We start from the raw sequence: 55,696 nt of genomic DNA, 5'->3' as shown, positions 1-55,696 counted from the left end.
GAGATCGCCATGCAGGTCTTGCGCACGCGGTTGTTCGATCTGGAGCGGAGCCGCGCCGACAGTGAGCGTGCCGGGACGCGGAAGGCGCAGGTGGGTTCCGGCGACCGCTCCGAGCGCATTCGGACCTATAATTTCCCCCAGGGTCGCCTCACCGATCATCGGATCAACCTCACGCTCTACAAGCTCGATCAGGTGATGCAGGGCGATCTGGGCGAGGTGCTGGATGCGCTGATCGCGGAGGATCAGGCCGCGAAACTGGCGGCCTTGCAGGAATGAGCCCCGAGGTTGAGGCGCTACTTGCGGAAGCTTCCGACCGGCTGGCTTCGACTGGAAACGGCTCGCGCGAGGCGCGGATCCTGCTCGCCCACGCCGCCGGGTTCGACCGCAGCGCGTTGCACCGTCTCGACGATCTGGCTCTGACCGACGGGCTGCGTTTGCTTTTTGAGGGCTATATGGTCCGGCGTCTGGCCGCAGAGCCTGTCTCCCGTATCCTCGGTTACCGCGATTTCTGGGCGCATCGGTTCCGTATAACGCCCGACGTGCTCGACCCGCGCCCTGATACCGAAACGCTGGTGGCGAGTGCGTTTGAGGTGCCATTCGGGACCGTGCTGGATCTTGGGACAGGCTCAGGCTGCATTCTCCTTAGCCTGCTGGCCGAACGCCCCGCTGCCAAAGGCATCGGGACCGACCTCTCCGACGCAGCGCTTCATGTGGCGCGAGAGAACGCGATGGAGATCGGCGTCGCTGAGCGGACCACGTTCCTGCGGTCGGACTGGTATAAGGAGGTCACAGGCCCATTCGACCTGATTGTCTCCAATCCCCCCTATATTGCCGCTGGGGAGATGGCGGCGCTCGACCGGGATGTGCGGGGTTACGACCCGGAAATGGCTTTGACCCCAGGAGGCGACGGGCTTGACGCTTACCGCGCTATCACCGCAGGCGCGGCAGCTCATCTTGTCCCGGCAGGCGCGCTGATGGTCGAGATTGGCTGGCAGCAGGGTGCGGCCGTTCGGGCGCTGTTCGAAGATGCAGGATTCGCCAACGTCAGGATAGTGCAGGATCTCAGTGGAAAAGATCGTGTGGTGCGGGGTGTTTTGCCCTGAGACGGGGTGATTTTGCACAAATCTGGCATTTTCTGGCACGAATGACGGCCATTTGCGCAGGTCGTTCCACTTGGGGATGGGATTTGACTTGCTTTCAAAAGGCTGACGTGGTTTGGGGAGCTTGTCAGTTGAGACGGGCAGTGCGCTCGCCTCTCGACAGACATTGCCGCACAGTCCCGAATGGGTGCCCAGGTTTCAGAGGCACGCGCCACGGAGCGGTCAGTCTATAAACAACTCCGGAACCAATTCCGAATGCGATCATCGAACAAGCGCTCGCGGTCTAAGAGCAACCGTAACCGTCCTTCTGGTGGAAACATCGTGAATCGTGTGTTCGATTCCTCGGGGCCGGAAGGAAAGGTTCGCGGGACACCGCAACAGATCATCGACAAATACAACCAGCTGACGCGCGACGCGCAACTGTCCGGGGACCGGGTGGCGGCGGAGAACTTCGCGCAGCACGCGGAGCATTACACGCGGATGCTGGCTGAGGCGCAGCGCGAGATCGACCAAAAGCGCGAACAAGCCGAGCAACAGCACCGCGAGCGCCAGCAGCAGGCGGTGCAGCAGCGCGGGTCTGATGCAGACGAACAGCCACGCGTTGAGCAGCCTCGGGTCGAGCCGCAGCCCGAGGAGCGTGCACCGCAGGAGCAGCCCGCCGCCGAGGTGGCCGAAGAGCAGCCCCAACCCCGCCCGCGTCGGACGCGCCGTCCCAAGCCCGTCGAGAGCGATGTCGTGGATTTCAGCGACGGTGACGGGTCAGACAGCAACCTGATCGAGACGCCCGAGAGCAAGCCCAAGCGCGCGCCTTCCCGGACTCGCAAGCCTCGCAAAGAGCCTGCGCCTGAGGCCGATGCGGCACCTGAACCCGCTGCGGAAAAAGCGGACGACACTCCCCGGGCCGCTGAATAAGCCTCGGGTTCGTCTCTGAAAAATGACAGGAGCCGGGATGCGCTGAGCTGCTCCCGGCTCTTTCATTTTCTCGTGTCAGCTGGCGTCCAGCGCCCGGGCAAGCGCACAGAATTGCTCCAGAGAGACTGTCTCGGCGCGATCCGTGGGCTTGATTCCTGCGGCCAGAAGGTGCTCCTCGATCTCCGGAGTAACACCTTTCAGCGCCGCGCGGAGCATCTTGCGCCGCTGGTTGAAGGCCGCTGCCACCACCCGTTGCAGCGTTGCCGCCCGCGCTGGGTAGCGAGGGGCGTTAAGGGCGGTCAGATGAACCACCGCTGAGCGGACTTTGGGCGGCGGGGTGAAGGCTTCTGGCGGCAGATCCATCACGATCCGCGCGTCGGAGCGCCATTGGGACAGAATGGCCAGACGGCCATAGGCTTTGGATCCCGGCTGCGCCACGATCCGTTCGGCCACCTCGCGCTGGAACATGAGCGTGAGCGATGTCCAGAAGGGTGGCCAGTCACCGGGATCTAGCCAGCGCGTCAGAAGCTCCGTTCCCACGTTATAGGGCAAATTCGCGACGATCCGGATCGGAGCGGAGAGATGCTGGGTGACATCGACTTTCAACGCGTCGTCGCCGATCACCTCCAGTCTGCCGGGATGTGCGGCCGCGATCTCGGCAAGGGCGGGCAGGCAGCGGGGGTCCTTCTCGATGGCGAGAACACGGCGGGCGCCCTCGGCCAACAGGCCACGGGTCAGGCCGCCGGGTCCAGGACCGACCTCCAGCACATCGCAGCCGGTCAGATCGCCTGCCTGCCGGGCGATCTTGGCGGTGAGGTTGAGGTCCAGCAGAAAGTTCTGCCCCAGCGCCTTGCGCGCCGACAGCCCATGCGTGGCGATCACCTCGCGCAATGGTGGCAGTCTGTCGATGGCGCTCATGGTGTGCCTCTTGCCTCAGCCATACGCAACGCCATGCGCAATGCGGCGCGGGTTGAGGTTGGATCGGCCCGCCCCGTACCCGCGATGTCAAAGGCTGTCCCGTGATCCGGCGATGTGCGGATGAAGGGCAGGCCAAGCGTCACATTCACCCCGCCAGCGAAATCGATGGTCTTGATCGGGATGAGCGCCTGATCGTGATACATGGCAATTGCTGCGTCATAGCCCTGACGGGCGGCGGCATGGAACATGGTGTCTGCGGAGAGCGGTCCGATGAGTTGCATCCCCTCGGCCCGGAGCTGGTTGAGGAGGGGGGTGATCAGCGTCTGCTCTTCGCTCCCCATCGCGCCGTCCTCGCCCGCGTGGGGGTTCAGCCCGGCTATGGCAATGCGAGGCGTAGAGATGCCGAAATCGCGGATGAGGGCGGCATGGGTGATGCGGATTGTGGCCTCAAGACCTTCCGCCGTCAGGGCCTCCGGCACCCGGAAGAGCGGGATATGAATGGTCGCCGGGACGACGCGCAGGCTGTCGCAGGCCAGCATCATGACGACCCGCTCCACCCCTGCCAGAGCGGCGAGAAACTCTGTGTGTCCGGGATAAGCGAAGTCGGCACCGTCGATGAGCGCTTTCTTATGGATGGGCAGGGTGCAGAGACCAGCGACTGTGCCGTTTTGCGCCATCTCCACCGCGCGCGCGATGGCGGACACGACGCCAGGTGCCTGCGCCGGATCGGGCTGGCCGGGACGGGCAGGGCCGGGGATTTCGTGCGGCAGTACGGGCAGGCCGTGGGCGGCGGCCATGGCGGCTTCGGATGGGTGGTTGATCAAGGCAACCGCAGTCCCGGCGGGCAGGTGCTCCGGCGCGCCGAGAAAGAAGAACGGCAGGTCTGGCCCTGCTTCGGAGGCAAGCTTTGCCGCGATCTCGGGACCGATCCCCGCAGGCTCTCCACAGGTCAGGGCAATGGGACGGGTCATTCGTAGCGGATCGTGGCATTCGCCCGCAGATCGGACAGGTAAACATCAGCGGCCGCGTTCGCCTGACGGTTCACGAGCGCGCTGCGCAGCCGTTCGGGATCCGGGGTCTCAGCGTCCTGACTGCGATAGCTGCGCTCGCAGAGCATCAGAAAGACGAGGGTCTGACCACCTGCCCGGGTGAGATTGGTCGAAACCTCGCCGGGGTCGAGCTTGGCCAGTTCAAAAGCCACATCCGAGGGTACCTGACCGATGGGGCGGGTCTCTCGCTCCAGCTGCTCGGGGTTGCTGCCTCTGGCAACTGTGTAAAGGTCGTCGCAGGTATCAACGCTCGCTCTGATCTGCGCGGCCTGTTGATAGCCCAGTTCGCTCTTCCCGCCCGGGATCAGAAAAGTGGCGTACTCCACCGACACAGGCGTCGCAGGCTGGACGACCTCGTCGACCTCACGCAGCTGGAAAAAAGCGAGGGCATTGGGCAGGCGTACCGGCTGGGTGACTTCGCCCGGCTTCAGCGCGAGGAGAACGCCGCGCAGCTGTGGCGGCAGGTTCTCGAGATCAAGCCAGTCGATCGCGCCACCCCGGTCTCGAGACGCGGTTGCAGAGTACTGACGGGCTGCGGCTCTGAACTCGGCGAAACTGGTGATGGACGAGATGTAGGGGGCCAGGGATTCCGCTCGGGCCGCGCGGTCAGGTGTGTTGGCTGGGATGATCAGCTCGTTCAACAGCACCCGCAGCTTTGGCGCCGGAGGGCTGTTCAGAGCGCGATCCGTGTCATCGGAATCCACGATGATCCGTCCCTGAAAGCGATCAGCCAAAACCTTTCGCCAGGCGAGACCGGCGCGGACAAAATCTTCGTAGGATTCGACATCGACCCCCGCGCGACCGATCTGCGCAACGAATTCCTCCCTGCCGAGATTGGCGCGCGAGGCAAATTCCGACATGCCCTCAAGCAGTTCGGCTTCGGTGATGCCCAATCCTAAACGGCGGGCCTCTGCGACTTGCAGCCTCTCGTTTATCAAAGCATCCAGCGCGGCCTCATCCGAATTATCCGGCGCGTTGAAGAGCTCGAACATGATCTGGCGCTGCTGCACTTCGAACTGGGTAATGACGGACCCGTTCACATGGGCGCGGGGGGCGAAGAGGTTCTGCGCACAGGCCAACGGGACGGTCCCGGCCAGGAGGCTGGCGGCGAGAGCGGCGATGCGGAAAAGGCGGGTCAGCATGGTGTCGGAAACTCTCGTCAGTCGGTCAGGTGGCGTCTTCCTACTCATCCCGAGCAGATCTTGCGATAGGAAACATCAGTCCGGCCAGTTCCAAAGCCAACCAAACGGACCTGCAGGCCAACGGCGGTGGACGGGGCACTGTTTTCGGTCTCGGTGAAATTGCGCTCGATGCCGAGATCGACTTCGAGGCATTCGGTGCGATAGGTCAGGCCGAACTCCGCATCCGCTGCCGTTTCTTCCTCGAGATCGTACCTCCCGTTGAACCGGCCGACCCAGTGGCGGGAGAGGCGCACCTCTCCGTCAAGAATGATCTCGTGGATGTCATCGAAGCGGTTTTCTTCGGGTTCGGCTTCGAGCCAGACATACGACCCCGTCAAATCCACCCGGTCATTGCGCCATGCGACACGGGTTTCTGCCTTATGGGGCTCGAAATCTTCGTCGAGAATGGCGCGGCTGGTCAGATCGAACCCGTCGCTGAGCTGGAACCGAACGGCTGCCAGCCAGTCAGATTTGTCGCCAGACAGGCCGCTGGTCTCAACAAAGCGATTATCGTCGTCGCTGTCCCGGAAAACCTTGCCAAAGCCGAGCGTTACTCCATAACCGTCCCGGTTCAAAGTTGTATAGCTGAGCCCGAGATTGGCACGCAGGCCGGTCTCCACCGCGTCGTCGCCGGGATATCGCGACATGGAGAAAAGGTTGCCCTCGTCGAATTCCACGATGACGCTGTCCTCGTTGGGGATATCGTCTTCGCTGGTGTCCGAATAGGCGATCTGCACCACGGGCTGCAGAAGTTGATGGGTCCCGCCGGGGTTGGTCCGCTGAAGCGGCCAGCGTAACTCCGTCGCTATGCCTGCGCTCAGACGCGTGATGTCGTCGTCGAAAGTATCATCGTCGCTGATCGTGAAATAGGAGGCACGCAGTTCTGCCTGATTGCTCCAGACGAGTCCCGGTCCGATGATGTCGCGGCTGCGCCATCTGGCCCGTCCTGACATTTGAGCCATGTCCCGACCGACGATGTTTTGGCTCGAATCGCGGCGCAGCGCGTTGGCGTCGAACCCCAGCGTCAGGTCGCCAAAGCGCAGGGGCAGGCGCTGTTCAAAGATCACGTCCACCGCTTTTGAAGGCAGTTCGTCCTCGATCGGCTGCTCCTCGTCGCGCAAGGTTTCGTAATCGGTAACATTGGCGCGGAACAGGCGGTCGCGGTTCACCTGAATGATGCGCGCCTCGGTGCGCAACCGGTCCTGACCCGAATAATCGTACTCAGAGAGATAGTCGCTGTCTGAGGTCTTTTGCAGGTCGAATTCAAGGCGAAGGTTGCGGGGCAGGACGATGGCCGATTCGCCGAAAACGTACCACCGCCGGTCGCGCACATCGAGATCGTCGTCGGAGTAAGCGCCCTCCAGGTTGAGGGCTCCGTAGCTGGTGACCCGGCGATAGCGGGTCTCAAGCGTGCGTGTTTTGTTGGAGACGTAGGGCGTGAGCGTGAGATCGGCATGGTCGCCGAGTTCGATGAAATAGGGCAGCTTTATCCCGAAACCGAGCTCACTGTTTTGCTTTAACTCGGGGATCAGGAATCCGGATTGCCTCGTGTTTTCGGGCGTGGGCAAGCGCAGTCGCGGGATGTAGGCGACCGGGATGCCATAGACGCGAAACTGGGCCTTGTCGAAGTACAGCATCTGATCGACGGAATCGTGGATCACCTTGTTGGCGCGGATCTCCCACGTGGGGATCGGATCGGACGGGCAGATCTCGCAAGAAGATGCGATCACGTTGTCGAGCTGTGTATAGCGTCCTTCGACACGGGCGAGCTGACTGGCGGCCATCTGGAGCTGACGGTCAAGGACAACCCGCGCCGAGGTCATGATGCCGTCGCGCAGGTCGGAACTGAGCTCGGCAGAGGAGGCGAGAATGGCCGACCGGGTGCCTTCGTCCACTGTGATCGGGCCGTCGATGCGCAGCGTTTCTGTCTCATGGTCATAGGTGATGCGGCGGGCGGTCAGCAGTGTCTCGCCATAAAGCACTTCCACCTGACCCTCGGCGATGATCCGGCTGCGGTTTTCCACGCGCACCGTGTCAGCGACCAGTGTTGCGGCGCCTCCGGGGGGGCTGTCCTGGGCCTGCGATAGCCCCGGAGCCAGAAATAGGGCGCAAATAAGTGTCAGCCAGCGGATCATCCGTCCTCCAGGTGTAACAGCAGTCCAAGCGGCAAAAGTATCGCCGCGGCCGGTGGCCCCCAAGTCCCGAGCAGGATCGGGATCTGCCCGGATTCCGCCAAAATCTGCGCGAAATTTTGCGAGAAGAACAGCGCAAACCCCAGCGTCAGAGAGGACAGAACCATTAGCCCGGTCCGCATACCGCGGAAATGCCCCATGGTGAAGGTGGCCCCAACCAGAACCATCGCCACGAGCAGCAGCGGCACCGAGAGTTCCTTTTGCAGGTGAACCTGATGGCGCAGGGCCGAAAAGCCAGCCTGCTGCAGGTCGTCGATAAAGCCCGGCAACGCCCAGATGCTGATCGAGTCCGGCGCGCCAAAGCTATCGAGGATCTGTTCGGCGGTCAGATCAGAAGGCACGCTGAGCCGGTCGTGACGGACCGCGCGCAGTTCGGGGTTGAACATGTCAAACCGCCATTCCTTGGCGTTGGCCAGCACCCAGTTCCCGTCCATCAACCGCGCCTCATCCGCAGCAATGCGAAAACTTGGGCCGTCCGACTGGTCAAAGCCCAGAAAGGTCACGTTACGCAGTACCCGCCCGTCGGCGCTCGCGCGCTCCGCATGGATGACGATTTGCCCGTCGGTATTGCCCTGCCGCAGCCACAAACCGTCATTGCCCACGGATAACTCGGTGCGATTGTCTCCGAGCAGTGTTTCCTTTTGCGCCTCGTAGGCGGCGTCCGTAGCGGCGATCATCGGGTTTAGAACCGCGACTGCGAAAATTCCGAAGACCAGAGTAACCAGTACCGGTGGCAGGAGCGCGCGCGAACCGGAACGCCCCGCCGCGCGCACCACCACCAGTTCGGAGGTTTTCGACAGGCTCAGGAACAGGGTCAGCGTGGCGATGATCGTCAGCAGAGGCAGGATCGCGTAGAGGGTGCTCGGCACGGAGAGGATCGTCAGTCCAAGCAACGACAGGAATGCCACACCGTCGCCCTCGAACCGGCGCACCTGATCGACGAGGTCGATGAGCACCAGAATGCCGAAGAAGATCCCGGTGACGAAAAGCAGGGTCCCGGCAAACCGCCGTGCGAGGTAGAAATCGAAAATCATGGCGCCGCTCCGTGGGCCACCCTGCGCGAAGACCCGGCCTGTAGCAGTAATCCCAGCGCCGCGGCTCCCGCGAGTACCGTGGGCAGGTAGAGCAAAGGCCAGAGCGCGGCGCGCCCATTCACCAGTCCCGAGGCCAGATTGTCGGCCAGATCATAGATGATCAGGGCCACAATGGCCGCCAAAACCTGACGCCATGCAGAGAATCGGGAGAACCCGCCCAGCATCATGATCGCGAAACCCAGGAGCGGCGCGATGAGCGTTTGGAGGCCCTGAGTGGTCCGCTCGTGAAGCTCCATGGCAATGTCTTCGCGGTCTCTGTTGCTTTCGCCGATGACCCGTGCAGGTTCGGTGAGAAGTGTGGCCGAGGGGATCTGCCCCAGTTTGCGCCGCCCCGGTCCGGTGATGTCAAAGAGCTCGGTCACGTCGAACGCAAATTCCTCGAACCGGGTGATGCCCAGCCGGTTCGTCCGGGTGTCGAGATTTTCGGCGAGTCCCTCGAACATCAACAGCTTTGGTCCGTCCTCGCGGCGCACCAGATAGGCGCTCTCGGCGGTGTACAACGTTTGCATCTCCGGGTTGCGCCGGTCCGAGAGCATCAGCGATACGATCCGCCCGTCATCCTCAATCGCCCGGATAAAGACGGTAATCAGCGGCGAGGGATGTAGAAAGCGGCCTTCTTTCAGCAGGCCTGCGGTGACGTCGCCCGCGATCTGGTCGGTCCGTGTGGCCAGCCTGTCCGTCGCCACAGGGGCGAGGAAATGCGTCAGGATCATCGTCAGAAGCGCGGCGATCGTGGAAAAGGCGAGGACCCCTCTCGCACCGCGCAACGGTGAAAACCCGGTGGCGCCGGCAACCACCAGTTCGGAGTCTTCGCGCATCCGGTTTGTGACGTAAACCGTTGCCGCGAAGGCGGAAATCGGCAACACTAACCGGATCACACCAGGCAGGGTCAGCAGAGAAAATTCGAGGAATACTGCCGCCGAGTGACCATTCTGAATCAGCGTATCAAACAGGCTCAGGGCCCGGTTGATCCAGTAGATGCCTACAAGCACCAGACTGAAAAAGCCAAACAGGCTGAGCAATTGCGACATGAAATATCTGTCGAACGTTCCCAATACCCTGCCTCTTCTGTCTCTTTTTGGGCGAGCATAGACCATGCATTCTGCCGCTGAAACTGTCTTCTGGTCAATCCACCCCCGCACGTCCTAGAACGTGACTTAAACATCAGGAGCACACCATGACCCGGATTGCCGATTTCGACATTGTTGCCTTTGACCGAGAGGCGTTTCTTGGGGCAGAGGGGGCGCTGGCCGTCGCTGCCACGGCCGATGGCACAAAGCTCTCTGTCCCGCTGCGTAACCTTGATCGCAAAACGCGCGGGATCATCACCCGTGCTCTGGCCTCAAAGGAGTGGGAGAAGCTTTCTGGCGGCGACGTGCTCACCCTCGCATTTCCCAGCGCGGTTCCCGCTGAAAAGATCGTTCTGGCGAAGCTCCCCGAGGAGCGCGTCGGGGCGGCGTTCCGCCGTATGGGCGCCAATATGCGCAAGGCCGTCGGGTCTGCGGCGTTGACAATTGCGCTGGGTGTGCTGCGGCTCGCCGACGAGGTGCTGCTCGGCGCGCTGCTGCGCGGCTACAGCTACGACGACATGAAGAGCAGCGACCCCGAAACGCCCGCGCAGGACATCGGGAAGGTGACGCTCATGCTGCCGGATCCCGAAAAGCTCGCCCAAAGCCCGGAGGCGCTACGCGCCGTGGCCGAGGGTGTGTTCTTCTGCCGCGACCTCGTCGCTGCCCCCGCCAACGTGCTGACCACTGAGACCTACGCTGCGCAATTGCTGGAGCTGAAAGATCTCGGCGTCGAGGTCCAGGTTCTTGAGGAGGACGAGCTTGAGAAACTGGGTATGGGCGCACTTTTGGCCGTGGGTCAGGGCTCGCCCAGCCCTTCCAAGGTCGTCTTAATGACATGGAATGGGGGCGGCGAAGAGGCTCCGCTGGCGCTGGTGGGCAAGGGCGTTGTCTTTGACACGGGCGGCATCTCCCTCAAGCCCGCTGCTGGCATGGAAGACATGACCATGGATATGGGCGGTTCGGCGGTCGTGGCGGGCGTGATGAAGACGCTCGCCCTGCGCAAGGCGCCCGCCCATGTGGTGGGGCTCGTGGGATTGGTGGAGAACATGCCCTCCGGCACCGCAACCCGTCCGGGCGATGTGGTGGCATCCATGAAAGGCGACACTATTGAGGTGATCAATACCGACGCCGAAGGGCGCCTCGTTCTGGCCGATGTCATGTGGTACGCGCAGGAGACCTTTGCGCCTTCGGCGATGATTGATCTGGCGACCCTGACCGGCGCGGTGATCATCGGTCTCGGACATCACAATGCGGGCATCATGTCGAACAATGACAGTCTGTCGGATGCCCTCCTGCAAAGCGCTGCTGCGGAGGGCGAGGGCGCGTGGCGTCTGCCTTTGGGCAAGGCTTATGCGAAACAGCTGAAATCCAACATTGCGGATGTGAAGAACGTCGGCGGTCGTGCGGCGGGGACGATCACAGCGGCGGAGTTCCTCCACCGCTTCGTCAAGGACGACCTGCCTTGGGCGCATATCGACATCGCCGGGGTGGCATCGGTCGCCGAGCCCACGGATTTCGCTCCCAAGGGGGCGACGGGCTGGGGCGTGGCGACGCTGGACCGGCTGATCCGAAACCGGTTTGAAGGCTGAACCCCATGGGCGCCGTCTATTTCTACCACCTGACCCGGCGCCCTTTGGAGGCGGCTTTGCCGCAGCTTCTGGCGCGGTCGTTGGAACAAGAGTGGACGGTCCTTGTCCGGGGCCGCAATCCCCGGCGGCTGGAGCAGCTTGATGAACAGCTCTGGACCTTTGCCGAGGAGAGCTTTCTGCCCCATGGTCTGTCCGATGGGGCGGAGGATCCCCGACACCCGATCCTGCTGACCGCGGGCACACTGGCGCTGGGCGGGCGGGATTGCCTCATGGCCATAGAAGGGGCCGAGGTTGATCCCGCTGAGGTCGGCACGGCCAAGCGGGTGTGCATCCTGTTTGATGGCACCGACCCGGCTGCGCTGGAGCGCGCCCGGGACCAGTGGCGGGGCCTGACGAAAGAAGGGCTCGAAGCCCAGTATTGGTCGGAGGAAAGTGGCCGCTGGGAGAAGAAAGCCGAGAGCGCTCCGGCGCCGTAACGCACTTCCAAGGTCTTGCACTCAGAGGTTGCTGATCTTTTCTTTCAGCCACTTGGCCCGGTCGAGTTGCTCGCGGACGAGGGCGAGTTTGCGTTCAAGACGCTCTCGTTTGGTATCTTTCCCGGCCTCTGCCAGTTCTTCGAGCAGGAGTTGTTCCTTGGCCTCCAGCTTTCGGATCATCTTGTCCACATGGGACGGTTTGATCTTACTGACTTTGCCCTTTTTGAGGCGCTCCGAGTATTTGTCGAGTTTCTCTATGGTGCTTTCGATGCCCATGCTATGTCCTTTTGCCCATCGGCTGTTTTTAGCAGGTTTTTATGAGTGTTTTGTGACACCGCAAAAGCGTCACGTTGCGGCATCCTCTACGGGCGCCGGGACGCCTTCGCGGGCGCGAGCGGGAAGCTCTTCCTCCTCGAGCGACAAGATTCTCTCGACTTCAGCCATTGCACCATCGGCCTCGATGTAGAACGACCGTGCTGCGGCCAGCAGATCCCGCATCGCCGCATAGGCATAGCTCGAGTCATTGAGGAAGGAAGTCGCTGCGTTGGCCCCGAGCGCCTGCGTCCGGATCAGCGCTTCGATCCGGTCGTTGGTCTCCTGCGCGTCGCTCTCCACCTGAATCCGCTCCTGATCGAGCCACAGCCCGGATCGATTTTCGGGGTCTGCCAGATCAAGCTTCCGGATTTCGATGAGAATGCGGGCAATTTCTGTTCGCAACTGATTATAGAGTTCGGTCGCAGCGCCCTGATCCCGCTCGGTGTAATAGGTGGCGTTCCGCCGCAGGTGCTTGACGGCCTTGACCGCGTGCACGATCCGCTCGGCGACGTCCCGCAAGGCGTAGATATCCTCCATCAGGTCAGCAGGGATATCCTTGGCGCCCACCCGCGTGGCAAATTCGATGATCGCCGAATAGAGCGTCTTGACCCGGGCCTCATAGCGCTCGTCAATGTCGAACTCGACAGGTGCACGGCTGGCGGCCACCGTGGCGGCCACATCTTTCGTGTCGAAGATCTCATGCCGGTGCAGATTCAGCCCGTGAACGATGAGCTCTACGGCATTGTCATAGAGGTGTTTTACCTCGCGCCGCATGGCGTGTTCGATGGTCTGCGGAAACTCGTCGACGGCCTCGGAGAGATAGCGGGGCTTGGACAGATCTTCCTCGGGCTGCCGGATGGTTCGCTCCAGAAACGCGATAAGCCGCTTGAGGAGCGGCAGCATAATCATCACGCCGAGAACGTTGAAGATCGTATGGAACACCGCCAGTTTCAGCGCATAGTCGTTATCCGCAATCCCGACCGTCGCGGAGACAGTGTCAACGGCGGCGCGGATCGGACTGATGAAGACCAGCGCAACGGCGGCAGTCACCACGTTGAAAACCAGATGGGCCAGGGCCAGTCGCTTGCCCTGGTAGTTCGCCGTCAGGGCGCCGATGATCGCCGTGATCGTGGTGCCGATATTGGCCCCGATCGCGAGCGCGAGGGCGTTTTCATAGGAGATCTGACCTGCCGCTAACGCGGTGATGATCAGCGTCATAGTGGCGTGGCTCGACTGCATGACCACGGTCGCCGCCGCGCCGATCAGGGTATAGACCACCAGCCCGATGAGGCCCGTCAGGGCAAAACGGGTGAGGTCGAACTGGTCTTTGAAGGCCTCGAAGCCTTCCTTCATGTGGTGAATGCCGAGAAAGAGAAAGCCGAGACCGGCCAGCACATAGCCACCGCCCCGCAGGTATTTATTCTTTTGGAACACCAGCACGATAGCGATGGCCAGCATGGGCAGGGCGTAAGCCGAGATCTTGACCTTCAGGCCGAAACCCGCGACCAGCCAGGCCCCTGTCGTGGTGCCGATATTTGCCCCGAAGATGATCCCGACTCCGGCGATGAGCGAGATCAGCCCGGCCGAAAGAAAGGAGATGGTGATCACGGAGACGAGCGAGCTCGACTGCATGATGGTCGTGGACACAATCCCGAACCCAAGAGACTTGGGCACTGACCCGGTCGCTTTTTCGAGGACGCGCTCGAGAACGCCGCCGGAGAAGAGCTTAAAGCCGTCCTCCAGCATCAGCATCCCGAAGAGAAAGATCGCGACTCCCGCCGCGATCTCCTGAAAGTCACTGCTGGCCCAGAACCCGAGGGTGAGGATCAACAGGATGACGGGCAACATCAGTTTTTTCATGCGCAGTATGCTCCCGGTCTCATGGCATCATGATCCCACGCAGCACGAAGTAGAACAGCGCGCCGATGAAAGCTGAGACGGGTACGGTGATGATCCAGGCCGAGATGATCTTGAACAGTGAGGCGCGGTGCACGAGCTGACGTTTCAACGCTTTTTGCAGCTCCTTGCGCTCGGCCGCGTCAATAACCGCTTCGGGGCCCATCTTTTTCAGCTCTTCCAGAATGCGCAGTTTGTCCTCGGGGGGGGCATTGCGGAACGTCATCAACATTTGCTCGACGAGAACAAAATCCTTCTCGCCCTTGTGCTGGATGAGAACGTCCTGAACTACCGATCCGAGACGGGTTTCGAGATATTCGCGCAGGAAGCCCACGCCGAACACTGCGCCGAGCGCCACGTGAGTCGAGCTGATTGGCATTCCAAGCTGACTGGCGATGATGACCGTGATAGCCGCGGCCAGAGCGATGCAGAAGGCGCGGGAGCGGTCGAGCTCGGTGATCTCGGAGCCCACCGTCCGGATGAGCTTCGGCCCAAAGAGCGCGAGGCCAACCGAAATACCCAGCGCACCGATCACCATCACCCAGAGCGGGATCGGCACCTTGCTGGCTCCGGCATCGGCGGTTCCGGTTAGTGCATCCACCACACCAGCCAGCGGTCCGACCGCGTTGGCCACATCGTTGGCGCCATGGGCAAAGCTCAGAAGCGCGGCAGAGATGATCAGCGGAACCGTAAACAGCGAATTGACCCCGGCCCGGTTATTTTCCAGCGCCGGCGCCCGCTTGTTGATCATCGGGCGGACAAGGATGACGGCTGCGAGACCCAGGACGAGGCCGACCAGCACAGCCGTAGGAAAGCTGACTTCGATGAGCTGCTTGATGCCTTTGAGCGCGATGTAGGTCGTGAAGGCCCAGGTCATGATGCCGATCATGAAAGGAACAACTTTGCGGGCGGCTTCCACCGGGTCGTCTCTGAAAAAGATGGTCTTTTTGAGAGCGTAGAGGAAGAAAGCCGCAATGATGCCGCCGGTGACGGGAGAGATCACCCAAGACAGGGCGATTTTTGCCATGGAATCCCAGTTCACGATGTCCCAGCCAGCCGCTGCGATCCCTGCGCCCATCACACCACCGACGATCGAGTGGGTGGTGGAGACTGGCGCGCCCAGCCATGTGGCGAGGTTCAGCCACAGCGCAGCGCCTATCAGCGCGCCCATCATCACCCAGATGAACACATCCGTGTCCGCAACATCTGCTGGGTCGATGATCCCCTTTTTGACGGTCGAGACCACGTCTCCCCCCGCAATGATGGCCCCGGCCGCCTCGAACACCGCCGCGATAATGATCGCTCCGGTCATCGTGAGCGCAAAGGAACCGACTGCGGGCCCGACATTGTTGGCGACGTCGTTCGCGCCAATGTTCATCGCCATATAGGCACCAATCACCGCAGCCGCGATCAACAGGTAAAGCTGATCCACGTGAGAGAATGTTGCGCCCGTGTAAACCATGACGACGACGATAAAGAGGATCGCCGATCCCAGTCTTCCCACCTCGAACCGACTGTGCTGCGTGGCACTCTCGATCTTGAGGTAGCTCTTCATCATTTTCATGCGGTTTTCCCCGTGGACATCTTAGAAAGAGACAAGCTCGCCCACTTCGATCCGCATGGGACTGCGGCGGGACGTGCTGCCATGGCGGCATCTTGACGCGAAAACGCGGGCTGCGCTTTGCGATGTGTCAACAACTGTCGATAAAAGGTCTGATTGCGACGTTTTTGCCATCGGAGCGTCTGACCCCTTGGACGGCCACGATGCGGCTATCCCTGCTGTGAATATTGGTGTCAGGCAAAAAAAAGCCGGGCACGCGGCCCGGCCAGTCCAACAGGGAGGTAAGACGCTGCAACGCAGCGCCTGAGAGGGAAATAGGACGCGGGATCCGTCCTTTCAAGAAAAACCACTTGTGTTCAGGTAAATGCGGTCATGCAAGAGGTGCATAGCTGGGTCACTCAGCAGCCGCTGTCAGGCGAGCTGTTTCAGACAGTTCGCTGAGAACGAAGTCACGGAAGGCCGCAATACGCTTGGAGTGGCGCAATTCCTCGGGGTACGCAAGATACACCGGAATCTGTTGGGATTCCACGTCCGGCAGAACCCTGACAAGGCTCGGAAAATCCACCACAAGATAGTCGGGGAGAACACCGATCCCCAGTCCGGCCAGAACGCCTTGAAGCACGCCGTAGTAATTGTTCACCGTCAGCGAGGACGTGACGCCGGCGGAGTAGAGGGTCTCAAGCAGGGATTGCCCGGAGGAAACCTGAGGTGCATTCACGGCCTGACTGATCAACCTGTGCTGGCTGAGATCATCCATATTTTCAGGGCTGCTCCGGCGCTCGATGTAATCTGGCGACGCGTAGAGCCGCATCTTTACGGTGTTCAGGCGCTTGCGGATCAGATCGGCCTGACTGGGCTCCCGCATACGGATTGCAACATCGGCCTCGCGCATCGGCAGGTCCAGAACCCGCTCGGCAAGGATCAGGTCGATCTTCAGGGATGGGTACTGTTCGTAAAGCTTTGCGAGTCGGGGCACCAGCCAGAGCGTTCCGAACCCCGTCGTGGTCGTCACCCGCAATTCGCCGAAAGCTTCGTCCTTGCTGTCCCGAATCCGGGCGGCGGCTGTGTCGAGGCGGCGCCACATGATGTCCGTTGCTTCATGGAGCAACTCGCCCTGCTCGGTAAGGATCAGACCACGCGCATGCCTGTGAAACAGAACCGTCTGAAGCGTCTCTTCGAGGGCACTGATCTGGCGGCTCACGGCAGACTGGCTCAGATGCAGCGATTCCCCCGCGGCTGTCAGAGAGCCTGCCTCAGCGACTGCGTGAAATACTCTCAGCTTATCCCAGTCCACGTCATCAGCCTCCTGCTGTATGCGGTGTGCCGTTGCGAGGCAGCAGAGATTTTTCCCCACTCCGAAACAGTTTCGGCTTAGTCTCTATCTGTGGGCGCCCATAGTTATGTCAACCTGGCCTGACGGAGTTTTCGACCTTGACCCAAAATATTCGACTGACCGATCGCTATAGCTTGTCAGAAGACACAGTTCTTTTGAACGGCTCGCAAGCCTTGGTTCGTCTGATGTTGATGCAAAAGGAGGTTGACAGGCGGGCAGGATACACCACCGCCGGATATGTGACCGGCTATCGGGGATCCCCTCTCGGTGCCGTCGACATGCATATGACAAGCGCGCTGAAATTACTGGAAGAGAATGATATTCTGTTCCAGCCGGGCCTGAATGAAGACCTTGCTGCGACGGCCGTCTGGGGCAGTCAGCAGGCGGGGCTCAGAGGCGACGGCAAATTCGATGGCGTGTTTTCGCTCTGGTATGGCAAGGGACCGGGCGTGGATCGCTCCGGCGATGTCATGCGACATGCCAATATGGCGGGCACCGCGCCTCTTGGCGGAGCACTGATGGCGATGGGAGACGACCACACCGGCGAGAGCTCCACCACCTGTCATCAGTCGGACTGGGCTGTGATCGATGCGAGTATGCCGGTTTTGTCACCCGCCGGCGTACAGGAAATTCTGGATCTCGGGCTCTATGGATTTGCCCTGTCGCGCTATGCAGGCCTTTGGGCGGGGCTGAAATTGATGAAAGACACGGTCGAGGTGACCAGTGTCGTGGACGGGCGACCGGACCGGTTCCGGTTCGTGACGCCTGACATGGTGCTGCCCGAGGGGGGGCTAAATATCCGGCTGGGAGACATGCCGATCCCGCAGGAGGCGCGGCTGATCGACTACAAGCGCCACGCGGCTGAGGCCTTCGCCCATGCCAACCGGATTGATCGGCGGGTTTGGGGCAAGTCCGGGGCAAAAATCGGCTTCGTTGCGGCGGGCAAGAACTGGCTCGATCTTGTCCACGCGCTGGCGCTTCTGGGCATCGACGAGGCCCGGGCAGAGGCCCTCGGGATCACGACCTATAAAGTCGCACAGACCTTTCCGTTGGATATGCGCAGCTTTCGCGACTGGGCCGTGGGGCTGGATCTGATTGTTGTCGTCGAGGAAAAGCGCAAACTCATCGAGGTGCAGATCAAAGAGGCGATCTTCGACGACCGGCAGGGGCGGCGTGTCTATGGCTGGTATAAAGGCGGCATCGGGGATCGCGAGCGCGAGTTGCTCTTTCCGGTGAAAATGAGCATCGACCCGGTGATGATCGCTACGCGGCTTGGTGCCATTCTGGAGGAGGAGGGGCGCGGGTCGGAAGAGCTGACATCGCGACTCAACCGCTTGCAGGAGGCGCAGCGGGCGGACAACGCCACCGAATTAGCCGCCCGGTTGCCCTATTTCTGTGCCGGTTGCCCTCACAACACGTCGACGAAGGTCCCCGATGGGTCTCGAGCCTATGCGGGCATCGGGTGTCATTACATGGCACTGTGGATGGACCGGAACACCGCTGCCGCCACTCAGATGGGGGGTGAGGGGGCCAACTGGATTGGCGAGGCGCCGTTCTCTACTACGGAGCACGTGTTTCAGAATATCGGGGACGGGACCTACAATCACTCCGGCCTGATGGCCATCCGCGCGGCCATCGCGGCGGGTACGCGGATTACCTACAAGATCCTGTATAACGACGCGGTGGCGATGACCGGGGGGCAGAGCAACGAGGGCGGGTTGTCGGCGGAGCGGATCGCCCGTGAGGTTCTGGCCGCCGGGGCCAAGAGCGTCGACGTCGTCTATGACCCAAAGGAAGAGCCCGACCGTCGAGGCTTTCCGTCTGAGGTCGGCTGGCACGACCGGAATGAACTGGAGAGCGTAATGAAGACCTGTCGCGAGAGCGATGGTGTCACCGTGATTCTCTACATTCAGACCTGTGCCGCAGAGAAGCGTCGCCGGCGCAAGCGCGGCCTCTTCCCCGATCCCGACACGCGGATCTTTATCAATCCGGAGATTTGCGAGGGCTGCGGCGACTGTGGGGTGCAGTCCAATTGTGTGGCGATCACGCCGCTCGAGACCGAGCTGGGACGGAAGCGGCAAATCGACCAGAGCGCATGTAACAAAGACTTTTCGTGTCTCAACGGGTTCTGCCCTTCTTTTGTCGAGGTGACAGGAGGCACGCCGCGCAAGGGCGCTGCGCGTGAGGTGGATCTGGGCGATCTCCCCGAGCCTGCTTTGCCCACCATCGATGGCACGTGGAATGTGGTCATCACTGGGATTGGTGGGACCGGCGTGGTGACCATCGGGGCGGTGCTTGCCATGGCGGCCCATCTCGACGGGCGCGGGGCGGGAATGATGGAGATGGCCGGTCTCGCCCAAAAGGGCGGAGCGGTTCATGTCCATTGCCGGATTGGCGAAACGCCTGAGGCGATCTCGGCGATCCGCGTGGCCACGGGCGAGGCCGATGTGGTGATCGGCGGCGATCTGGTGGTCTCCGCCGGGGCGAAGACGCTGGGTCTGTTGCGAACCGGGCGGACCGGCGCTGTTGTCAATTCGCATGTAACGGTGACGGGGGATTTCACCCGCGATCCGGGCTTTCGCATCCCCGAAGAGGATCTGGCGCTGGCGCTGGAGCGGCGTTTGCAGGATCGGCTGAGCTTGTTTGACGCGACGCGGCTCGCCAGTGTTTTGCTCGGCGATTCGATTTTCTCCAATATTGTGGTCTTTGGAGCGGCCTGGCAGGCGGGTTACGTGCCTGTGAGTCTCGCGGCGATCCGGCAGGCGATCGAGCTGAACGGTGCGGCGGTGGAGCGGAACCTCCGGGCCTTCGAGATCGGCCGATGGGCGATCCATTACCCCGGGGAGGCGCGCTCGGTAACCGCGCCTGAGGTCAACAACCAGCCCAGGACCTACGAGGAGCGTATCGCCTATCGCGAAGCGCATCTGGTGGCGTATCAGGGCAAGCGGCTGGCCCGGCGCTATCGCCGTATGTTGGATGGCATTGAGGATGCCGAGCTGCGTATGGCCGTGGCGGAAGGATATCACAAGCTTTTGGCTTATAAGGACGAATACGAGGTGGCCAGGCTGCTCCGCGCCACCCGCGTCATGGCGGAGGAGGCCTTCGATGGCGATCTGGGGATCAGCTACCATCTGTCTCCCCCGGTTTTGTCGGCAAAGGCCGAGCGCCCACCGAAAAAGCGGTTCGGTCGTGGAATGGAGCGGCTGTTCCCGCTGCTGGCGAGGGGTAAGGTGCTGCGGGGCACGCCGCTCGACCCATTTGGCTACACCTCCGAGCGGCGCATGGAGCGCCAGCTCATCCGCGAGTACGAAGTGGACATGGCCGAGGCCATACCCCGCCTGCCAGACTCGCGGGATGCCGTGCTGGCTCTGGCACGATTGCCTCTGGAGATCCGAGGTTTCGGACCGGTGAAAGCCGCCAATGCGGAGCGGGCCGCTGAGACCCGCGCGGCACTGAAGGACGCGATTGCAGCCGGCCCGGATCAGGCGCGCGCAGCAGCGGAATGAGGTCTTTCGGCGGCGCCCGGTCTGGGATATTCCCTTTGGCGAGGAAAATCAGAGACCGACGTTGCACAGACAAATCGTCCGAGACATCACCTACGCGAACGCCGCCGTGACACGCGGCGGGCGGACCGTCATTCGTGTGCTGGAAAATGCGACCGGACGACTGGGGCTGATCCGACGCGCTCAGGGGTATGAGGACGAGCTGGCGACGGGGGCGGATTTCTGGGAGGTCATGGCCGCCCGGTATGGGATCACGTTGGATATTCAGCAGGGCAGCCTTGAAGCAATCCCTCGCGACGGGCCGCTGATCTTCGTCGCCAATCATCCCTACGGTATCCTGGACGGGCTGACCATGGGGCTGATCTTGAGCCGCGCGCGCGGAGACTTCCGCATTTTGGCCAACACGGTGTTTCGTAAAGCGGAAATTCTCGACCGGATTATTCTGCCGATCAGCTTTGATCCGTCGAAAGAGGCCCAGCGACAGAATATCGAGACCCGGCAAAAGGCTCTGGATTATCTCGCGGCGGGTGGCGCTGTCGGCGTCTTTCCCGGAGGTACAGTGTCGACGGCGCCGCGTCCGTTTGGTCAGCCCATGGACCCGCAGTGGCGCGGCTTTACCGCCAAGATGATCGCGCGGTCCGGCGCAACCGTGATCCCAATCCATTTTGAAGGCGCCAATTCCCGGCTGTTCCAACTGGCGAGCCATTTGCACCAGACCTTGCGGCTGGCGCTGCTGATCAAGGAGTTCCGGGCCCGTGTCGATGCGCCGGTCCGGTTGTCCATCGGTGCGCCGATTGCGCCGGAGGAAATCCGCGCGAGGCAGAGCGACAGCCGGATCCTCATGGACTTCCTGCGTGACACGACCTACGGGCTGTCGAACAATCACCGGAATGGTGCGTTCTACGGTTACGAATTCGAACAGAGGTACAAAGACAGACATGGCGGTCGGCATTTTCGATAGTGGCCTCGGCGGCCTCACGGTTCTTTCGGCGCTGGAAAAGCGCCTGCCGGATGTGCCCTTTGTGTATTTCGCCGACAGTGCCCACGCGCCCTATGGCGTGCGCGACGCGGATGACATCTACAACCTCACCTGCACCGCGGTCGAGCGGCTCTGGGAAGAAGGGTGCGATCTGATCATCCTCGCCTGCAACACGGCCTCTGCGGCCGCGCTCCGGCGGATGCAGGACGGCTGGATCCCGCGCGACAAGCGTGTTCTGGGTGTTTTCGTCCCCCTGATCGAAGCCCTGACCGAGCGACGCTGGGGCGACAACTCGCCGCCGCGTGAGGTGGAGGTTAAGCATGTGGCGCTATTCGCGACCCCGGCCACGGTGGCTTCGCGGGCGTTCCAGCGGGAGCTGGCGTTCCGGGCCATTGGCGTAGACGTTGAGACGCAGGCTTGTGGCGGCGTTGTGGACGCCATCGAGGACGGGGACATGATCCTCGCCGAGGCGCTGGTGCGTAGCCATGTGGACGCGCTCAAGCGCAAGATGCCCGACCCGCAGGCGGCGGTGCTGGGTTGCACTCATTACCCGATCATGCAGGACATCTTTCAGGACGCTCTGGGCGCAGATGTCGAGGTGTTCTCGCAGCCCAATCTGGTGGCGGACAGTCTTGCCGATTACCTGGAGCGGCACCCGAAGATGAAGGGCCACAGCGGAGAGGCAAAATTCCTGACCACGGGCGATCCGCGACGGGTGTCCTCTGGGGCCACCCGCTTTATGCGGCGGGCTATCACCTTTGAGCAGGCCTGAACCCGCAGCCGCCACGACCGGAGACTGACCATGACCCACAAAATCGCCATTCTTGGCGCGTCGGGCTATACCGGCGCGGAACTCGTCCGCATCATCGCGACCCACCCCGATCTGGAGGTTGCGGCGCTGTCCGGCGAGCGTAAGGCGGGCCAGCCTATGGGGTCCGTGTTCCCCCATCTGCGCCATCTGGATCTGCCGGACTTGGTGAAGATCGAAGAGATAGACTTCTCCAGCATTGATCTGGCCTTTTGCGCGCTGCCCCATGCCACATCGCAGGCGGTGATTGCGGAACTACCCCGTGACCTCAAAATTGTTGATCTCTCGGCTGATTTCCGGCTGCGGGACCCGGCGGCCTATGAGAAGTGGTATGGTAAACCCCACGCCGCGCCGGACTTGCAGAAAGAGGCCGTCTACGGCCTGACCGAGTTCTATCGTGACAAGATCGCAGCTGCGCGACTGGTCGCCGGGACGGGTTGCAACGCGGCGACGGGCCAATATGCCCTGCGGCCCCTGATCGAGGCCGGGGTGATCGACCTCGACGAGATCATCATGGACCTGAAATGCGGGGTGTCCGGGGCTGGTCGGTCGCTGAAGGAAAACCTGCTGCACGCAGAGCTGTCGGAGGGCTATCACGCCTATTCCGTGGGCGGAGTGCACCGGCATCTGGGCGAGTTCGATCAGGAGTTCTCTGCCATCGCGGGGCGGCCCGTTGAGGTGCAGTTCACCCCCCACCTGATCCCTGCCAATCGCGGTATCCTTGCCACGGTCTATGTTCGGGGCGACGCTGCGTCTATTCATCGCGCGCTGGCGGATCGTTATGCGAATGAGACCTTCCTGACCGTTCTGCCCATTGGTGAGACACCTTCGACCCGCCACATAAGGGGTTCCAACCATTGCCATATCGGCGTGGTAGCTGATCGGAGGGAGGGGCGGACGATTGTTCTGGCCGCTCTCGACAATCTGACCAAGGGGTCCTCCGGTCAGGCTGTGCAGAACGCGAACCTGATGCTAGGCTTGGACGAAGATTCAGGGCTCACTTTCGCGCCCGTTTTCCCGTGAGGATGTCATGAAAGGTCTGAAGAAACAGCGTCGGATTCAGGTCATCGCCATCGCGGTGGTCGCTTTGGTGATTGCCACCGGGCTGATCGGCTATGCGATGCGCGACGGCATCAACTTTTTCCGCTCGCCAAGCCAGGTGGCCGAGGTCGCGCCTCCCCCCAATGAAGTGTTCCGCCTCGGTGGTCTGGTCGCCGAGGACAGTCTGGAGCGCGGGCAGGGTGAGACGGTGCGGTTCGAGGTCACCGATGGCGGGGCGACCATCCCGGTTGTTTATACCGGCGTGCTGCCCGATCTCTTTGGCGAGGGCGAAGGAATGATCGGTACCGGACGCTATGTTAATGGTGTCTTCGAGGCGACGGAAATCCTTGCAAAACATGACGAAAGTTACATGCCCAAGGAGGTCGTGGACGCTCTGAAGGAGCAGGGAGTCTATAAGGCTCCGACCGACGGCGTCGCCACGAATTAACCCCCCCGGGCCCATCTTTGGTGGCGTTTTCAGCCACAAAGGGGGTGGGCCGATGCAAGACGTCAGACAAATTGCCGAAGCGATCGTCGCGCGGGAAGGTGGGTTCGTGAATGATCCCGATGACCCGGGCGGCGCCACGAAATTCGGTGTGACAATCCACACGATGCGCCGGTTGGGCCTCGATCTGGACGGAGATGGCGATGTGGATGTCGCCGATGTGCGCCGGATCGACCGAAAGCTGGCGACCGATATCTTTCTGAAGCACTATTTCGAAAGGCCGAAGATTCGGCTCCTACCCGTCGCGTTGCAAGCTTCGGTCTTTGACATGTATGTTAATGCCGGCGCGCGGGCGGTGCGCATTCTCCAGGATCTGTCGAACCAGATGGGGCAGCAGGTTGCCATGGATGGGGTTATCGGTCCGCAAACCTGTGCTGCGGCTGAGGCTGCGGCGCGGGCCGCACCAAACCATCTCGCCGACGCCTACGGAATCGCCCGGCGAAACTACTACTACCGCCTCGCCGACCGCCGCCCAACGATGCGCAAATATGCGCGGACCCGGGAGGGGGGCAAAGGCGGGTGGATCCGTCGGGCCGAAGAGTTCATCTCGCCACGCTATCACCTCTCCGAGGGTGAGCATCGGCGGAGGGTCGCGTCATGGGCCTGATGGGAAAAGCAATGGAGACGCGCTTTGGCGGCGGGAATGTGGTCGCGGAGACCGTGGGGGTTTTCCGCGAAAATGCGGAACACGCGGCGGATCGCGCGGCGGATCATCAGAGCGCCGCTCTTGACCAGTTCGGGGCAGAGTTCGCAGCGCGGGAGCGCTCGGCCTTTGATGCCTTCATGGACGGGTTAAACCGCGTGCCACGCCCGGCCATGGCTCTGGGCACATTAGGATTGTTTGTTTCTGCAATGGTGGCGCCGGACTGGTTCTCGGCTCGGATGGTCGGGCTCGCACTGGTGCCGGAGCCGCTATGTTGGTTGCTGGCGGCTATCGTATCATCTTATTTTTTGGCGCCCGCCACCAGATCAAATCGCAGGAATTCCGACGCTCGTTCTTGCGGCCGGTGGTTTCAGGACCGACCCGAAGATCCCCGCCAGAACCGGGAACGGAAGGATCGGAGGACAATCCTGCGCTCAGCGACTGGAGAGCCGGACGTGGATCTTGAAACCCTCATCCGCCTGATTTCGCAGGACGGGCCTTGGGTGCTGCTGGTCTTCTATCTACTTTATCGAGAAGGCCAGTCAGACGCGGCGACCCGACAGGCGCTGGATCATAACACCAAGGTCCTGACCGAAATGACGACACTGATCCGGGCGCGGATTGCGGTGGACCATGTTCTGTGAGTGATACGGACGGGTGCCGGGATGTCTCCGGCTCCTGTCCCCGCACGAGCCCTCGGCAATATGAAGCGCGGCTGAACCCCGCACCCCATTGGCGCAGCCGACTGCGCGCGCTAGAACCGGGGCATGATCGTAGAACTCGGACATTTCGCCCTGATTCTGGCCCTGCTGATGGCAGTGGTACAGACCGTATTTCCTCTGATTGGCGCCGCAAAAGGCTGGCGGCCCTTCATGGCCGCGGCGGAACCCGCGGCTGTGTCGCAATTTGGTTGCTTGCTGATCGCGTTCGGTGCGCTGACCTGGGCTTTTGTGGCCTCGGATTTCTCCCTACAAATCGTCACAGCGAACTCGCACACCGCGAAACCGATGATCTACAAGATCAGCGGCGTCTGGGGCAACCACGAGGGGTCGATGCTGCTCTGGTGCCTGATTCTGGCGCTTTATGGGGCGCTGGCGGTTTGGTTCGGCGGTAACCTGTCGGAAACGCTAAAGGCCCGGGTGCTTGGCGTACAGGGCTCTATCGGCATCGCCTTTCTGAGCTTTTTGATTTTTACATCCAACCCGTTCACCCGTCTGGCGGTGCCTCCGATGAACGGGCAGGACTTGAACCCGCTGTTGCAAGATCCCGGGCTCGCGTTCCATCCGCCGTTTCTCTATCTCGGCTATGTGGGCCTCTCCATGGCGTTTTCCTTCGCCGTTGCCGCGCTGATCGAGGGCCGGGTCGATGCGGCATGGGGGCGCTGGGTGCGGCCCTGGACGCTGGCGGCGTGGCTGTTCCTGACGGTGGGCATCGCGCTGGGCTCGTGGTGGGCTTATTACGAACTGGGCTGGGGCGGCTTTTGGTTTTGGGATCCGGTGGAAAACGCCAGCTTCATGCCGTGGCTCATCTCGGCGGCGCTGCTGCACTCCGCCATCGTGGTGGAGAAGCGCGAATCGCTCAAAAGCTGGACGATCCTGCTGGCCATCCTTGCCTTTGGCTTCTCGCTCATCGGGGCGTTTATCGTCCGCTCGGGCGTGCTGACCTCGGTCCACGCTTTCGCCAACGATCCAGAGCGAGGCGTGTACCTTCTGGCGATCACCGCAGTCTTCATGGGCGGGGCCTTGACGATCTATGCGGCGCGGTCCTCGGCGCTGGAGGCCAAGGGCGTGTTCGCCACAGTGTCCCGCGAGAGCGCCTTAGTGGCCAACAACATCCTGCTGGTCGTCTCGGCCATGGTCGTCTTTGTGGGCACGGTCTGGCCGCTCGTGGCGGAGATGGCTTTTGGCCGGAAACTCTCGGTCGGCGCACCGTTCTTCGATGCGGCCTTTACGCCCTTCATGGTCGCGCTGGCGGCATTATTGCCCATCGGAGCGATTCTCCCGTGGAAGCGGGGACGGCTCGACCGAGCCATGGGACAGCTCTGGGGCGTGCTGGCGCTGTCGGTGGCACTGGGCGGTTTGACGTGGGTGGTGCAAACCGGCGGCTCGATGCTCGCGCCAATGGCGGCGGTGCTTTGTGCGTGGCTCGTCTTTGGCGCCGCGGCAGAGCTCTGGACCCGCGCGGGCCGGGTGCGGTCGGAGAAGCTCCGCCGCCTGTCGCGCCTGCCGCGGGCTGACTGGGGTAAGGCCGTGGCTCATGGGGGCTTCGGTATCACCATTTTCGGCGTCGGCGCTCTGACGGCCTGGCAGGTCGAGGATATCCGTGTGGCGCAGGTGGGCGAGACCTTCTCTGTCGCGGGTTATGACATCACGCTGGTCGAGGTGCATGAGGAAGAAGGGCCGAACTATCTCAGCACCGTGGCCGAGATGAAAGTCACACGGAACGGACGCACTGTCGCCGTGCTGGAGCCGGAGAAACGTCTCTATCCGGTCGCCCGGATGCCCACCACCGAGGCCGCCATCGACAATGGCGTGCTGAGGGACATTTATCTGGTGATCGGTGACCCGCAGGAGGGCGGCGGCTGGGCCGTGCGCACCTATATCAAGCCTTTTGCTAACTGGATCTGGGCCGGGGCGATCATCATGGCCATTGGCGGGGTTCTGTCCCTGACCGACCGGAGGTATCGCGTGGCCGCCGGGGCGGCGCGCCAGACCCGCAAGACGGTGCCTGCAGAATGAAGCGCTTCATCCTGATCCTGACGCTCCTTGCGGCCCCTGTCTGGGCGGTACAGCCCGATGAGATGCTGGACGATCCCGAGCTGGAGGCGCGCGCGCGGGACCTCTCCGCCGGTCTTCGCTGTCTGGTTTGTCGCAACGAGAGTATCGACGAGAGCAATGCAGATCTCGCGCGCGACCTGCGGCTGGCAGTGCGGGAGCGGCTGGTGGCCGGGGACAGCGATGACGAGGTCATCAGCTATCTGGTCGATCGCTATGGGGAATATGTTCTGCTGAAGCCGCGCACCGACGGCTCCAACCTCATTCTCTGGCTGGCGGGACCTCTGATGCTGCTCGCGGGGCTGGGGATTGGGGCGGCAACCCTGCGGCGCCGGTCCACTGCGCCTGCTCCTGAGGCGCTGAGCGCCGAAGAGGAGGCGCGGTTGCAGGATCTCCTGAAATCAGATCGGGGCGTTTAGTCTAACTGCGGCACACGTCAAGGGTGTATTTTTCGCCGACTGACGGCGCGTCGTGGCTTTTGCCGCAGAAAAATCCCTGCCATGCTCCCGGCAACAAAAGGGAGAGTCCCATGGATTACAAAGCGATTGAACTGAGCCTGACCGACGGCGTCGCGGTCATCACTCTGAACCGTCCCGAGAGCAAGAACGCGCTGAACACCCAGATGCGGTCGGAAATCACTCATGCGCTAAAGGCGATGGCCAAACAGGCGCGCTGCATCGTGCTGACCGGCGCGGGCGGGTGCTTTTGCTCGGGGCAGGATCTGACGGATGCCGAGAGCTTTGGCGCGCTGGATCTCGAAAGCACGCTCCGCGATGAATACGAGCCGATGCTACACGCGCTGGTCAATTCGCCTGTGCCGACCATCGCCGCCGTCCACGGCCCGGCGGCGGGGGCGGGGGCCAACCTCGCGCTCGGAGCCGATGTGGTCATCGCGTCCGAGAGCTCGGTGTTCCTGCAAGCCTTCACCCGCATCGGTTTGATCCCCGACGCGGGCGGCACCTACTGGCTGCCGCGCCAGATGGGCCTTGCCAAAGCCATGGGGGCCGCTCTGTTCGCCGAGCCGCTCACCGCGAAGCAGGCCAGCGACTGGGGCATGATCTGGGAAGCGGTGCCGGACGACGCGTTTGACGCCCACTGGCGTAAGCGGGCGCAAACCCTCGCCTCTGGCCCGACCACCGCCTATGCCGGGGTTAAGAGGGCTCTTCGTGAGGGTTACGAGAACAATCTGGCGCAGCAACTGGAGCTGGAGGCGGAGATTCAGGGCGAGATGGGCCGCACGCGGGATTTCCGCGAGGGCGTGCTCGCCTTCCTGCAAAAACGTCCGGCGAATTACGAGGGACGCTGAGAGTTCAGATCCGGGTCACGCTGACTGTCTGATGGCACAGCGTGATCCAGCCATAGCTGGTCAGAAACGCGATATCGGCGGCGTCCCGCCCGACCCCGATAATCGCCGTCTCGGATGGGGTGGCCATGGCGGTCGGGTCGATCAGATGCCAACCACCATCCAGCCAGACCTCCACCATGGCGTGGAAGTCCTGAGGAGTGACCCGGGGCGCGTAGCAGGAGACCATGCGTGCGGGGATCGCCTTGGCCCGCGCCAGCGCGATCAGCACATGGGCGTAGTCCCGGCACACGCCACGCCGCTGCACCAGTGTATCGAGCGCTGTGGTGCTGGGGCCGGAGGCACCGGGCGCGTAGATGAACTTCTCTCCGATCCAGTCGGACATGGCCCGGATGCAGGCGCCGCCTTCGAGATCGCCGAACTCGGCGGCTGCGAAAGACAGGAACTGGTCCGAGGGGCAATAGCGTGAGCCCATCAGGTAGCGCACGGCCTCATGGGGCAGGCGATGCACCGGATCTGCGGGCAGGGTGGAGAGATCGGAGTCGCTGCGCGTGATCTCAACCTCAGCGCAGTAGCTGAGGCTGAGCCCGTCAGCGGTCGAGACCCAGACCCGCGTGCCCAGATCATCCTCCGAGGCGATGCGTGACAGGTAGCCCACATGACCCAGATCGAGGCTTTCGCTGAGAACGGTCTGACCCTGAGTCTCGGCAGCCTCGACCTGAATCAGGATGTCCGTCACCTCTTCAACGGAGTAATTCAGATCTGCGGCGAGGCTGAGGCGCATTGGGCGGGGTCCGTTGGTTCAAATTTGCAGAACCGTTTCCATGGAGAGTCTCTGCCCGGAGATCAACCCTGCCGCGCCAAACGCGAAAGGCCACGCGCGCGGCATGGCCTTTGCAATCCTCGGTCGTTGTGGGTCAGCGGTTTTCCACGTCCACATAGTCGCGCTCGGTCTCGCCCATGTAGAGCTGACGCGGGCGGCCGATCTTCAGCTGCGGATCGGAAATCTGCTCTTTCCACTGGCTGATCCAGCCGACGGTCCGGGCCACAGCAAAGATCGGCGTGAACATGGAGGTCGGGAAGCCCATCGCTTCGAGAATGATGCCCGAGTAGAAATCCACGTTCGGGAACAGTTTCTTTTCAGCGAAATACGGGTCGGCCAGCGCGGCGGCTTCGAGCTCTTTGGCGACTTGCAGCGTCGGATTGTTCTCGATGCCGAGGAGATCCAGAACCTCATCAGCGGACTGCTTCATCACCTTGGCGCGCGGATCGAAGTTCTTGTAGACCCGGTGGCCAAAGCCCATCAGGCGGAACGGATCGTCCTTATCCTTGGCGCGGGCGATGAATTCGGGGATCCGGTCAGGGGTGCCGATTTCACGCAGCATCTCCAGACAGGCTTGGTTGGCGCCGCCATGAGCGGGACCCCAGAGACAGGCAATACCGGCGGCAATGCAGGCGAATGGGTTGGCACCCGAGGAGGAGGCCAGACGCACGGTTGAGGTCGAGGCGTTCTGCTCGTGATCGGCGTGGAGGGTAAAGATCCGGTCCATCGCGCGGCTCAGGATCGGGTTCACCACGTAATCTTCGGCGGGCACCGAGAAGCACATGCGCAGGAAGTTCGACGCGTAGTCGAGGTCATTGCGCGGATACACGAAGGGCTGGCCGATATGGTACTTGAACGCCCAGGCGGCGATGGTCGGCATCTTGGCGATCAGGCGGATCGAGGCGACCTCGCGCTGCCAGGGATCGTTGATATCGGTGGAGTCGTGGTAGAAGGCCGACATGGCGCCGACCACGCCCACCATGATCGCCATGGGATGCGCGTCCCGGCGAAAGCCCCGGAAGAAATACATCATCTGCTCGTGCAGCATGGTATGTCCGGTGACCCGCGCCTCGAAATCCTCAAGCTCGGCGGCTGAAGGCAACTCGCCGTAAAGCAGAAGGTAGCAGACTTCGAGGAAGTGCGATTTCGCAGCCAGCTGGTCGATGGGATAGCCGCGGTGCAGCAATTCGCCTTTGCCGCCATCGATATAGGTGATGGTTGAATCGCAAGAGGCCGTCGAGGTGAACCCCGGGTCATACGTGAACACGCCCGCTTGCGCATAGAGCTTACGGATGTCGATCACGTCGGGCCCAGCCGTCGGAGTGTGGATCGGAAGTTCGTATTCCTCTCCGGCAATCGACAGCTTGGCGGTCTTCTTGTCATCGGCCATATTGGATCCCTTCTCAGTGGCCGATAAAACTATCGACCGATTACAATGGCTTATCCACGTCGCTCTGGTCAGAGGTCGTGGCAACCTCTTTGATCCGGGCAAGGGTTTCCTCTCGCCCGAGAACAATCATCATATCGAAGACGCTCGGAGTGGCGGTTCTGCCCGCCAGAGCGGCCCTGAGAGGCGCGGCAATTTTGCCCAAGCCTACGCCGGCAGCCTCCGCGATCTCCGTCGCCCGCGCCTCCAGCGTTTCCCGATCCCAGCTAGCATTTTGCAGCTGCGGCGTCAATTCTGCGAGAAGCTTGCGACCGTTAACATCCAGCGCCTTCTGCGCTTTTGGCTCGATTTCAAGCGGACGTTGCGTCAGTGCGAAATGGGCAGCCGGGAGCAGGTCGGGCAGTTTCTTTGCCCGCGACTGCACGATCGGCAGGGCCGGGGCCAGCGCCGCACGGGTGTCCTCGGACAGAGCCTCTTCGCCCGCTGCCGCGCGCCAGGCGTCGATGGCCGCCAGCAGATCATCGGGCGACATCATGGCGATATGCTGACCCGAAACGTGGTCAAGTTTCTTGAAGTCGAGCCGCGCCGGGCTCTTGCCGATCCCGTCGAGATCGAACCACTCGATCGCCTGTTCGGTCGTAAAGACCTCGTCATCGCCATGGCTCCATCCGAGCCGGGCGAGATAATTGCGCATGGCCTGCGCGGGATAGCCCATGGCGGCGTATTCCTCGACGCCGAGCGCGCCGTGACGCTTGGACAGCTTTTTTCCGTCCTCACCGTGGATGAGCGGGATATGCGCCATGACGGGCTCGTCCCAGCCCATGGCACGGTAAATCAGACCTTGGCGCGCGGCATTCATCAGGTGGTCGTCGCCCCGGACAATATGGGTCACGCCCATATCGTGATCATCGACCACCACCGCGAGCATGTAGGTCGGCGTCCCGTCCGAGCGCAGCACGATCATGTCGTCGAGCTGGTCGTTTTTCACCGTTACGCGCCCTTGCACCTGGTCGTCGATCACGGTCTCTCCCTCGCGGGGGGCCTTGACCCGGATCGCATAGGGGGCGTCGGGATGGGTTGCGGGATCGGCGTCGCGCCAGGGCGAACGGAACAGGGTCGAGCGTCCGTCGGCCCGGGCGGCCTCTCGGAAAGCTTCGATTTCCTCCTGGGTAGAGAAGCACTTGTATGCGGTGCCTGCCTCAAGCATGGCGCGGGCCACCTCGGCGTGGCGGTCGGCGCCTGCGGCCTGACTGACCGCCTCGCCGTCCCAGTCGAGACCCAGCCAGCCGAGACCGTTCAGGATCGCGTCCGTCGCCTCCTGCGTCGAGCGCGCCCGGTCCGTGTCTTCGACCCGGAGCAGGAATTTGCCGCCCCGACCGCGGGCGTAGAGCCAGTTGAACAGCGCGGTGCGGGCGCCACCGATATGCAAAAACCCGGTGGGCGAGGGCGCGAAGCGGGTCACAACGGTGCCTTTGGGCGCAGGAGCGTCAACCATCTGAAAACCATCCCTGTGAGACTGTGTCAGGCGGCGTAGTCAATCGGGGACAGGAGGGCAAGGGTGAAGGCAGCGCGTTTTATCGAAGCGCCGGTTTGGCTCGCCTGCGGAATCGGTCTGTACTTCTGGCTGCCGGTGGAGCCGGTCCGCGCGATCTGGGTCTTCACCGGGATCAGCATTTTGGTTCTGCTACCCATCGCGATGAGGTGGCCTGCGGTCGCGGCCGTGGCGCCACTGGTGATCCTCGCCGGGTTCGGTATCGGCGGCATCCGCACCAATCTGGTCGCCGCTCCCATCCTCGAGGGCCGCTATTATGGCGCGGTGGAAGGACGGGTCATCGCGCTGGATCGCTCGGCCTCGTCGCGGCTTCGTATCACCTTGGACCGGGTCGTACTTGAAGACCGTCAGCCGGAAAAGACGCCGCAGCGGGTGCGTATTTCGCTCCACAGCAAAATTACGGCGCTCGACCCCGCACCGGGCCAGACGGTCATCGTGACGGCCTTTCTCTCGGCTCCGGATGGACCGGTTGAGCCCGGCGGCTTTGATTTCCGCCGAATGGCCTATTTCAAGCGGCTGGGAGCTGTCGGTTATGCGCGCGCTCCGGTCTTGCTCCTTCAAGACGCGCCGGAGCACTTCTCTCTGAGCCGATTGCGCCACCGGATGTCCCGCGCGGTTCAGAAAATTGTTCCGGGCGATGTAGGCGCGTTTGCTGCTGCAATCACCACCGGAGACAGGGCCGGATTGTCAGAGACGGCCCTTCAGGCACTACGGGCGACGAACCTTGCCCATTTGCTCGCCATATCGGGAATGCACATGGGGATGCTCACCGGCTTGGTATACGCAGCCCTTCGCGTGACGCTGGTCGCCCTTCCGGCGGTCGGATCTGCATTGCCGGTTCGGGCGGTGGCAGCCGCCGGGGGGCTCGCAGCGGGCGGTCTCTATCTGGCTCTTTCGGGAGGTAATGTCGCGACGCAGCGGGCTTTCATCATGGCTGCGGTTGTGTTTGTCGGGCTGATCGCGGGGCGGCGCGCCCTGACATTGCGCGCAGTTGCGCTGGCCGCGATGATCGTGCTCACGCTGAGGCCCGAGGCGCTTGCAGGTCCGGGCTTTCAGATGTCGTTTGCCGCGACCACTGCTCTCGTTCTGACGTTTCGAAGCACCTGCATCATGGGGCGGTTGCCTCGTGGCAAGGTGCGACGCTGGGCCTTGTCCCTGCTGTTGTCATCCGGTGTCGCGGGGGCCGCCACACTTCCCATTTCGGCGTATCATTTCAATCAGATCGCCCAGTTCGGCTTGCTCGCCAATCTGTTAGCGGTTCCGCTTCTGGGGCTCGTAGTTATGCCGGCGGCAATCACTTCGGCGCTCCTTGCTCCATTCGGGGTGGGGGAGTGGGGGGTGCATGTCATGGCCCTGGGTATTGGCCGAATCCTCGCAGTGGCCCATTGGATCGCTGCGTTCGAGGGCGCGGTGCGGCCTGTCCGTTCACCGATGCCGGTCGTGTTACCCCTGCTGAGCTTCGGCTTCTTGGGATGTGTGCTGGGACAACGTGTCGTCAAGCTTGGCGGGGTGGTCCTCTGTGCGATAGCTTTGACACTCTGGACTGTCGATGCACGACCGGATCTGGTGATCGATGGCCGGGGTGCCCTTGTCGGGATACAAACCGAGGCCGGGCGGGCTCTGTCGCGGCCACGGGGTGGTGGATTCGCGGCACGGGTTTGGCTGGAGAATGACGGCACGCCCATGGATCAAAGCGAAGCGGCCGGGTTGCCCGGATGGAGCGGCCCCCCCAAAGACCGGGAGGCGAGCATCGGGCGCTGGCGGATCAGGCACCGGACGGGTGGGGACGGCCCCACGGCAGACCTGTGCTATGTCGAAGCGGAGCAGACCGGTGTGCCGGTCTGCGTCACTCTGAATGAACGATTGCTGCAACAAACCGGCGCGGTTTCCATAGCTGACGCCGGACGGGCAGTTCTCCGAACAGCGCAGGAGGTCACTGGGCGACGACCGTGGTCAGTTGCCAAGGCCTTGAATATCTCCTTGCCGGCCCCGGATCAATAGGTACGCAAAAGCCCCACAAGCCGACCCTGCACCGTGACCTGATCGTCCCGATAGACACGATCCTCGTATGCAGGGTTGGCAGCGACCAAACGGACCATGCCGCCTTCGCGCCGGAGGGTTTTCAACGTCGCCTCTTCGCCCTCCACCAGAGCTACAACGATCTCGCCATCGTCAGCACGTTGGGTTTCGCGAATGATCACCATATCCTCGTCATGGATTCCGGCGTCGATCATTGAATCCCCGCGTACCTCCAGAGCGTAATGGTTTCCCTGCGCGGAGAGCATATGGGGCGGCACGGATATATGACGGGAAATCTGCGAAATTGCTTCGATCGGCACACCTGCGGCGATCCTGCCCATGACAGGGATCTCGTTATCCGCCACGGGCGCGCTGGATTTACCCCCATCGATCACCCGGGGAGCAAATCCGGTGCCATCCGGTCCTATGGCATCCGGCAGCTTTATTACCTCGATTGCCCGCGCCCGATGGGGCAGGCGGCGTATAAACCCGCGCTCCTCGAGCGCAGTGATCAGCCGGTGGATGCCCGACTTCGATCGAAGGCCCAGATGCTCCTTCATCTCGTCGAAGGAGGGCGGAACACCGTCATTCTTCAACCGTTGTTGGATAAACCCAAGCAAATCGAGTTGTTTACGCGTCAGCATGGCAGCTCCACCCGTTATTCAGATGCGATTTGTTCTACCGACGTTCGCCTTTTGTGTCAATCACCGCTGAGCGAAATATACTCCACAACTTCGCCTGATTGACGGTCGGGATCGTGGGGAGGACGGATCATCAGAGCGTCTGCCTGAGCGAGAAGGCCGATCCGGGCGCTGTCCTGGCTCTCGGCGGGCAGGAGGCCTTTGGGACCGAGCGTCGCGCGCATGTAGTGTTCGCGTGGACCGTTGGCGCCCAGCGATGCGGCAAGAGGTGAGGTTTTGCGTGGTGCGGGCGCTTCCCCAAGGCCCATCATCTTGCGCAGGACCGGGATTAAAAAAACCGTTCCGCAGACCATCGAAGACACGGGGTTTCCGGGCAGACCAATCATTGTGGTCCCGGCGATCCGGCCCGCCATCAGTGGCTTTCCCGGACGCATGGCGACCTTGTAGAAACTGCGGTTGAGGCCGAGCCGGGCGGCACTGGTGGCCACCACATCATGGTCGCCGACAGAGGCGCCGCCGATGGTCACGATCAGGTCGGCCCCTGCGGCCATGTCGAAGGCGGCGGAGAGAGAGGCCTCGGTGTCGCCGGCGATGGGCAGAATGCGCGCGCGCCCGCCAGCGGCTTCGATCATTGCGGCGAGGCCAAGATGATTGCAGGCGTAGATCTGGTCTGCAGCTGGACTGTCCGCCGGGTCCACCAATTCATCGCCGGTGGAGATGATGGCGACGCTTGGCTGGCGGATCACAGTGACCGTAGACTGGCCCATCGCGGCAAGCAGGGCAATGTCAGCAGGGGTTAAACGCCGTTCGGGGCCAAAGGAAAACCCCGCGTCGAAATCAGCACCTTTGCGCCGGATATAAGGGCCGGGGTCGGGGTCGTCGCCGATGGTGATCCGGTCACCCTGACGCAGCACGTCTTCCTGAATGATGATCCGTTTGGCGCCGTTGGGCGCCGGAGCACCCGTGAGAATACGCACGGCCTCACCGGGGCGCAGGTTATCCCGGTAGGCATGGCCAGCGGCGCTCTCACCCACGACGCGGTACTGCGCACCGCTCAGCGGATCCGCGTCGGCGATGGCGTACCCATCCATCGCTGAGGCATCGAACGGCGGTTGCGCGCGGGTCGCCGTACACGCGCAGGCAAGCACACGTCCGGCGGCTTGCCGGAGAGGCACCGCTTCAGCCCCGAGCGGGCGGACGAGGGCAAAGAGGTGGCTAAGTGCCTCTTCAACCGAAATCACGGGCGCGCCTCGTAGGTGCCGGATTTGCCGCCGGTTTTGGACAGGAGTCGGATGCCGCCGATCTCCATATCTTTCTGCGCAGCCTTCACCATGTCGTAGACGGTGAGGCAGGCGGTGGAGACGGCGGTGAGGGCCTCCATCTCCACGCCGGTCTGGCCGCCGGTTTTGACCGTAGCGGTCACCCGGAGCCCCGGCAGGTCGGTGTCAGGCACAATGTCGATGGCGACTTTGGTGATCGGCAGGGGATGGCAGAGGGGGATCAGGTCAGAGGTCCGCTTGGCTCCCATAATGCCCGCCAGACGCGCGACCCCGGCCACGTCGCCCTTTTTCGCCTGGCCCTCGGTGATAAGCGTCAGAACCTCGGACGACATGCGGACGAAACCTTCGGCCACGGCCTCTCGGGCAGTCACAGGCTTGTCCGAGACATCCACCATATGGGCGTCGCCGCTTGCGTCGAAATGGGTGAGGCTCACAGGGAGGTCGCCTTTGCCGTCAGAGGGTTGGCCAGCAACGCGCGGGTCGCCTCGGCCACGTCGTCCTGCCGCATCAGGCTCTCGCCGATGAGGAAGCAGCGGGTGCCATAGCTCGCCATATCCGCCAGGTCGTTTGGCGTGAAAAGCCCGCTCTCCGAGACCAGCATGCACTGCGGCTCCGCGATCCGGGCGAGGCGGCGGGTCGTGTCCAGATCGGTCTCAAACGTGTGCAGGTTGCGGTTGTTGATGCCAATGAGCTGGCTTTTCAGGCTGGCGGAGCGCTCCAGCTCCTCCTGATTATGCACCTCGATCAGGGCATCCATACCCCAATGGCGGGCCGCATCCTCAAGCTCGGCGGCCAGAGTGTCATCGACTGCCGCCATGATGATCAGGATGCAGTCGGCTCCCAGGGCCCGGCTCTCGGCCACCTGCCAGGGATCAAACAGGAAATCCTTGCGCAGGACGGGCAGGTCCACGGCATCGCGGGCGGCGACGAGGTAGTCCTCGTGACCCTGAAAAGACGGCGCATCGGTGAGCACCGACAGGCAGGTCGCGCCGCCGTCCTCATAGGCTTTGGCCAGAGCGGCGGGCTCGAAATCCTCACGGATCAGGCCTTTGGACGGGCTGGCTTTTTTCACCTCGGCAATCAGGCCATACCCTTGGCGGCTGGCCTTGCGCAACGCCTCGCCAAAGGGTCGGACCCGGGGACCCGAGCGCGCAGCACTCTCGATCTGCTCGGAACCGCGCTCCGCTTTGCGGGTGGCGATTTCCTCAAGTTTGTAGTCCTTGATGCGGTCCAGAACGGTAGCCATTAATCCTCCAGGGTCACCAGCGCGTGGCGTTTCTTACCGGCTGACAACTTAATCGGCAGCCTGTCCGGGTCCACCATCATTCCCGCATCCTCGATCGCCGCGTCATCGAGTCGCGCGCCACCCTCGGTGATCAGACGCTTCGCCTCTTTGCCGGATTTGGCGAGGCCGGAGCGCACGATCAGTTGCACGATGGAGATGCCATCGCCGATCTCCGAGGCCGGCAGGGCGAGGGTGGGCAGGTCATCCCCTACGCCGCCCTTTTCAAAGACTTCGCGCGCGGTGGCATGGGCAGCCTCGGCGGCCTCGCGGCCATGGCAGAGCGCCGTGACCTCATTGGCGAGGATGACCTTCGCCTCGTTGATCTCCGCCCCTTCGAGCGCACCGAGCCGGTCGCATTCATCGACGGGCAGCTCGGTATAGAGCTTGGCAAAGCGGCCCACATCCGCGTCGGTGGTATTGCGCCAGAACTGCCAGAACTCATAGGGAGACAGCATATCGGCATTGAGCCAGATCGCGCCGTTCTGGCTCTTGCCCATCTTGCGTCCGTCCGAGGTGGTCAGGAGCGGCGTCGTCAGCCCGTAGATCTCGCTCTCGGCCACGCGCCGCGCAAGGTCGATGCCGTTGACGATATTGCCCCACTGGTCCGAGCCGCCCATCTGCAACAGACAGCCATGGCGGCGGCTCAGCTCAAGGAAGTCATAGGCCTGCAAAATCATGTAGTTGAATTCGAGGAAGGACAGGGATTGCTCCCGGTCGATCCGCGATTTCACGCTCTCAAAGGACAGCATCCGGTTGACCGAGAAATGCCGCCCGATATCGCGCAGGAAGTCGAGATAGTTCAACCCGTCAAGCCAGTCCGAATTATCCAGCATGATGGCGTCCGACGGCGCGTCGCCATAGCTGAGATACTTGCGGAACACACCCTTCATGCTCTCGGCATTGGCGGCGATCTGCTCGGGGCCAAGCAGCGGCCGTTCATCGGAGCGGAAGGACGGGTCGCCCACCTTCGTCGTTCCACCGCCCATCAGCGTGATCGGCTTATGCCCGCATTTCTGATACCAGCGCAGGAGCATGATGTTCAGCAAATGCCCCACATGGAGCGATTTCGCCGTCGCATCATAGCCGATATAGGCGGGCACGACCCCCGACAGCAGGGCCTGATCAAGCCCTTCGATGTCTGTGCAGCCATTGATAAAGCCGCGCTCGGCGATGATCCTCAGAAATTCGGATTTCGGCTGGTACGTCATGGGGCTCCTGGTCCATGCTGGTTCTGCTGCTGCTATACCGAGCCGACCGCATAGAGGAAAGTCATGATCAGGTATGCGTTAAAGGAAGGCCCCGTCTGGGCTCTGGGGACCATGTCGGGAACGTCGCTTGATGGGGTCGATGCGGCTCTGGTGCTGACCGATGGGCAGGATATCCACGGCTTTGGCGTCGGCGCCTACCGCCCCTATGAGGAGGACGAGCGCGAGACTCTGCGCGCTGCACTGGGCCGCTGGGACGGGCTGGAGCAAGTGGCGCGGCTGGTCGAAGGCGCGCATCTGGAATGTCTTGCGCCGATTCCGGGAGCGGATGTGGTCGGGTTCCATGGCCAGACCACGGCGCACGATCCGGGCGGGCGCGGCACCTGCCAGATCGGCGACGGGGCGCGGCTGGCCCATGCGCTTGATCTGCCGGTGGTCTGGGATTTCCGCAGCGCCGATGTGGCGGCGGGCGGGCAGGGGGCGCCGCTCGCGCCGTTCTTTCACCACGCCGCGCTACGCTATGCGGGCATCGAAGAGCCCACGGCGATTCTTAACCTCGGCGGCGTCGGGAACCTCACCTGGGCCGACCCCCGGATCAAAGGGCCCGCCGAACCGGGCGCCTGCATGGCCTTCGACACCGGCCCCGCCAACGCCCCCCTGAACGATCTCATGCGCGCCCGTAGGGGTCTCGACCTCGACGCTGAGGGGGCGCTGGCCGCCGGCGGGACGCCTGACGCCGCCGTGCTGGAGCGGCTGCGACGCGATCCGTTCTTTGCCCTGCCAGCGCCGAAATCCCTCGACCGGGATGCCTTTGCGTGGCTGGCTGACGCAGTTGCGACCCTCTCCGACGCGGACGCCGCCGCGACCCTGACGGCGGTCGTGGCCGAGAGCGTGAAGCTCGGGCTCCGGCTTTGCCCGGAGATGCCGGCCCGGATCCTCGTGACCGGAGGAGGGCGGTTGAACCCGGTGATGATGGTAGGGTTGCGCAGGGTCACCAATCTGGCCGTCGAACCTGTTGAAGAGATTGGGCTCGATGGCGATATGCTGGAGGCGCAGGCATTTGGCTATCTGGCGGTGCGGGTGCTACGCGGCTTGCCGACCTCCGCACCCGCAACCACCGGAGCTCCACGTCCGATCTGCGGCGGACGGGTCTCGGAGCCCGGCGACTTTAGTGCCCGTCTCGGACAATCTGCCTGGCCCTGACATTTCCCCTCGCATCCCGTTTTCGGCTTTGCTAGTGCTGCAGGCAGCGTGCGGGTGTGGCGGAACTGGTAGACGCACCAGATTTAGGTTCTGGCGCCGCAAGGCGTGGGGGTTCAAGTCCCTTCACCCGCACCAATTTGAAATCATTGGCGTAATTGGCGTGTCGTTGGCTCTTTCTGTTGCGTCAGAAGTGAGAGTTTCGCACTGGGTTTCGCACTTTCAAGTTCCGCTTCCGCTCCATTCAAGGCGGGCCTGAGCCCGCTCCGAAGCGGCTTTTTGGTCAGCTTGCGACCGGTATTTCTGTACCATTGCCAAAGACTTGTGACCTGTGACGGCCTGAATTTCGCAGTCGGAGCAACCCGCCTCTGCCAGTTCCTTCGCAGCGATATGACGAACTTGTCCAATAATGCTTCCTTCCATTCCTGAGAAAGGATCGCACCATCAAACCGTCCGATCAAACACATACAGGTCGATCCAATGGTGCATCAATGGCCAACTGTACAAAGGGCAGTTCCGGGTCCTGTACTTCGCGGGCGACCATCTACTCATACAAGTTAGCTACCATGCTGAACTCAAGAGATTAGTCCCACACCCTTATCGTGCAACAAAGCTCCCGCAAAGCGTAATGCGGGGTTTTGACACTTTGCCGGCTGTTGTGCCTGTCGCGCAGCTGGCTCTATGGACGCCACGCCAGCACGCCCGGTCGTGATGACCGCGGGGCTCCGCGCAGGGCGCTGCTGGAGCGGAGAGCATTGTTTCGAAGCCCGCAAGGAACGCTACGGATCCAAACGCATCCACCGGGATCTGCGCGCTGACGGGGAGCGGGTGTCGGAGCGGCATGTGGCCAGAATACTACGGGAAAACATCCTCTCATCCCGTCGCCAAACCTGTTGCAGCGGACGGTTCACGGCACCAACCCGAACACCATCGGGCTGACGAGTATCACCTATGTCGGCAGTGACGAGGGCTGGCGTCCGCCATGGGCCTCAGACCAATGGCGGCCGCATGGGCGGACCTGGCGGCGGTCAAGGATATGGCCACGCGCGAAACCGTCGGCTGGTCCATGGCCGATCACCTGCGGGTCGAGCTGTGCTGCGGCGGGCTCCGGATGGCCCTGAACCGGCGCAGGCCGGTCCCCGGCCTGTTCCTGTACTTGATAGAGGCGTGCAATACGCCAGCGGAGACTCCCGCAAGATCATCCATCGTGCCAAGCTGACCCAATGCATGAGCCGCAAGGGGGAGCGCCTCGATAACGCCCAGATGGAGACCTTCTTCACCTCACTGAAAAAGGAGCTGGTCCACCGCCAACGGTTCATAACGCGAGCACTGCCTAAGGCTGCAAACTTCGAATACACCGAGGCCTTCTACAACCGCCAGCGCACCACTCCGCCATCAACTAACAAACGCCGGCCCAGGCGTTCAAAGAAGTTCGATGGAAAATGGCCTCGTAGGATCAACAATCAGACTGACCGGAAACCAGGACGAAGATCAGCTCTTGCGGCGGCGCCTGCGGGGACGTTCTCCTTCGCCGCCACCCGCGCCGTAGGACACGTTCGGCAGCGACGTGATTGCGCGTAACTCGGGGAAGGTATCTACCGCGTGGGGCAGAGCGTTTGCGGCGACGAAATGTTCCTGAAACCGGGGTTCAATGGCGGTCTCGACCTTGCGGATCTGGCCGACGGTGGCTTCAATTTCGGCCCGGGCGGAACGGTTGAGAAGCGCGATCCGCGCGCCAGTTCCCGCCGCGTTCCCGGCGCTGGTCACCTGTTCGAGCGGGACATCCGGAATCATCCCGAGGATCAGAGCGTGCTTTGGACTGATATGGGCACCAAAGGCACCAGCCAGCACCACGCGACTGACCCGGTCAACGCCGCGCTCGTCCATCAGCAGCCGGGCGCCCGCATAGAGCGCGGATTTCGCGAGCTGGATCGCGCGGATATCGCCTTGGGTGACGCGGATCTGCCGTCCGTCCTTCTCATGCAGGACATAGGCATGGGTGCGCCCTTCGGCGATAACACGGTCAGAGCCGACCTGTTCGGCTGACCCGATGAGCCCCGACGCATCGACGATCCCGGCCTGCCGCATCTCAGCTACGACCTCGATGATGCCCGAGCCGCAGATGCCCGTCACATTGGCGTCAAAGCCCGGCTCATCTGACCAGCGCTCCTCTCCAATCACCCGAAATCGCGGCTCGCGGGTCACAGGGTCGATGCGCACGGCCTCGATGGCCCCGGGGGCAGCGCGTTGACCTGCTGAGATCTGCGCACCTTCAAAGGCCGGGCCGGTGGGCGAGGAGCAAGCGAGCACGCCGTTCCGATCCCCCAGCAGGATCTCCGCGTTGGTGCCTACATCCACAATCAGCGTCAGTTCATCCTGTTCGCCCGGCGCCTCGCTCAGCGCAACGGCGGCGGCGTCCGCCCCCACATGGCCCGCGATGCAGGGCAGCAGATAAGCCCGGGCCTCGGCGTTGACGCCAGTGATCTCAAGGGCCCGTACGGCGAGGCGCAATGCGTCGGAGGTCGCCAGTGCAAACGGTGCCTGACCCAACTCCAGCGGGTCTATTCCGAGAAGGAGGTGATGCATCACCGGGTTGGCCACAATTACGCATTCGACGATGGTCTGGCTTTCGATCCCGGCTTCCGACGCTAGTTCTACGGTAAGCTCGGAGATGGCCGTTCGGACGGCGGCGGTCATTTTTGCGTCGCCGCCGGGGTTCATCATGACGTAGGAGACGCGGCTCATGAGGTCTTCGCCGTAACGGATCTGGGGGTTCATCCGACCGCCCGAGGCGATGACATTCCCCGTCGTGAGATCGCAGAGATGCGCGGCGATGGTGGTCGAGCCGAGATCGATTGCGAGCCCATAGAGGCCCCCGTCATAAAGACCCGGCCACAGATCAAGGAGCCGCGCCGGAGCGTCACCGTCGTCATGGACGGCGACGGTGACGCGGAACGCACCCTTTCGCAGGATTGGCTGGAGACGGGTCATCACGCTCAGGGGTGTTTCGACAGCGCCGATCCCCCATTGCTCCGACAGCGCTTCGGTCAGCCGTTGCAGATCGCCGGAGGGTTCGTGCATGTCAGGCTCAGCCACCTCGACATGGTAAAGTCGCGTGGCGGGATCCATGTGGATGACCCGGGTGTCTGCCGCTTTCCGGACGACCTGCCGGTGAAGCTGGCTCTCCTCCGGGACATCGACCACGAGATCGCCGAGAATTTGTGCCTGACAGCCAAGCCTGCGGCCCTGTTTCAGGCCGCGCTTTTCATCGTAACGCGCCTCAGTCGCATTCCAACCGGAGATGGCGGCCTCGGAGACTGTGATCCCGTGTTTGGAATGGGTTCCGAATTGCGGCTCGATCTGGCATTTGGAGCAAATGCCGCGCCCACCGCAGACCGATTCAAGGTCGACCCCAAGCTGTCGTGCGGCCTCCAGAACCGTCGTTCCGGCCTCAACCTGCCCGCGGCGGCCCGAAGGGGTGAAAATGACGGTCCGAGTCTCAGATGTCATGATGCGATCCGCGCGTGTTTCTTCGGGGAAATATCGTAATGTGACGTCTCAGCGTCTGATCCGATCAGCAGATCATACGGATCGGATCCTGATTGCAGACGACGATGAATTGCGTGCGGGTCTTCAGCAGATGAAAGCCGCGGCGCTGGACGTCTTCCTGGAATTCGTCCACGCCGATTTCCCGCTCGACCCAGCGGATCGAGCGTCGCACGATACCACCTGTGCGTGCCGCCTTCGCTGAAAAAACCATTTTCTGCTTCAGGTCCCGAAGAAATGTGCCATCTTGCGCCATAGGCGCAGTTAGGACCGCAGAATTCTAACATCGGCTTAACCCCGACGACGGCGGCGTCCTCCGCGACCTGCGGAGGCGGCTTCGCGGGCAGCCTGCGACGCGTCGGCAAAGCTCTCTCCCGCCTCCACGGCATCGAGGACTCGGGAAAACTTGATCCATTCGCCGCCATTCGGGTCGTGGTTCATCAGGAAGTTGGCCGCACGAATCGCTTCCATTTCGACTTTGCGGACGGGGTTCATAATCGCGGAGGTCATGCCCGCGCCAATGGCCATTGGCAGAAAGGCCGCGTTGATGCCGTGGCGATTCGGAAGGCCAAAGGAGATGTTCGACGCACCGCAGGTGGTGTTCACGCCCAGTTCATCGCGCAAACGGCGGACGAGGGTAAAGACCTGCTGACCCGCGCTCGCCATGGCACCCACGGGCATCACGAGCGGATCCACGACGATGTCATGGGCGGGAATACCGAAATCGGCAGCGCGCTCGACGATTTTCTTCGCGACGGCGAAGCGCACGTCCGGATCTTCGGAAATACCCGTGTCGTCGTTTGAGATCGCAACGACGGGCACGTTGTATTTCTTGACCAGTGGCAGCACGAGCTCCAGTCGATCTTCCTCACCCGTCACAGAATTAAGGAGCGGGCGGCCTTCACAGGCCTCAAGACCCGCCTCCAGGGCTCCGGGCACAGAGCTGTCGATGCAGAGCGGCACGTCCACCAGACCCTGCACCAGCTCGATCATCGACCTCATCAGCGGCGGCTCTGTCTCATTGGGGTTGGGGTTGGAGTTGTACACAACCCCCGCGTTCACATCGAGCACCATGGCCCCGCAGGCGACCTGCTCCAGCGCGTCCTTTTCGACGGTGGAGAAATCCCCGGCCTCAAGTTCGGCGGCAAGCTTCTTGCGCCCGGTGGGATTGATGCGTTCGCCGATCACGCAGAACGGCTCGTCAAAGCCGATGGTAACAGTCTTGGTCTTCGACTCGAGAACAGTGCGGGTCATGAGAGGTCCTTATGGGCCGGGGGGAGCGTGGAATTCAGGCGTTCTGAGCAATCTCGGCGGGGTTCAGTCGGGCATTGGCCCATTCGGTCGCCGCTTTGATACCGCCGAGCGGGAAGATATGGACCTGCTCAATGGGGAAGGACGGGTCGGCGGCTTTGGCCGCTGCAAGATCGCCAACAACCTCGTCGGGGGTGAACGGCAGGACAAGTTTGGTCACGTCCTTGGCGCGCTTTTGCAACACGCGCAGGGAGGGGCCGACACCGCAGGCGATGGAGAACTTGATCAGCGTTTGCAACTTGGCCGGGCCAGCGATTCCGATATGTACGGGGAGATTGATCCCCTCGCGGCGCATGGCCTGCGTCCAGGCGACGACCGGCGCGGCCTCGAAGCAAAACTGGGTGGTCAGAGCCATGCGGGCATCGGTGCGCTCGTTGAAGGCCTGTTTCCAGCGCAGCGCGTCCGTCACCGCACGGTCCGAACCGTCCGGATCGATGTCGCGGTTGCCCTCGGGGTGACCCGCCACATGCAGGTGGGTAAAGCCCGCCTGATCAAACAGCCCGGTCTCCAGCAGTTGCATGGAGCTGTGAAAGTCGCCCTTCGGCTCTTCGACGCCACCGGCGAGAATCAGCCCCTGTTTGATCCCGGCCTCTGACTGGTAGCGGTTGATCCACTCGGCCAGAGTCGCGCGGTCTTTGATGATCCGAGCGGGGAAGTGCGGCATCACGTCGAAGCCTTCGCCCGCGATCCGTTTGGCCGTCGCAACCATGTCCTCGAGGGGTGTGCCGTCGATATGCGCGATGTACACCCGCGTTCCCTGAGGCAGGATGGCGCGGAAGTCCTCGACCTTGGCGGCGGTGCGAGGCATGACCTCAATGGAATAGCCGGTCAGAAAGCCTGATACGTCAGGCGTCGTCGGAGTTGGATTGGACTGTTTGCGGCGAAAAGACAGAATAGACATCAGAGACTCCAACAGGGGATGAGCGCGCGCCATTCAGGCCCGCCCGTCATTGGTGATGAGCGCTTTGAGGCGCTCCTGGTCGTATTCGGCGTCGATCCGGGCGACGGTTGCTGCCGCCGCCTCCGCGTCCGATCCCTCGACCTCTCCGGCAGGCACTTTGCGCCATTCGGCCAGATAGTCGTCGGTCCCGGCAGCACCCGATTTCATCGCGGCCCGGTCGATCGCCTGCTCGAACCGTTCAGGCAAAGGCGCTTTGACGCCCCGCCGCCCCTTACCCGCGATCACCTGTGCAGGAATGTCCCGCCAGTAGACGATGGTGATCTGGGTCATGAGCTCCTCCCGGTTTCGCACTGACCTAGGGTCTTCGACGTTACGGAACATGCCGATTTTCGACATTTCCCCGCTGTGCTGCGACCTGAGAGCTACTGCAAACGCCCTTTGAGGGCCACCACGGCGATCCCCAAAAGATTTCATCATCTTGATGAGGTGTGGCGCAGGCGGTGCTTGCTTTGGGTCAGGCGGATGCCTACCGTGGGGGTAACTGAATGGAGGGCGACGTGATGGCGCCCAGGCGTCCCAAAGGTGCGGGCGCGTTCCCGATGCCGGTTGAGCCGCCGCGCACCGATAAACCAGACCCGGCATCCATGTATGCCGCGCTGGATCTCGGCACGAATTCGTGTCGCATGCTGATTGCCCAACCCAAGGGCAACCAGTTTCATGTCGTGGACAGTTTCTCGAAATCTGTCCAATTGGGCCACGGGCTTGAACGCACCGGGCGTTTGAGTCGTGGCTCGATGGACAAAGCGATTCAGGCGCTGAAAATATGCCGGTCAAAAATTCGCAACCGCAACGTGGAGCGGATGCGGCTGGTCGCAACAGAAGCGTGTCGTCGGGCGTCAAACTCAAAGCAGTTTTTGGATAAGGTACACCGTGAAGCTGGCCTGCATCTGGAAATCATCACGCCGGAAGAAGAGGCCCGCCTGGCGGTGATTTCCTGCGCACCGCTGGTTTCGACGAAAACCGAGCAACTGCTCGTCGTCGATATTGGCGGTGGCTCTACGGAACTGGTCTGGATCGACCTGTCCCGTGTGCCACGCGCGGACCGCCCCCGGGCAATCATGCGGCTCCATGCGGGGTTCACCCCGGCGGATGGCTCGCCGTTTCCGGCGGCGCGGGTGGTGGACTGGATCTCGGTCCCTCTCGGCGTGGCGACCTTGCGTGACCAGTTCTACGACGTCCGCAACGACGCCGCGCGATTCGCACTCATGAGCTGGTTTTTCGAGGAAAATCTTCAGGACTTCGCCCCCTATGCCAAGGAACAGGCGCGCGAAGGCTTCCAGATCATCGGCACGTCCGGGACGATCACCACGGTGGCGGCCAGCCATCTGGGGCTGAAACGCTATGACCGGAACCGGGTGGATGGGCTGCGTATGACATCCGACCAGATCGATGCGGTGATTCGATCCTATCTGGTGATGGGGCCCGAAGGCCGGCGCACGGATCCGCGAATCGGGCGGGACCGGCAGGCGCTGATCATGTCGGGCTCGGCCATCCTCCAGGCGTTGCTCCGGGTCTGGCCTACCGACCGGCTCTCGGTCGCCGATCGGGGGCTGCGAGAGGGGCTGCTCTACGCCCAGATGTGCGCGGATGGCGTGCTGGAGGACGGCCCCTACTGAACGAATAGGGTCTTACAAAGACCGTGAGGTCAGCTCTTCGAATCCGCCAAAGATCATCCGCTTGCCGTCAAACGGCATCTCCCAGCCCGGGTCCTCCTGCATCATTCGGGCCCATCCGGCGTCCCGGACCTCTTTGCTCGGCCAGCGAACCCAACCCATCGCAACCGTTTCGCCCGGCTCGGCTTTGACGGCCATGGGCAGCGAGGTCAGCTCTCCCTCCGGGACATCGGCTCCCCAGAAATCCGCGCAGGACACCGCGCCAAGGGTCTCGATGAAATAGGTCTGGGTCTCTTTGCAGAGGTCGGCGTAGCTGCCGCGTTTTCCATCCGGGACGGCGGCGATGAAAAGATCGGTAAAGGACATGGGGTACTCCTGAAACTCTCGCTACTCGCCTCATGGTAGCAGTGATGGAGCGGCGAGGATATCCGAAACGCCCCTTTGCACGGCGGGGTGGGGAGAGTATCTGTACACGACCAGAACGGGGAGACGATCAGATGGCCAGAAAATCGAGCGGGCGCGGCCAGCGGGATCTGACCGTCAAGGTTAAGACAGCGCGTGGGCGCAAGCTCTCTTCGACGCTCTGGCTGCAACGGCAGCTGAATGACCCGTATGTCCAGCGCGCCAAGGTCGAGGGGTTCCGGGGGCGCGCAGCCTTCAAGATCCTCGAGCTTGACGATAAATACCGTTTCCTCGTCCCAGGCGCGCGCGTCGTTGATCTGGGTTGCGCGCCGGGCGGCTGGTGTCAGGTGGCTGTCCCCCGGATCAACGCCCTGGGTGAGAAAAAGGGCAAGGCCGTGGGCCGGATCATCGGGCTCGACCTGCAAGAGGTTGAACCTATCGCCGGAGCTGAGATTCACCAGCTCGACTTTATGGCCGACGGCGCCGATGCACAGGTGAAGGAATGGCTCGGCGGACGGGCTGACGTGGTAATGTCCGACATGGCAGCCGCTTCTTCGGGGCATAAGCAAACCGACCATCTGCGGATCATCGCGCTTTGCGAGGCGGCGGCGGAGCTGGCTTTTGACGTGCTCGATGAGGGCGGGACCTTCGTGGCGAAGGTGCTGCAGGGAGGTGCCGAGGGAAGCCTCCAGGCTGAGCTGAAGCGCAGGTTCAGGACGGTCGCCAACGTGAAACCCCCTGCCAGCCGGTCCGACAGTTCGGAAAAGTTCGTCGTCGCGCGGGGCTTTCGCACGGGTGATTGAGGCCGTTCAGATCGGCAGTACCAACCGCGCCTGAAGTCCCCCGAGGTCCTGCGACTCGTCCAGCACGAGGGCCCCCCCGTGCTGACGCGCCACATCAAGAGCAATGGCGAGACCCAGCCCCACGCCCGCTCCTTGATTCTGGTTCCGCGATGAATCAAGACGCGTGAAGGCGCGCATGGCGGTCACACGATCGGCCTTGGGGATCCCCGGGCCATCGTCCTCCACCACAAACGACAGACTGCCACTGGATCGAATCAAAGACAAACGCGCTCTGGTTCCGTAACGGGTGGCGTTGACCAGCAGGTTTTCGACAGCCCGACTGACGGCGAGGGGGCGGAGATCAACCGGAGGGCAGGGGTCGATGCGCCCCGCTTCGACCGCCATCCCGGACCGAACGGCTTTCTCCAGAAGCTGCTGGCAGATCTCGTCAGCCCGCACCGGCTCCGGGTCATCCAGCGCCCCGTCCCGTGCAAAATCCAAGAACGCGTCCAGCATACGCCGCATTTCCGCCACGTCCTGCCGCATCGCAGGGGCCTCCGGATCGTCGCTCATCTCCAGCCCCAGATTGAGCCGTGCCAGCGGGGTACGCAGGTCATGGCTCACACCCGACAACATCGTCGTCCGCTGCTCGATCTGGCGCTCGATCCGGTTGCGCATATCGAGAAACGCCTTTCCGGCATTGCGGACCTCAGTCGAACCGGACGGACGATAGACCACGGCCCGTCCCCGCCCAAAGGCTGTGGCGGCTTCGGCCAGACGGGCGATGGGGCGCAGCTGGTTACGTAGAAACAGAAAGGAAACCAGTGAGATGAGGAGCGCCGTCAATCCCATGATTACCAGCAGCTGATGGGGGTTCTTGGCCGAGATCCGGTCCCGGTCAATCTCCAGTCGCAGGGGGCCATGGCGAGTCGTCAGGGTCAGTTCAGCTTTGCCATCGTCCTGCACCAGATCGACCCCCTGAAGGGCGGCGATCTCGTCGCGCAGCGTCGGCCAGATCATGCGGCCCGAGATGTCATAAAACGCCCGCGTTTCGCCCGACACAGGCGCCGGATCTGGCAGCGCGGCATTCATGTCGAATGCGTCTGCCAGATCCTGTGACAGAGGGAGTGCCGTCTCAAGGCTGGGCGCTGTGTCGACCTGTTCCAACATGTGCCGGACTTCGAGCCCGACATTGTGAGTCATCTGAACGGTGACGTCTTCGAACAGCCGTTGAATGAATACGACGGACACGACCACCAGCAGGACCACTACCGGAAGAAGCAATATCAAGGCGCCCCGCCAATAGAGGGACCGTGGCATGTAGGTCTTGAGCCAAGACAATGACATGCCCATAGACTAGAGCGGCTTGGGGGCGAGGGAAAGCGATGGACGCGCTGACGGAACTGGAGTCGGGTCTGAGGGTCATTCGGGCGCCAAACCCATCGCCGATGACAGGGCCGGGGACAAACACGTATCTTCTGGGTCAACGCGAGATCACTATCATCGATCCCGGACCAGTCAGTGTCCCGCATCTGGAAGCAATCCTTGACGCAACCCGAGGCGCACGGATTGCCCGCATACTGGTCACTCACTCTCATCTCGATCATTCTGCGCTAGTGCCCCGGCTGGCAGAAGAGACCGGTGTGCCGGTCATTGCCTTTGGAGACAGCGCAGCAGGCCGCCCTTATCCGGCGTTGGCCGGTTTGGGTGGCGGGGAGGGCAGGGACGAGCAATTTGTCCCGGATTACCTTCTGTCCGATGAAGAGACCCTTCAGGTCGAAGGTGAAGGTCTGACGGCGCTCTGGACCCCCGGCCACTTCGGCAATCATCTGGCCTTTCTGTGGAACGGCGTCGGCTTTTCTGGTGATCTGGTTATGGGCTGGACCACGACGCTGATCTCACCTCCCGACGGCGACGTCGCGCAATTCCGGAGCTCGTGTCGGAGATTGGCGAAATGGCAACCTGAGCGGCTTTATTCCGGGCACGGTGATCCGATTGAGGATCCCGCGGCCCGGATCGAGTGGCTGCTGGACCACCGGGACGAGCGGGAGGCGCAGATTCTTGCGGCGCTCGACGAGGAACCTGGATCGGCTCACGATCTGTCCGGGCGAATCTACACGGACATCCCGCCTCACATGCTCCCCATCGCGGCGCGAAACGTACTGGCCCACCTTCTGGATTTACAACGCCGTGGCCTGATCATCGCGTTCGATACCCTGACGGCGAGTACAAAGGTGCGCCTCAGATCGATTTTTCCGCCAAACCCCTCTTGAAGCCTCAAACCCACCTTGTTATAGGCCGAGCATACCGTGTTCCGGCGTAGCTCAGCGGTAGAGCAGTTGACTGTTAATCAATTGGTCGTAGGTTCGATCCCTACCGCCGGAGCCAAATATTGATTTAAAATCAGCTTGTTGAAGCTTACAGACTCTAGTGCTTGTAGCGTGACACACATTTCTGCAGTGTCTGTAGCGTGACACACTGTGGCGTGACACACATTTCTGCAGTGTCTGACAACCTTCCTTGCAGCAGCGCTCTTTTTCATTTGATATGCTTTGAGGGACCGCATTCTTGTTGCCAATTCATCTTCGGAGGTGTTCGAGTTTTGCAAAAAAGGGGGTATGGCTAAACGTTGAGTGTACCGAAAAGGCATCATTGGTGGCCACAGCTGAACTCAGGACATTGGTGTAGCACCGACGGCACGATCCAAGTTCTAAGCCGGGATGGAAGCTCGTTTCGTGGAAAACCAAGAGGGCTAGGAGTTGTTGGACAGCTGTATTCGAAGGATCTCGCTGACGGAACAAAGGATGTTTCAATTGAAACTTGGTTTGCCAACGATATCGATGGACCGTTCGCATCGCTCCTGAAGAAGCTCATCGACGATAAGAACCTGAGAAATCGAACATTTAGCGGAGACCACAAAAAGCGAAAGCTCTCAAATGAACTCGGCTTAAGAATCGGCAATACCATTGAGTACATGGAGGTGTCTGAGCATGAACTCGAAGTCCTAAGCCGTTATGTTGCAGCATTGCTGGTCAGAAACCCTAATTATTTAAAAAAACTCGCACAGTTTCACTCCGACCAATTGAATCCTAAACATAGTTCCCTAGACAACATGAGGTATGTTTTTGAGATTTATGCAAATCGGCTTTTATGTGCAGATTTTGTAATTCTTAAAAGAGATGCAAGGAACGAGTTCCTCTTTTCTGATGGAGGCATAGTGGCTCGCGAACCCTGGTCGCGATATGGTGGCATACCATTTGATATACACTATCCAATGACACCTGATTATGCTCTCCAGGCTCTACCGGCGATCAACCAGAATTTTAAAGGAATTATTCATTATATCAAAGCATCGAATACTGGCATTGCCGCGCAGAATCGTATTTCTCTTGAGGTCGCTAAAAATCAAGTATTTGGACGTGCCCCACTTCCGAAGAACTTTGTGTTAAAGAATTGGGGACGGGCGGCCCCCCACCACATTGCGTATAGGCATGTTGATGGGCAGCTAGAAACAAGCGTCAGTTGGGGGCGATTTTATCACTAAGGCGAGTTTGGCATTGCGGCGAGTTTTTCAAGCTATGACAATCACTTTTTAGCGCGTGATTTAGGGTGATAAGCACCCTTACAGTCTTCAAACTGTCTCATTCCGTTCCCGCTCAAGACTCTTTTTTAAAGTCCCTGCTACTGGGGCGCCTGAGTGACTATAGCCCGTCGAAACTCTTGCCCGATCCTGGCGGAAGATTCCTCGAATGCTGAAGATCGGGTATGCGGATGAAAGCTGTCGTCTCGATATGGCTGGACCAACCTCTGCTTACTTAATCCCTCTTTAGGCTTTCGACTTCCAGCCGTAGTTTTTCAATTTCTAGTGCATGACGAGCGTCATCTCTACTTTTCTTTTTTGCTGAAAAATACAGTCCAGAAACAAATGCAATTGCCGATCCTAACATGCCTATGATCGTTAAAGCGATCTTAGGATCTGCGAGATAGCTCCAATAAAAGTTGCCTCGGGGAGCTGCAGATTCAATCATATACTCGCGATCTGCTTCTAGAATTTCTTTACCTAGGCTATAAAGTTGCATGGGAATTTCACCGACGCGCAGATTTAACTCTTCACCCAGATCGAGTGTTGAAAGATCATTCGCAGTCCGCTCAATTTGCTTTCTGCTATCAGATCCTATAAACGCCATCTCACCCGGTATTGGGCCGCTGATGTATGACCATGGTGGCACGTTTGAAAGCCAGTACGTAAGCAGAGCACTTCCAACAATAAGCCCGAGTGCCGCGATCAGTATGGTCCAAAAAGATTCGAAAAGCTGCTTCATTCTTCCAGTTTTCATATGAGATCCATGTGTTTAAATATTCTTTCAAAGACATTTAATCGCGCTGCACCATCCATAGATTCGGGTATCACTGCTGCCATTCGGTGTAGCGACTAGTCGACGCAGTCGTTTGGAGTGTCACTAAAGGATCTTTAAACCGCTCCATCGAACGCACTCTCCAACTGTCCCAGCTTTTCGATCAGCATTTCGTTCAATCTCGTGCCTTCAGCTCCGAAATGGATCTCACGGTGAACCGTAGGACATATGGCAGCGACGAACCGCGGGTCGTCTGGCCCATCGTCCGATAGTCGTCGCGTGTGATGGACTTCAAGGTACGGCAGTCCTGCCTTTGTCTCGAACGGCGCCGGCTTTCCTGTCAGTTCGCATCGGCCATTCGCGCGGGCCAAAACATAGTCCTTCACCGCCTGACTTCTTCGCCTATATGCTTGTGGAGCGTTCCGCCAATCCTTCGTCTGGGATGGCACCGCCGCTTTCAAAGCCCTTCGCCGGAGTTCTGTTAGATCTGCAATCTGTCCGTTTTCTGATATATCCGGCCCGGTGGAGGATAGTTCGGCTTTCAATCGAACGAGGTGGAATTGGATGCATTCTCTCATCACCCCACTGCTATCAGGACCGTCGAATGTGTCCCAAGACTGGCAGATAAAGGACCCCATGAAACGGACTGGCTGACTCTTTCCTAGCGACTCGAAAAGTAATAGCTCTTTGCCGTTGTCCACATGGTCTCGAATAGCTTTGTTTCCGCCTTTAAAGGTCATGTCCCCTGATTGACCCTCTCCGGTGTAAAGGAAGAGCTCGTCATCTCTCCAGCCGTCCTGGTAACCGTGCGCCTCGCCGCTTTTACCGGTGAAAATGAAGATGTATGGCCAATCTTTAGGGGTAGATATGCCGCCCTGACGTTGTCCGCCAAACCTTGCATGAATGTCGGCCCTTCGCGAGTAGCCTTGCCCAACAGTAAACGTCATACAACTTCACCCAGATAGTAACGAAATCTTGGTTAGTTTCGCGCATCTCTTCAGAATGCGCTACTGGGCTTTCTTCTCCGACCTTGAGGCGACCTGCCAAGGCCCGAATTCGGGTTGGTTGAGGGCTTTAAATGTTGCGGAAGCGTTCGACCTTCTTGGGGGCGACGACTTTAGCATTATCGAACTGCCAGATGATCAGGGCTTCCCGACGGAGGCGGTTGGCGAAATTTACTGGGAGCAACCCCAAAAAGATGGGTGTGACTGAGCCAGTCCAAGATGATTCGCCGGTCGACCCCCGACCTGTCACGGTCTGCCCATCCCCAGCACCCAGAGAAGAAAGCGGCGGGCGCGCATGGCGCTGTAGGCGACCCAGGTGCGGAAGGTGGGGGCGTGTTCGCTGAGGGCGGCTTCGAACCACTGGCTGTCGGCGAAGGCCTCGCGGAACCCCTCCTCGAGGAGGGTGTCGTGGATGGCGGCGGATTTGAGATAATAGGGATCGTCGGGCGACCAGACCCATTGCAGGCTGCGCGGGACGGAGCTTTCGAACTCGCGGTGTTCCGGCACGGTGAGGAGCCAGCCGCTATTTTCCTTGCCGATCCACCAGGGGAGCGGTTTGGTGGTTACGTAGCTGCGGCGCCCGCCTTTGCGGCACCAGCTGGTATCGGGGGTATGGGTCATGGGCGGTCCTTTTGGGCTTGCGGCCGGGCGCAGAGATCATCGGCAGACTTAATCATAGGGCGATTCCCCGGATCCCGGCGAGACAGGTCTCGGTTCGAGCCACATCAGCCGCATTGATGACCCGCCCAGGCCAGCGGACAATCTCACCAGAGCCTCCATTTGCGGGTCAGGTAGGCCTGGACATGGGCGCGCTGGTTTGGGGTCAGGGCCGTGAGATAGGCCAGCACCTCGCAGATCGGCCCGCGCCAGGAGCGGCCGAGGGTGGCCGCCGCGTGCTGGAAGCCGAAGGCGGCGAGGGTGAGGTGGGGCAGGCTCTCGGTGCTGGCGGAGAAGTGCAGGATGGAGAGGGGCAAGGGCAGCATGGCGCTGCCGAAGGCGCCGCCGTTGATCGAGACGCTGGAGACGAGCTGCCCGGCATTGCCGAAGGCGAGATGGGATTTGCCGATCTCGCCCACCGCCGTGCATTCATTGACCGCCGCGCGGGAGGAGAAGACCGCGTTATAGGTGGGCCATGTGGCGGTGGTGCCGCCGGCGAACTGGCAGACGACGAACAGCTCGGCCACCTGGGCATCATTGGCGAGCGACAGGCCGAGATTGTTGGGCGCGTCGGGCCAGAGCAGAGCGGGACGCCCGCCGGGGCCGCCGGTGGGGGCATAGGCGGGACCGCCCGCGCCCACGGCCGTCAGGCCTGGGCCACCGGGGACGCGGTTGGCATTGGCGATCACGTCGGCGCTGCCGAGGCTCAGGGTCTCTGGCGTGGCGGCATCGAACCAGCCGATGAGGCCGGGCAGCTGATCGGGACCGGCGGTCCGGGCGCGGGCGGCCAGCAGGCCGGGGGCGGCGGCGAGACGCAGGCGGGCGGGCATCAGGAGAGCGCCCCGGCCACGATCCAGGCATTGGGGCCGCGCTTGTAGCCCCAGAGCCCCTGCCAGCGTCCGAGCGTGGCGACCGCCCCGCCTGCGATGCTGTTCAGGGTGACGCCGGGGGCGGCGGCGACCGTCACATCGCCCGCGCCGATCTGGACGATGGTCACCGAGGCACCGACCGACATGGGCAGGGTCGCGTCATCGGGCAGCGTGACCACCACCGGCGTGGCCGCGTCGACCTCGAGGATCTGGCCCCGGTCGCTGGAGAGGATGGGGCCATCGGCGCTGATCACGCGCAGGGTGCTCAGTTCGATCTGATCCTCGCTGACGCCGGGCACCCCTTGCGGGCCTTCGGGTCCCTCGGGGCCTTGCGGTCCCACCGGCCCCGCGGGTCCGACCGCGCCCTGCGGCCCCGGCGCGCCATCGGCCCCGGCGGGTCCCTGCGGTCCGATCGCCCCATCAGCGCCATCAGCACCATTGGCCCCGGCCGGGCCTGCGGGACCTGCCGGTCCGATCGGGCCGGTGATATCCGCAAGGCTGTAGAGCCGCGTCTCTTCCGCCTCCCCGGCATAGGCCCAGAAGACCTGCCCGTCATGGAGGC

Annotated in this window: 55 protein-coding genes, 2 tRNA genes and 2 pseudogenes (1 of these 59 cut by a window edge); 28 read left to right on the top strand and 31 right to left on the bottom strand. The window is 61.9% G+C overall.

The genetic code is table 11. The annotated features are described in order from the left end of the window. The 3 genes from prfA to FEV53_RS02225 all read left to right on the top strand — a co-directional run. On the top strand, positions 1–276 hold the 3' end of the coding sequence (gene prfA / locus FEV53_RS02235; protein WP_142833195.1) for a peptide chain release factor 1. The gene continues 774 nt to the left of window position 1, outside the view; 276 of the gene's 1,050 nt are visible here — the last part of the coding sequence; the start codon falls outside the window, past its left edge; its stop codon occupies positions 274–276. Then, positions 273–1,103: a peptide chain release factor N(5)-glutamine methyltransferase gene (gene prmC, locus FEV53_RS02230; RefSeq protein WP_142833194.1), complete on the top strand. Its 831-nt coding sequence runs from the start codon at positions 273–275 to the stop codon at positions 1,101–1,103. Before prfA ends, prmC begins: the two co-directional genes overlap by 4 nt. A 252-nt stretch (positions 1,104–1,355) precedes the next feature. Then, positions 1,356–2,012, top strand: a complete 657-nt coding sequence (locus tag FEV53_RS02225) for a DUF4167 domain-containing protein (RefSeq protein ID WP_142833193.1) — start codon at positions 1,356–1,358, stop codon at positions 2,010–2,012. Between the two features lie 75 nt (positions 2,013–2,087). Here FEV53_RS02225 and rsmA read toward each other — a convergent pair whose 3' ends face one another. Genes rsmA through FEV53_RS02195 form a run of 6 tightly spaced genes read right to left on the bottom strand, consistent with a single transcriptional unit; the run spans position 2,088 to position 9,477 of the window. Beyond that, positions 2,088–2,930 carry a 16S rRNA (adenine(1518)-N(6)/adenine(1519)-N(6))-dimethyltransferase RsmA gene (gene rsmA, locus FEV53_RS02220; RefSeq protein WP_142833192.1) on the bottom strand — a complete coding sequence of 281 codons (843 nt, stop codon included), beginning with the start codon at positions 2,928–2,930 and terminating at the stop codon, positions 2,088–2,090. Continuing rightward, on the bottom strand, positions 2,927–3,901 hold the full coding sequence (gene pdxA / locus FEV53_RS02215) for a 4-hydroxythreonine-4-phosphate dehydrogenase PdxA (protein WP_142833191.1): 975 nt from the start codon (positions 3,899–3,901) through the stop codon (positions 2,927–2,929). Before pdxA ends, rsmA begins: the two co-directional genes overlap by 4 nt. Beyond that, positions 3,898–5,121, bottom strand: a complete 1,224-nt coding sequence (locus tag FEV53_RS02210) for a peptidylprolyl isomerase (protein WP_185962065.1) — start codon at positions 5,119–5,121, stop codon at positions 3,898–3,900. The genes pdxA and FEV53_RS02210 overlap by 4 nt, the downstream gene beginning before the upstream one ends. 44 nt (positions 5,122–5,165) lie before the next feature. Beyond that, positions 5,166–7,295: an LPS-assembly protein LptD gene (locus tag FEV53_RS02205; protein WP_142833189.1), complete on the bottom strand. Its 2,130-nt coding sequence runs from the start codon at positions 7,293–7,295 to the stop codon at positions 5,166–5,168. Continuing rightward, positions 7,292–8,386: an LPS export ABC transporter permease LptG gene (lptG, locus tag FEV53_RS02200; protein ID WP_142833188.1), complete on the bottom strand. Its 1,095-nt coding sequence runs from the start codon at positions 8,384–8,386 to the stop codon at positions 7,292–7,294. The genes FEV53_RS02205 and lptG overlap by 4 nt, the downstream gene beginning before the upstream one ends. Continuing rightward, positions 8,383–9,477, bottom strand: a complete 1,095-nt coding sequence (locus tag FEV53_RS02195) for an LptF/LptG family permease (RefSeq protein ID WP_185962064.1) — start codon at positions 9,475–9,477, stop codon at positions 8,383–8,385. The genes lptG and FEV53_RS02195 overlap by 4 nt, the downstream gene beginning before the upstream one ends. A 146-nt stretch (positions 9,478–9,623) precedes the next feature. Between FEV53_RS02195 and FEV53_RS02190 the strand changes: the two genes are divergently transcribed. Both FEV53_RS02190 and FEV53_RS02185 read left to right on the top strand, forming a co-directional pair. Beyond that, positions 9,624–11,105 carry a leucyl aminopeptidase gene (locus FEV53_RS02190; RefSeq protein WP_142833186.1) on the top strand — a complete coding sequence of 494 codons (1,482 nt, stop codon included), beginning with the start codon at positions 9,624–9,626 and terminating at the stop codon, positions 11,103–11,105. Between the two features lie 5 nt (positions 11,106–11,110). Further along, the gene (locus FEV53_RS02185) at positions 11,111–11,581 is read left to right on the top strand and encodes a DNA polymerase III subunit chi (protein ID WP_142833185.1); all 471 of its coding nucleotides are present in this window, start codon (positions 11,111–11,113) and stop codon (positions 11,579–11,581) included. Positions 11,582–11,602: 21 nt separating this feature from the next. On the opposite strand, the gene FEV53_RS02180 is transcribed toward FEV53_RS02185, so the two are convergent. From FEV53_RS02180 to FEV53_RS02165, 4 genes are all read right to left on the bottom strand, one after another. Next, the gene (locus FEV53_RS02180) at positions 11,603–11,857 is read right to left on the bottom strand and encodes a hypothetical protein (RefSeq protein ID WP_142833184.1); all 255 of its coding nucleotides are present in this window, start codon (positions 11,855–11,857) and stop codon (positions 11,603–11,605) included. A gap of 69 nt (positions 11,858–11,926) precedes the next feature. Then, complete coding sequence (locus tag FEV53_RS02175) at positions 11,927–13,756, bottom strand: Na/Pi cotransporter family protein (protein WP_142833183.1); 1,830 nt, start codon at positions 13,754–13,756, stop codon at positions 11,927–11,929. 19 nt (positions 13,757–13,775) lie between these two features. Further along, entirely contained in the window at positions 13,776–15,356 is a 1,581-nt protein-coding gene (locus tag FEV53_RS02170) for an inorganic phosphate transporter (protein WP_142833182.1), read from the bottom strand. A 391-nt stretch (positions 15,357–15,747) separates the two neighbouring features. Further along, the gene (locus tag FEV53_RS02165) at positions 15,748–16,647 is read right to left on the bottom strand and encodes a LysR family transcriptional regulator (protein ID WP_142833181.1); all 900 of its coding nucleotides are present in this window, start codon (positions 16,645–16,647) and stop codon (positions 15,748–15,750) included. Positions 16,648–16,784: 137 nt separating this feature from the next. Here FEV53_RS02165 and FEV53_RS02160 point away from each other — a divergent pair, with 137 nt between their 5' ends. The 11 genes and pseudogenes from FEV53_RS02160 to FEV53_RS02110 all read left to right on the top strand — a co-directional run bounded on the left by FEV53_RS02160 (position 16,785) and on the right by FEV53_RS02110 (position 28,245). Beyond that, entirely contained in the window at positions 16,785–20,192 is a 3,408-nt protein-coding gene (locus FEV53_RS02160) for an indolepyruvate ferredoxin oxidoreductase family protein (RefSeq protein ID WP_142833180.1), read from the top strand. Between the two features lie 61 nt (positions 20,193–20,253). After that, complete coding sequence (locus FEV53_RS02155; RefSeq protein WP_142833179.1) at positions 20,254–21,150, top strand: lysophospholipid acyltransferase family protein; 897 nt, start codon at positions 20,254–20,256, stop codon at positions 21,148–21,150. After that, positions 21,128–21,940, top strand: a complete 813-nt coding sequence (locus tag FEV53_RS02150) for a glutamate racemase (RefSeq protein ID WP_142833178.1) — start codon at positions 21,128–21,130, stop codon at positions 21,938–21,940. Before FEV53_RS02155 ends, FEV53_RS02150 begins: the two co-directional genes overlap by 23 nt. Before the next feature lie 30 nt (positions 21,941–21,970). After that, complete coding sequence (gene argC, locus FEV53_RS02145) at positions 21,971–22,999, top strand: N-acetyl-gamma-glutamyl-phosphate reductase (protein WP_142833177.1); 1,029 nt, start codon at positions 21,971–21,973, stop codon at positions 22,997–22,999. A gap of 7 nt (positions 23,000–23,006) precedes the next feature. Beyond that, positions 23,007–23,465 (top strand): cytochrome c maturation protein CcmE, encoded by a 459-nt coding sequence (gene ccmE / locus FEV53_RS02140; protein ID WP_142833176.1) that lies wholly within the window; start codon positions 23,007–23,009, stop codon positions 23,463–23,465. 52 nt (positions 23,466–23,517) lie between these two features. Further along, positions 23,518–24,129 (top strand): holin-associated N-acetylmuramidase, encoded by a 612-nt coding sequence (locus tag FEV53_RS02135; protein WP_142833175.1) that lies wholly within the window; start codon positions 23,518–23,520, stop codon positions 24,127–24,129. After that, positions 24,120–24,631, top strand: a pseudogene (locus tag FEV53_RS02130) (holin family protein). The gene FEV53_RS02135 and the pseudogene FEV53_RS02130 overlap by 10 nt, the downstream one beginning before the upstream one ends. Next, positions 24,621–24,809, top strand: a complete 189-nt coding sequence (locus FEV53_RS02125) for a hypothetical protein (RefSeq protein ID WP_142833174.1) — start codon at positions 24,621–24,623, stop codon at positions 24,807–24,809. Before FEV53_RS02130 ends, FEV53_RS02125 begins: the two are co-directional and overlap by 11 nt. A 123-nt stretch (positions 24,810–24,932) precedes the next feature. After that, the gene (locus tag FEV53_RS02120; RefSeq protein ID WP_142833173.1) at positions 24,933–26,903 is read left to right on the top strand and encodes a heme lyase CcmF/NrfE family subunit; all 1,971 of its coding nucleotides are present in this window, start codon (positions 24,933–24,935) and stop codon (positions 26,901–26,903) included. Further along, the gene (locus FEV53_RS02115; protein ID WP_142833172.1) at positions 26,900–27,358 is read left to right on the top strand and encodes a cytochrome c-type biogenesis protein; all 459 of its coding nucleotides are present in this window, start codon (positions 26,900–26,902) and stop codon (positions 27,356–27,358) included. Before FEV53_RS02120 ends, FEV53_RS02115 begins: the two co-directional genes overlap by 4 nt. 110 nt (positions 27,359–27,468) lie before the next feature. Further along, entirely contained in the window at positions 27,469–28,245 is a 777-nt protein-coding gene (locus FEV53_RS02110; RefSeq protein ID WP_142833171.1) for an enoyl-CoA hydratase-related protein, read from the top strand. Positions 28,246–28,249: 4 nt separating this feature from the next. Here the strand turns inward: FEV53_RS02110 and FEV53_RS02105 are convergent, their stop codons facing one another. From FEV53_RS02105 to gltX, 3 genes are all read right to left on the bottom strand, one after another. Continuing rightward, complete coding sequence (locus FEV53_RS02105) at positions 28,250–29,026, bottom strand: transglutaminase-like domain-containing protein (RefSeq protein WP_142833170.1); 777 nt, start codon at positions 29,024–29,026, stop codon at positions 28,250–28,252. A 133-nt stretch (positions 29,027–29,159) separates the two neighbouring features. After that, the gene (gene gltA / locus FEV53_RS02100) at positions 29,160–30,455 is read right to left on the bottom strand and encodes a citrate synthase (protein ID WP_142833169.1); all 1,296 of its coding nucleotides are present in this window, start codon (positions 30,453–30,455) and stop codon (positions 29,160–29,162) included. A 40-nt stretch (positions 30,456–30,495) separates the two neighbouring features. Then, a complete protein-coding gene (gene gltX / locus FEV53_RS02095; RefSeq protein ID WP_142833168.1) occupies positions 30,496–31,947 on the bottom strand; it encodes a glutamate--tRNA ligase in 1,452 nt (483 codons plus the stop codon). A gap of 63 nt (positions 31,948–32,010) precedes the next feature. Between gltX and FEV53_RS02090 the strand changes: the two genes are divergently transcribed. Further along, the gene (locus tag FEV53_RS02090) at positions 32,011–34,005 is read left to right on the top strand and encodes a ComEC/Rec2 family competence protein (RefSeq protein ID WP_142833167.1); all 1,995 of its coding nucleotides are present in this window, start codon (positions 32,011–32,013) and stop codon (positions 34,003–34,005) included. On the opposite strand, the gene lexA is transcribed toward FEV53_RS02090, so the two are convergent. The 5 genes from lexA to tyrS are packed head-to-tail and all read right to left on the bottom strand — an operon-like array spanning position 33,999 to position 38,437. Then, positions 33,999–34,667, bottom strand: a complete 669-nt coding sequence (gene lexA, locus FEV53_RS02085; protein ID WP_142833166.1) for a transcriptional repressor LexA — start codon at positions 34,665–34,667, stop codon at positions 33,999–34,001. The two genes, FEV53_RS02090 and lexA, sit on opposite strands and share 7 nt — an antisense overlap. Positions 34,668–34,723: 56 nt before the next feature. Continuing rightward, a complete protein-coding gene (locus tag FEV53_RS02080) occupies positions 34,724–35,905 on the bottom strand; it encodes a molybdopterin molybdotransferase MoeA (protein ID WP_142833165.1) in 1,182 nt (393 codons plus the stop codon). After that, a complete protein-coding gene (moaC, locus tag FEV53_RS02075; RefSeq protein WP_142833164.1) occupies positions 35,902–36,378 on the bottom strand; it encodes a cyclic pyranopterin monophosphate synthase MoaC in 477 nt (158 codons plus the stop codon). The genes FEV53_RS02080 and moaC overlap by 4 nt, the downstream gene beginning before the upstream one ends. After that, complete coding sequence (gene trpC / locus FEV53_RS02070) at positions 36,375–37,190, bottom strand: indole-3-glycerol phosphate synthase TrpC (protein ID WP_142833163.1); 816 nt, start codon at positions 37,188–37,190, stop codon at positions 36,375–36,377. Before trpC ends, moaC begins: the two co-directional genes overlap by 4 nt. Next, on the bottom strand, positions 37,190–38,437 hold the full coding sequence (gene tyrS, locus FEV53_RS02065; protein WP_142833162.1) for a tyrosine--tRNA ligase: 1,248 nt from the start codon (positions 38,435–38,437) through the stop codon (positions 37,190–37,192). The genes trpC and tyrS overlap by 1 nt, the downstream gene beginning before the upstream one ends. 63 nt (positions 38,438–38,500) lie before the next feature. Between tyrS and FEV53_RS02060 the strand changes: the two genes are divergently transcribed. Both FEV53_RS02060 and FEV53_RS02055 read left to right on the top strand, forming a co-directional pair. Next, complete coding sequence (locus tag FEV53_RS02060; protein WP_142833161.1) at positions 38,501–39,637, top strand: anhydro-N-acetylmuramic acid kinase; 1,137 nt, start codon at positions 38,501–38,503, stop codon at positions 39,635–39,637. A 50-nt stretch (positions 39,638–39,687) separates the two neighbouring features. Next, a tRNA-Leu gene (locus FEV53_RS02055) sits at positions 39,688–39,772 on the top strand. Between the two features lie 84 nt (positions 39,773–39,856). Here the strand turns inward: FEV53_RS02055 and FEV53_RS02050 are convergent. Further along, positions 39,857–40,057 carry a tyrosine-type recombinase/integrase gene (locus tag FEV53_RS02050; protein ID WP_142833160.1) on the bottom strand — a complete coding sequence of 67 codons (201 nt, stop codon included), beginning with the start codon at positions 40,055–40,057 and terminating at the stop codon, positions 39,857–39,859. 258 nt (positions 40,058–40,315) lie between these two features. Here FEV53_RS02050 and FEV53_RS22085 point away from each other — a divergent pair, with 258 nt between their 5' ends. Genes FEV53_RS22085 through FEV53_RS22080 form a run of 3 tightly spaced genes read left to right on the top strand, consistent with a single transcriptional unit; the run spans position 40,316 to position 41,215 of the window. Further along, on the top strand, positions 40,316–40,573 hold the full coding sequence (locus FEV53_RS22085) for an IS3 family transposase (RefSeq protein WP_142833159.1): 258 nt from the start codon (positions 40,316–40,318) through the stop codon (positions 40,571–40,573). 43 nt (positions 40,574–40,616) lie between these two features. Then, positions 40,617–40,853, top strand: coding sequence for a hypothetical protein (locus FEV53_RS20735; protein ID WP_185962063.1), 237 nt, complete (start codon positions 40,617–40,619; stop codon positions 40,851–40,853). Between the two features lie 8 nt (positions 40,854–40,861). After that, positions 40,862–41,215 carry an IS3 family transposase gene (locus FEV53_RS22080; RefSeq protein WP_185962062.1) on the top strand — a complete coding sequence of 118 codons (354 nt, stop codon included), beginning with the start codon at positions 40,862–40,864 and terminating at the stop codon, positions 41,213–41,215. Here FEV53_RS22080 and FEV53_RS02035 read toward each other — a convergent pair. From FEV53_RS02035 to FEV53_RS02015, 5 genes are all read right to left on the bottom strand, one after another. Continuing rightward, positions 41,126–43,144: an ASKHA domain-containing protein gene (locus FEV53_RS02035; RefSeq protein WP_142833157.1), complete on the bottom strand. Its 2,019-nt coding sequence runs from the start codon at positions 43,142–43,144 to the stop codon at positions 41,126–41,128. The genes FEV53_RS22080 and FEV53_RS02035 overlap by 90 nt on opposite strands. 64 nt (positions 43,145–43,208) lie before the next feature. Continuing rightward, positions 43,209–43,436 carry an N-(5'-phosphoribosyl)anthranilate isomerase gene (locus FEV53_RS02030; RefSeq protein ID WP_142833156.1) on the bottom strand — a complete coding sequence of 76 codons (228 nt, stop codon included), beginning with the start codon at positions 43,434–43,436 and terminating at the stop codon, positions 43,209–43,211. Positions 43,437–43,471: 35 nt separating this feature from the next. Beyond that, the gene (locus tag FEV53_RS02025) at positions 43,472–44,434 is read right to left on the bottom strand and encodes a methyltetrahydrofolate cobalamin methyltransferase (protein ID WP_142833155.1); all 963 of its coding nucleotides are present in this window, start codon (positions 44,432–44,434) and stop codon (positions 43,472–43,474) included. 34 nt (positions 44,435–44,468) lie between these two features. Next, complete coding sequence (locus FEV53_RS02020; RefSeq protein WP_142833154.1) at positions 44,469–45,392, bottom strand: methylenetetrahydrofolate reductase; 924 nt, start codon at positions 45,390–45,392, stop codon at positions 44,469–44,471. Positions 45,393–45,425: 33 nt separating this feature from the next. Continuing rightward, entirely contained in the window at positions 45,426–45,722 is a 297-nt protein-coding gene (locus tag FEV53_RS02015; RefSeq protein ID WP_142833153.1) for a virulence factor, read from the bottom strand. 230 nt (positions 45,723–45,952) lie between these two features. On the opposite strand from FEV53_RS02015, the gene FEV53_RS02010 reads away from it, so the two are divergent. Continuing rightward, the gene (locus FEV53_RS02010; RefSeq protein WP_142833152.1) at positions 45,953–47,068 is read left to right on the top strand and encodes a Ppx/GppA phosphatase family protein; all 1,116 of its coding nucleotides are present in this window, start codon (positions 45,953–45,955) and stop codon (positions 47,066–47,068) included. A gap of 12 nt (positions 47,069–47,080) precedes the next feature. On the opposite strand, the gene FEV53_RS02005 is transcribed toward FEV53_RS02010, so the two are convergent. Next, on the bottom strand, positions 47,081–47,431 hold the full coding sequence (locus tag FEV53_RS02005) for a DUF1428 domain-containing protein (RefSeq protein ID WP_142833151.1): 351 nt from the start codon (positions 47,429–47,431) through the stop codon (positions 47,081–47,083). Positions 47,432–47,562: 131 nt separating this feature from the next. Between FEV53_RS02005 and FEV53_RS02000 the strand changes: the two genes are divergently transcribed. Continuing rightward, entirely contained in the window at positions 47,563–48,270 is a 708-nt protein-coding gene (locus tag FEV53_RS02000) for an RlmE family RNA methyltransferase (protein ID WP_142833150.1), read from the top strand. Positions 48,271–48,276: 6 nt separating this feature from the next. Here the strand turns inward: FEV53_RS02000 and FEV53_RS01995 are convergent, their stop codons facing one another. Beyond that, entirely contained in the window at positions 48,277–49,596 is a 1,320-nt protein-coding gene (locus tag FEV53_RS01995) for an ATP-binding protein (protein ID WP_142833149.1), read from the bottom strand. 38 nt (positions 49,597–49,634) lie between these two features. Here FEV53_RS01995 and FEV53_RS01990 point away from each other — a divergent pair, with 38 nt between their 5' ends. The 3 genes from FEV53_RS01990 (at position 49,635) to FEV53_RS01980 (ending at position 51,793) form a co-directional block, all read left to right on the top strand. Then, positions 49,635–50,522 (top strand): MBL fold metallo-hydrolase, encoded by an 888-nt coding sequence (locus tag FEV53_RS01990; protein ID WP_142833148.1) that lies wholly within the window; start codon positions 49,635–49,637, stop codon positions 50,520–50,522. Positions 50,523–50,562: 40 nt separating this feature from the next. Beyond that, positions 50,563–50,637, top strand: a tRNA-Asn gene (locus tag FEV53_RS01985). Positions 50,638–50,878: 241 nt separating this feature from the next. Continuing rightward, positions 50,879–51,793, top strand: coding sequence for a DUF4238 domain-containing protein (locus FEV53_RS01980; protein ID WP_142833147.1), 915 nt, complete (start codon positions 50,879–50,881; stop codon positions 51,791–51,793). A gap of 271 nt (positions 51,794–52,064) precedes the next feature. On the opposite strand, the gene FEV53_RS01975 is transcribed toward FEV53_RS01980, so the two are convergent. Both FEV53_RS01975 and FEV53_RS01970 read right to left on the bottom strand, forming a co-directional pair. Next, positions 52,065–52,571, bottom strand: a complete 507-nt coding sequence (locus FEV53_RS01975) for a hypothetical protein (protein ID WP_142833146.1) — start codon at positions 52,569–52,571, stop codon at positions 52,065–52,067. A gap of 149 nt (positions 52,572–52,720) precedes the next feature. Next, positions 52,721–53,551, bottom strand: a complete 831-nt coding sequence (locus FEV53_RS01970; RefSeq protein ID WP_142833145.1) for an HNH endonuclease — start codon at positions 53,549–53,551, stop codon at positions 52,721–52,723. Positions 53,552–53,606: 55 nt separating this feature from the next. Here FEV53_RS01970 and FEV53_RS01965 point away from each other — a divergent pair, with 55 nt between their 5' ends. Continuing rightward, positions 53,607–53,816 carry a hypothetical protein gene (locus FEV53_RS01965; RefSeq protein WP_142833144.1) on the top strand — a complete coding sequence of 70 codons (210 nt, stop codon included), beginning with the start codon at positions 53,607–53,609 and terminating at the stop codon, positions 53,814–53,816. A 38-nt stretch (positions 53,817–53,854) separates the two neighbouring features. Here FEV53_RS01965 and FEV53_RS01960 read toward each other — a convergent pair whose 3' ends face one another. From FEV53_RS01960 to FEV53_RS21855, 3 genes and pseudogenes are all read right to left on the bottom strand, one after another. Continuing rightward, the gene (locus FEV53_RS01960; protein ID WP_142833143.1) at positions 53,855–54,229 is read right to left on the bottom strand and encodes a DUF1353 domain-containing protein; all 375 of its coding nucleotides are present in this window, start codon (positions 54,227–54,229) and stop codon (positions 53,855–53,857) included. Positions 54,230–54,372: 143 nt separating this feature from the next. Next, complete coding sequence (locus FEV53_RS01955) at positions 54,373–55,095, bottom strand: hypothetical protein (protein ID WP_142833142.1); 723 nt, start codon at positions 55,093–55,095, stop codon at positions 54,373–54,375. Continuing rightward, a pseudogene (locus tag FEV53_RS21855) lies at positions 55,095–55,696 on the bottom strand (hypothetical protein); the annotation flags it as partial. The gene FEV53_RS01955 and the pseudogene FEV53_RS21855, both read right to left, overlap by 1 nt.

The organism is Palleronia caenipelagi (genome assembly GCF_007004065.1).
Lineage (GTDB): Bacteria > Pseudomonadota > Alphaproteobacteria > Rhodobacterales > Rhodobacteraceae > Palleronia > Palleronia caenipelagi.
Note: the sequence above shows the minus strand (reverse complement) of the source record. Positions and strands in the feature narration are given on the sequence as shown.

Bases quoted from the DNA above. Each gene is read 5' to 3' on its own strand.
- prmC (WP_142833194.1), top strand. From the start codon at position 273: ATGAGCCCCGAGGTTGAGGCGCTACTTGCGGAAGCTTCCGACCGGCTG.
- FEV53_RS02225 (WP_142833193.1), top strand. From the start codon at position 1,356: ATGCGATCATCGAACAAGCGCTCGCGGTCTAAGAGCAACCGTAACCGT.
- rsmA (WP_142833192.1), bottom strand. From the start codon at position 2,930: ATGAGCGCCATCGACAGACTGCCACCATTGCGCGAGGTGATCGCCACG.
- pdxA (WP_142833191.1), bottom strand. From the start codon at position 3,901: ATGACCCGTCCCATTGCCCTGACCTGTGGAGAGCCTGCGGGGATCGGT.
- FEV53_RS02210 (WP_185962065.1), bottom strand. From the start codon at position 5,121: ATGCTGACCCGCCTTTTCCGCATCGCCGCTCTCGCCGCCAGCCTCCTG.
- FEV53_RS02205 (WP_142833189.1), bottom strand. From the start codon at position 7,295: ATGATCCGCTGGCTGACACTTATTTGCGCCCTATTTCTGGCTCCGGGG.
- lptG (WP_142833188.1), bottom strand. From the start codon at position 8,386: ATGATTTTCGATTTCTACCTCGCACGGCGGTTTGCCGGGACCCTGCTT.
- FEV53_RS02195 (WP_185962064.1), bottom strand. From the start codon at position 9,477: ATGTCGCAATTGCTCAGCCTGTTTGGCTTTTTCAGTCTGGTGCTTGTA.
- FEV53_RS02190 (WP_142833186.1), top strand. From the start codon at position 9,624: ATGACCCGGATTGCCGATTTCGACATTGTTGCCTTTGACCGAGAGGCG.
- FEV53_RS02185 (WP_142833185.1), top strand. From the start codon at position 11,111: ATGGGCGCCGTCTATTTCTACCACCTGACCCGGCGCCCTTTGGAGGCG.
- FEV53_RS02180 (WP_142833184.1), bottom strand. From the start codon at position 11,857: ATGGGCATCGAAAGCACCATAGAGAAACTCGACAAATACTCGGAGCGC.
- FEV53_RS02175 (WP_142833183.1), bottom strand. From the start codon at position 13,756: ATGAAAAAACTGATGTTGCCCGTCATCCTGTTGATCCTCACCCTCGGG.
- FEV53_RS02170 (WP_142833182.1), bottom strand. From the start codon at position 15,356: ATGAAAATGATGAAGAGCTACCTCAAGATCGAGAGTGCCACGCAGCAC.
- FEV53_RS02150 (WP_142833178.1), top strand. From the start codon at position 21,128: ATGGCGGTCGGCATTTTCGATAGTGGCCTCGGCGGCCTCACGGTTCTT.
- argC (WP_142833177.1), top strand. From the start codon at position 21,971: ATGACCCACAAAATCGCCATTCTTGGCGCGTCGGGCTATACCGGCGCG.
- ccmE (WP_142833176.1), top strand. From the start codon at position 23,007: ATGAAAGGTCTGAAGAAACAGCGTCGGATTCAGGTCATCGCCATCGCG.
- FEV53_RS02135 (WP_142833175.1), top strand. From the start codon at position 23,518: ATGCAAGACGTCAGACAAATTGCCGAAGCGATCGTCGCGCGGGAAGGT.
- FEV53_RS02120 (WP_142833173.1), top strand. From the start codon at position 24,933: ATGATCGTAGAACTCGGACATTTCGCCCTGATTCTGGCCCTGCTGATG.
- FEV53_RS02115 (WP_142833172.1), top strand. From the start codon at position 26,900: ATGAAGCGCTTCATCCTGATCCTGACGCTCCTTGCGGCCCCTGTCTGG.
- FEV53_RS02110 (WP_142833171.1), top strand. From the start codon at position 27,469: ATGGATTACAAAGCGATTGAACTGAGCCTGACCGACGGCGTCGCGGTC.
- FEV53_RS02105 (WP_142833170.1), bottom strand. From the start codon at position 29,026: ATGCGCCTCAGCCTCGCCGCAGATCTGAATTACTCCGTTGAAGAGGTG.
- gltA (WP_142833169.1), bottom strand. From the start codon at position 30,455: ATGGCCGATGACAAGAAGACCGCCAAGCTGTCGATTGCCGGAGAGGAA.
- gltX (WP_142833168.1), bottom strand. From the start codon at position 31,947: ATGGTTGACGCTCCTGCGCCCAAAGGCACCGTTGTGACCCGCTTCGCG.
- lexA (WP_142833166.1), bottom strand. From the start codon at position 34,667: ATGCTGACGCGTAAACAACTCGATTTGCTTGGGTTTATCCAACAACGG.
- trpC (WP_142833163.1), bottom strand. From the start codon at position 37,190: ATGGCTACCGTTCTGGACCGCATCAAGGACTACAAACTTGAGGAAATC.
- tyrS (WP_142833162.1), bottom strand. From the start codon at position 38,437: ATGACGTACCAGCCGAAATCCGAATTTCTGAGGATCATCGCCGAGCGC.
- FEV53_RS02060 (WP_142833161.1), top strand. From the start codon at position 38,501: ATGATCAGGTATGCGTTAAAGGAAGGCCCCGTCTGGGCTCTGGGGACC.
- FEV53_RS02050 (WP_142833160.1), bottom strand. From the start codon at position 40,057: ATGGAAGGAAGCATTATTGGACAAGTTCGTCATATCGCTGCGAAGGAA.
- FEV53_RS22085 (WP_142833159.1), top strand. From the start codon at position 40,316: ATGGACGCCACGCCAGCACGCCCGGTCGTGATGACCGCGGGGCTCCGC.
- FEV53_RS20735 (WP_185962063.1), top strand. From the start codon at position 40,617: ATGGGCCTCAGACCAATGGCGGCCGCATGGGCGGACCTGGCGGCGGTC.
- FEV53_RS22080 (WP_185962062.1), top strand. From the start codon at position 40,862: ATGAGCCGCAAGGGGGAGCGCCTCGATAACGCCCAGATGGAGACCTTC.
- FEV53_RS02035 (WP_142833157.1), bottom strand. From the start codon at position 43,144: ATGACATCTGAGACTCGGACCGTCATTTTCACCCCTTCGGGCCGCCGC.
- FEV53_RS02030 (WP_142833156.1), bottom strand. From the start codon at position 43,436: ATGGCGCAAGATGGCACATTTCTTCGGGACCTGAAGCAGAAAATGGTT.
- FEV53_RS02025 (WP_142833155.1), bottom strand. From the start codon at position 44,434: ATGACCCGCACTGTTCTCGAGTCGAAGACCAAGACTGTTACCATCGGC.
- FEV53_RS02020 (WP_142833154.1), bottom strand. From the start codon at position 45,392: ATGTCTATTCTGTCTTTTCGCCGCAAACAGTCCAATCCAACTCCGACG.
- FEV53_RS02015 (WP_142833153.1), bottom strand. From the start codon at position 45,722: ATGACCCAGATCACCATCGTCTACTGGCGGGACATTCCTGCACAGGTG.
- FEV53_RS02010 (WP_142833152.1), top strand. From the start codon at position 45,953: ATGGCGCCCAGGCGTCCCAAAGGTGCGGGCGCGTTCCCGATGCCGGTT.
- FEV53_RS02005 (WP_142833151.1), bottom strand. From the start codon at position 47,431: ATGTCCTTTACCGATCTTTTCATCGCCGCCGTCCCGGATGGAAAACGC.
- FEV53_RS02000 (WP_142833150.1), top strand. From the start codon at position 47,563: ATGGCCAGAAAATCGAGCGGGCGCGGCCAGCGGGATCTGACCGTCAAG.
- FEV53_RS01995 (WP_142833149.1), bottom strand. From the start codon at position 49,596: ATGTCATTGTCTTGGCTCAAGACCTACATGCCACGGTCCCTCTATTGG.
- FEV53_RS01990 (WP_142833148.1), top strand. From the start codon at position 49,635: ATGGACGCGCTGACGGAACTGGAGTCGGGTCTGAGGGTCATTCGGGCG.
- FEV53_RS01975 (WP_142833146.1), bottom strand. From the start codon at position 52,571: ATGAAGCAGCTTTTCGAATCTTTTTGGACCATACTGATCGCGGCACTC.
- FEV53_RS01970 (WP_142833145.1), bottom strand. From the start codon at position 53,551: ATGACGTTTACTGTTGGGCAAGGCTACTCGCGAAGGGCCGACATTCAT.
- FEV53_RS01965 (WP_142833144.1), top strand. From the start codon at position 53,607: ATGCGCTACTGGGCTTTCTTCTCCGACCTTGAGGCGACCTGCCAAGGC.
- FEV53_RS01960 (WP_142833143.1), bottom strand. From the start codon at position 54,229: ATGACCCATACCCCCGATACCAGCTGGTGCCGCAAAGGCGGGCGCCGC.
- FEV53_RS01955 (WP_142833142.1), bottom strand. From the start codon at position 55,095: ATGCCCGCCCGCCTGCGTCTCGCCGCCGCCCCCGGCCTGCTGGCCGCC.